Annotated in this window: 50 protein-coding genes and 1 riboswitch (1 of these 51 cut by a window edge); of the genes, 29 read left to right on the forward strand and 21 right to left on the reverse strand. The window is 69.5% G+C overall.

Annotated features, from left to right (window positions below; translation table 11 throughout):
- Window positions 1-722: the 5' portion of a DUF3515 domain-containing protein gene (locus tag ABZ824_RS02505; protein WP_356961243.1), read on the reverse strand. Its footprint begins 46 nt before the window's first position; only the first 722 of its 768 coding nucleotides appear in the window; its start codon is at window positions 720-722; its stop codon lies off the left edge, out of view.
- Between the two features lie 152 nt (window positions 723-874).
- Between ABZ824_RS02505 and thiL the strand changes: the two genes are divergently transcribed.
- Genes thiL through ABZ824_RS02525 form a run of 4 tightly spaced genes read left to right on the forward strand, consistent with a single transcriptional unit; the run spans window position 875 to window position 3,949 of the window.
- Window positions 875-2,041, forward strand: coding sequence for a thiamine-phosphate kinase (gene thiL / locus ABZ824_RS02510; RefSeq protein WP_356961244.1), 1,167 nt, complete (start codon window positions 875-877; stop codon window positions 2,039-2,041).
- 11 nt (window positions 2,042-2,052) lie between these two features.
- Entirely contained in the window at window positions 2,053-2,736 is a 684-nt protein-coding gene (locus tag ABZ824_RS02515) for a uracil-DNA glycosylase (RefSeq protein ID WP_355070973.1), read from the forward strand.
- 50 nt (window positions 2,737-2,786) lie between these two features.
- Complete coding sequence (locus tag ABZ824_RS02520; protein ID WP_355069814.1) at window positions 2,787-3,026, forward strand: hypothetical protein; 240 nt, start codon at window positions 2,787-2,789, stop codon at window positions 3,024-3,026.
- Window positions 3,027-3,085: 59 nt separating this feature from the next.
- Window positions 3,086-3,949: an alpha/beta hydrolase gene (locus tag ABZ824_RS02525; RefSeq protein ID WP_355069816.1), complete on the forward strand. Its 864-nt coding sequence runs from the start codon at window positions 3,086-3,088 to the stop codon at window positions 3,947-3,949.
- A 1-nt stretch (window position 3,950) separates the two neighbouring features.
- Here ABZ824_RS02525 and ABZ824_RS02530 read toward each other — a convergent pair whose 3' ends face one another.
- The 3 genes from ABZ824_RS02530 to rpmB all read right to left on the reverse strand — a co-directional run bounded on the left by ABZ824_RS02530 (window position 3,951) and on the right by rpmB (window position 5,638).
- A complete protein-coding gene (locus tag ABZ824_RS02530) occupies window positions 3,951-4,739 on the reverse strand; it encodes an enoyl-CoA hydratase-related protein (RefSeq protein ID WP_356961246.1) in 789 nt (262 codons plus the stop codon).
- Window positions 4,740-4,818: 79 nt separating this feature from the next.
- Window positions 4,819-5,358 (reverse strand): GNAT family N-acetyltransferase, encoded by a 540-nt coding sequence (locus ABZ824_RS02535; protein ID WP_356961247.1) that lies wholly within the window; start codon window positions 5,356-5,358, stop codon window positions 4,819-4,821.
- Between the two features lie 88 nt (window positions 5,359-5,446).
- Window positions 5,447-5,638, reverse strand: coding sequence for a 50S ribosomal protein L28 (gene rpmB / locus ABZ824_RS02540; protein ID WP_039799620.1), 192 nt, complete (start codon window positions 5,636-5,638; stop codon window positions 5,447-5,449).
- 329 nt (window positions 5,639-5,967) lie between these two features.
- Here rpmB and ABZ824_RS02545 point away from each other — a divergent pair, with 329 nt between their 5' ends.
- Together ABZ824_RS02545 and recG are read left to right on the forward strand one after the other, a co-directional pair.
- A complete protein-coding gene (locus ABZ824_RS02545; RefSeq protein WP_356962418.1) occupies window positions 5,968-7,710 on the forward strand; it encodes a DAK2 domain-containing protein in 1,743 nt (580 codons plus the stop codon).
- Window positions 7,711-7,712: 2 nt separating this feature from the next.
- Complete coding sequence (gene recG / locus ABZ824_RS02550; protein ID WP_356961248.1) at window positions 7,713-9,995, forward strand: ATP-dependent DNA helicase RecG; 2,283 nt, start codon at window positions 7,713-7,715, stop codon at window positions 9,993-9,995.
- Window positions 9,996-10,225: 230 nt separating this feature from the next.
- On the opposite strand, the gene ABZ824_RS02555 is transcribed toward recG, so the two are convergent.
- Window positions 10,226-11,647, reverse strand: a complete 1,422-nt coding sequence (locus tag ABZ824_RS02555) for a short-chain fatty acyl-CoA regulator family protein (protein ID WP_355069823.1) — start codon at window positions 11,645-11,647, stop codon at window positions 10,226-10,228.
- A 280-nt stretch (window positions 11,648-11,927) separates the two neighbouring features.
- Here ABZ824_RS02555 and ABZ824_RS02560 point away from each other — a divergent pair, with 280 nt between their 5' ends.
- The gene (locus ABZ824_RS02560) at window positions 11,928-12,299 is read left to right on the forward strand and encodes a limonene-1,2-epoxide hydrolase family protein (protein WP_356961249.1); all 372 of its coding nucleotides are present in this window, start codon (window positions 11,928-11,930) and stop codon (window positions 12,297-12,299) included.
- A 5-nt stretch (window positions 12,300-12,304) separates the two neighbouring features.
- On the opposite strand, the gene ABZ824_RS02565 is transcribed toward ABZ824_RS02560, so the two are convergent.
- Both ABZ824_RS02565 and metE read right to left on the reverse strand, forming a co-directional pair.
- Window positions 12,305-13,180 carry a hypothetical protein gene (locus tag ABZ824_RS02565; protein ID WP_356961250.1) on the reverse strand — a complete coding sequence of 292 codons (876 nt, stop codon included), beginning with the start codon at window positions 13,178-13,180 and terminating at the stop codon, window positions 12,305-12,307.
- A 365-nt stretch (window positions 13,181-13,545) separates the two neighbouring features.
- A complete protein-coding gene (gene metE / locus ABZ824_RS02570; RefSeq protein WP_356962420.1) occupies window positions 13,546-15,816 on the reverse strand; it encodes a 5-methyltetrahydropteroyltriglutamate--homocysteine S-methyltransferase in 2,271 nt (756 codons plus the stop codon).
- Between the two features lie 164 nt (window positions 15,817-15,980).
- Window positions 15,981-16,168: riboswitch (cobalamin riboswitch) on the reverse strand.
- A gap of 560 nt (window positions 16,169-16,728) precedes the next feature.
- Between metE and ABZ824_RS02575 the strand changes: the two genes are divergently transcribed.
- From ABZ824_RS02575 to coaD, 3 genes are read left to right on the forward strand one after another with little or no spacing between them, the layout of a single operon-like run.
- A complete protein-coding gene (locus tag ABZ824_RS02575) occupies window positions 16,729-20,133 on the forward strand; it encodes a pyruvate carboxylase (RefSeq protein ID WP_356961251.1) in 3,405 nt (1,134 codons plus the stop codon).
- Window positions 20,130-20,693: a 16S rRNA (guanine(966)-N(2))-methyltransferase RsmD gene (gene rsmD / locus ABZ824_RS02580; RefSeq protein ID WP_356961252.1), complete on the forward strand. Its 564-nt coding sequence runs from the start codon at window positions 20,130-20,132 to the stop codon at window positions 20,691-20,693. The genes ABZ824_RS02575 and rsmD overlap by 4 nt, the downstream gene beginning before the upstream one ends.
- A 53-nt stretch (window positions 20,694-20,746) precedes the next feature.
- Window positions 20,747-21,232: a pantetheine-phosphate adenylyltransferase gene (gene coaD, locus ABZ824_RS02585; RefSeq protein ID WP_356961254.1), complete on the forward strand. Its 486-nt coding sequence runs from the start codon at window positions 20,747-20,749 to the stop codon at window positions 21,230-21,232.
- A gap of 310 nt (window positions 21,233-21,542) precedes the next feature.
- Here coaD and ABZ824_RS02590 read toward each other — a convergent pair whose 3' ends face one another.
- The gene (locus ABZ824_RS02590; protein ID WP_355069834.1) at window positions 21,543-22,061 is read right to left on the reverse strand and encodes a GtrA family protein; all 519 of its coding nucleotides are present in this window, start codon (window positions 22,059-22,061) and stop codon (window positions 21,543-21,545) included.
- A 381-nt stretch (window positions 22,062-22,442) separates the two neighbouring features.
- On the opposite strand from ABZ824_RS02590, the gene ABZ824_RS02595 reads away from it, so the two are divergent.
- The 11 genes from ABZ824_RS02595 to ABZ824_RS02645 all read left to right on the forward strand — a co-directional run bounded on the left by ABZ824_RS02595 (window position 22,443) and on the right by ABZ824_RS02645 (window position 33,054).
- A complete protein-coding gene (locus ABZ824_RS02595) occupies window positions 22,443-23,189 on the forward strand; it encodes a DivIVA domain-containing protein (protein ID WP_356962422.1) in 747 nt (248 codons plus the stop codon).
- 97 nt (window positions 23,190-23,286) lie between these two features.
- Window positions 23,287-23,916, forward strand: coding sequence for a DUF177 domain-containing protein (locus ABZ824_RS02600; RefSeq protein ID WP_356962423.1), 630 nt, complete (start codon window positions 23,287-23,289; stop codon window positions 23,914-23,916).
- A 53-nt stretch (window positions 23,917-23,969) separates the two neighbouring features.
- Complete coding sequence (gene rpmF / locus ABZ824_RS02605; RefSeq protein ID WP_014987105.1) at window positions 23,970-24,152, forward strand: 50S ribosomal protein L32; 183 nt, start codon at window positions 23,970-23,972, stop codon at window positions 24,150-24,152.
- A gap of 22 nt (window positions 24,153-24,174) precedes the next feature.
- Window positions 24,175-24,888 (forward strand): ribonuclease III, encoded by a 714-nt coding sequence (gene rnc, locus ABZ824_RS02610; protein WP_356961256.1) that lies wholly within the window; start codon window positions 24,175-24,177, stop codon window positions 24,886-24,888.
- A gap of 1 nt (window position 24,889) precedes the next feature.
- Complete coding sequence (mutM, locus tag ABZ824_RS02615) at window positions 24,890-25,750, forward strand: bifunctional DNA-formamidopyrimidine glycosylase/DNA-(apurinic or apyrimidinic site) lyase (protein ID WP_356961257.1); 861 nt, start codon at window positions 24,890-24,892, stop codon at window positions 25,748-25,750.
- A gap of 64 nt (window positions 25,751-25,814) precedes the next feature.
- Window positions 25,815-26,396 carry a dihydrofolate reductase family protein gene (locus ABZ824_RS02620; RefSeq protein WP_355069839.1) on the forward strand — a complete coding sequence of 194 codons (582 nt, stop codon included), beginning with the start codon at window positions 25,815-25,817 and terminating at the stop codon, window positions 26,394-26,396.
- Window positions 26,397-26,424: 28 nt separating this feature from the next.
- On the forward strand, window positions 26,425-27,462 hold the full coding sequence (locus tag ABZ824_RS02625) for a PHP domain-containing protein (RefSeq protein ID WP_356962425.1): 1,038 nt from the start codon (window positions 26,425-26,427) through the stop codon (window positions 27,460-27,462).
- Window positions 27,463-27,565: 103 nt separating this feature from the next.
- Window positions 27,566-29,092: a substrate-binding domain-containing protein gene (locus tag ABZ824_RS02630; protein ID WP_356961259.1), complete on the forward strand. Its 1,527-nt coding sequence runs from the start codon at window positions 27,566-27,568 to the stop codon at window positions 29,090-29,092.
- Window positions 29,093-29,450: 358 nt separating this feature from the next.
- Complete coding sequence (locus ABZ824_RS02635; RefSeq protein WP_355070981.1) at window positions 29,451-30,644, forward strand: glycosyltransferase family 4 protein; 1,194 nt, start codon at window positions 29,451-29,453, stop codon at window positions 30,642-30,644.
- Between the two features lie 14 nt (window positions 30,645-30,658).
- A complete protein-coding gene (locus tag ABZ824_RS02640) occupies window positions 30,659-32,770 on the forward strand; it encodes a glycogen debranching N-terminal domain-containing protein (RefSeq protein WP_355070982.1) in 2,112 nt (703 codons plus the stop codon).
- A 95-nt stretch (window positions 32,771-32,865) separates the two neighbouring features.
- Entirely contained in the window at window positions 32,866-33,054 is a 189-nt protein-coding gene (locus tag ABZ824_RS02645; RefSeq protein ID WP_039799555.1) for a hypothetical protein, read from the forward strand.
- A gap of 79 nt (window positions 33,055-33,133) precedes the next feature.
- Here ABZ824_RS02645 and ABZ824_RS02650 read toward each other — a convergent pair whose 3' ends face one another.
- From ABZ824_RS02650 to ABZ824_RS02685, 8 genes are all read right to left on the reverse strand, one after another.
- Entirely contained in the window at window positions 33,134-33,589 is a 456-nt protein-coding gene (locus ABZ824_RS02650; protein WP_355069843.1) for a DUF350 domain-containing protein, read from the reverse strand.
- Window positions 33,590-33,653: 64 nt separating this feature from the next.
- A complete protein-coding gene (locus ABZ824_RS02655; protein ID WP_356961260.1) occupies window positions 33,654-34,820 on the reverse strand; it encodes a glutathionylspermidine synthase family protein in 1,167 nt (388 codons plus the stop codon).
- Window positions 34,821-35,324 carry a hypothetical protein gene (locus tag ABZ824_RS02660; RefSeq protein ID WP_355069846.1) on the reverse strand — a complete coding sequence of 168 codons (504 nt, stop codon included), beginning with the start codon at window positions 35,322-35,324 and terminating at the stop codon, window positions 34,821-34,823.
- A 334-nt stretch (window positions 35,325-35,658) separates the two neighbouring features.
- Window positions 35,659-35,937 carry an acylphosphatase gene (locus ABZ824_RS02665; protein ID WP_355069847.1) on the reverse strand — a complete coding sequence of 93 codons (279 nt, stop codon included), beginning with the start codon at window positions 35,935-35,937 and terminating at the stop codon, window positions 35,659-35,661.
- Window positions 35,937-36,404, reverse strand: coding sequence for an OsmC family protein (locus ABZ824_RS02670; protein ID WP_356961262.1), 468 nt, complete (start codon window positions 36,402-36,404; stop codon window positions 35,937-35,939). The genes ABZ824_RS02665 and ABZ824_RS02670 overlap by 1 nt, the downstream gene beginning before the upstream one ends.
- Before the next feature lie 98 nt (window positions 36,405-36,502).
- Complete coding sequence (locus ABZ824_RS02675; RefSeq protein WP_356961263.1) at window positions 36,503-37,207, reverse strand: response regulator; 705 nt, start codon at window positions 37,205-37,207, stop codon at window positions 36,503-36,505.
- A gap of 31 nt (window positions 37,208-37,238) precedes the next feature.
- Window positions 37,239-39,779, reverse strand: coding sequence for a sensor histidine kinase KdpD (locus tag ABZ824_RS02680; RefSeq protein WP_356961265.1), 2,541 nt, complete (start codon window positions 39,777-39,779; stop codon window positions 37,239-37,241).
- 69 nt (window positions 39,780-39,848) lie between these two features.
- Window positions 39,849-39,974 carry a hypothetical protein gene (locus ABZ824_RS02685; RefSeq protein ID WP_356961266.1) on the reverse strand — a complete coding sequence of 42 codons (126 nt, stop codon included), beginning with the start codon at window positions 39,972-39,974 and terminating at the stop codon, window positions 39,849-39,851.
- A 369-nt stretch (window positions 39,975-40,343) separates the two neighbouring features.
- On the opposite strand from ABZ824_RS02685, the gene kdpF reads away from it, so the two are divergent.
- Genes kdpF through ABZ824_RS02705 form a run of 4 tightly spaced genes read left to right on the forward strand, consistent with a single transcriptional unit; the run spans window position 40,344 to window position 45,121 of the window.
- Window positions 40,344-40,430 (forward strand): K(+)-transporting ATPase subunit F, encoded by an 87-nt coding sequence (kdpF, locus tag ABZ824_RS02690; protein ID WP_195128160.1) that lies wholly within the window; start codon window positions 40,344-40,346, stop codon window positions 40,428-40,430.
- Window positions 40,431-42,101, forward strand: a complete 1,671-nt coding sequence (kdpA, locus tag ABZ824_RS02695; protein WP_356961268.1) for a potassium-transporting ATPase subunit KdpA — start codon at window positions 40,431-40,433, stop codon at window positions 42,099-42,101.
- Between the two features lies 1 nt (window position 42,102).
- Window positions 42,103-44,256 carry a potassium-transporting ATPase subunit KdpB gene (kdpB, locus tag ABZ824_RS02700; protein WP_356961269.1) on the forward strand — a complete coding sequence of 718 codons (2,154 nt, stop codon included), beginning with the start codon at window positions 42,103-42,105 and terminating at the stop codon, window positions 44,254-44,256.
- Window position 44,257: 1 nt separating this feature from the next.
- Window positions 44,258-45,121 carry a potassium-transporting ATPase subunit C gene (locus tag ABZ824_RS02705; protein WP_356961271.1) on the forward strand — a complete coding sequence of 288 codons (864 nt, stop codon included), beginning with the start codon at window positions 44,258-44,260 and terminating at the stop codon, window positions 45,119-45,121.
- 46 nt (window positions 45,122-45,167) lie between these two features.
- On the opposite strand, the gene ABZ824_RS02710 is transcribed toward ABZ824_RS02705, so the two are convergent.
- Both ABZ824_RS02710 and ABZ824_RS02715 read right to left on the reverse strand, forming a co-directional pair.
- A complete protein-coding gene (locus ABZ824_RS02710) occupies window positions 45,168-45,794 on the reverse strand; it encodes an MBL fold metallo-hydrolase (protein ID WP_356961273.1) in 627 nt (208 codons plus the stop codon).
- The gene (locus tag ABZ824_RS02715; RefSeq protein WP_356961275.1) at window positions 45,791-46,876 is read right to left on the reverse strand and encodes an S-(hydroxymethyl)mycothiol dehydrogenase; all 1,086 of its coding nucleotides are present in this window, start codon (window positions 46,874-46,876) and stop codon (window positions 45,791-45,793) included. The genes ABZ824_RS02710 and ABZ824_RS02715 overlap by 4 nt, the downstream gene beginning before the upstream one ends.
- Window positions 46,877-47,101: 225 nt before the next feature.
- Here ABZ824_RS02715 and ABZ824_RS02720 point away from each other — a divergent pair, with 225 nt between their 5' ends.
- Window positions 47,102-47,527, forward strand: a complete 426-nt coding sequence (locus ABZ824_RS02720; RefSeq protein WP_356961277.1) for a DUF1707 domain-containing protein — start codon at window positions 47,102-47,104, stop codon at window positions 47,525-47,527.
- Between the two features lie 57 nt (window positions 47,528-47,584).
- On the opposite strand, the gene ABZ824_RS02725 is transcribed toward ABZ824_RS02720, so the two are convergent.
- On the reverse strand, window positions 47,585-49,246 hold the full coding sequence (locus ABZ824_RS02725) for a hypothetical protein (RefSeq protein ID WP_356961278.1): 1,662 nt from the start codon (window positions 49,244-49,246) through the stop codon (window positions 47,585-47,587).
- 418 nt (window positions 49,247-49,664) lie between these two features.
- Between ABZ824_RS02725 and smc the strand changes: the two genes are divergently transcribed.
- Complete coding sequence (smc, locus tag ABZ824_RS02730; RefSeq protein WP_356961280.1) at window positions 49,665-53,285, forward strand: chromosome segregation protein SMC; 3,621 nt, start codon at window positions 49,665-49,667, stop codon at window positions 53,283-53,285.
- A gap of 285 nt (window positions 53,286-53,570) precedes the next feature.
- Here the strand turns inward: smc and ABZ824_RS02735 are convergent, their stop codons facing one another.
- Window positions 53,571-54,488: an NmrA family NAD(P)-binding protein gene (locus ABZ824_RS02735; RefSeq protein ID WP_356961281.1), complete on the reverse strand. Its 918-nt coding sequence runs from the start codon at window positions 54,486-54,488 to the stop codon at window positions 53,571-53,573.
- 106 nt (window positions 54,489-54,594) lie between these two features.
- Between ABZ824_RS02735 and ABZ824_RS02740 the strand changes: the two genes are divergently transcribed.
- On the forward strand, window positions 54,595-55,368 hold the full coding sequence (locus ABZ824_RS02740) for a helix-turn-helix domain-containing protein (RefSeq protein WP_356961282.1): 774 nt from the start codon (window positions 54,595-54,597) through the stop codon (window positions 55,366-55,368).
- A 119-nt stretch (window positions 55,369-55,487) separates the two neighbouring features.
- Here ABZ824_RS02740 and ABZ824_RS02745 read toward each other — a convergent pair whose 3' ends face one another.
- Window positions 55,488-55,877 carry a DUF2237 domain-containing protein gene (locus ABZ824_RS02745; RefSeq protein WP_019048221.1) on the reverse strand — a complete coding sequence of 130 codons (390 nt, stop codon included), beginning with the start codon at window positions 55,875-55,877 and terminating at the stop codon, window positions 55,488-55,490.
- Window positions 55,878-56,070: 193 nt separating this feature from the next.
- Between ABZ824_RS02745 and ftsY the strand changes: the two genes are divergently transcribed.
- The gene (gene ftsY / locus ABZ824_RS02750) at window positions 56,071-57,570 is read left to right on the forward strand and encodes a signal recognition particle-docking protein FtsY (protein WP_356961283.1); all 1,500 of its coding nucleotides are present in this window, start codon (window positions 56,071-56,073) and stop codon (window positions 57,568-57,570) included.
- The last annotated feature ends 101 nt before the right edge of the window (window positions 57,571-57,671 follow it).

Raw genomic sequence — 57,671 nt, forward strand, 5'->3', positions numbered from 1 at the left:
GCGGTGATGGTGTCGGAGACTTCTTGCAGCGGTGTCGGACCGGAGCCGTCGGGGACGGTGAGGGCGACGTAGGTCCCACGGTCGACGGCGAACCACGTGCTCGCCTTGGCGGCCTGGTCGCGGACCTCGAACCACTGCACGCCGTTCACGATCTGCAGCGGCGAGGCGCGGTTGAATTCCAACGGGCGATCCAGCCCGCAGCGCAGCACGATGGCGTCGCCGCCGTCGGCGCGCTGCCATGCGCGTGTGGCGGGCGGAGCGGGCTCGACCAGCGTCGATTTCGTGAAATCACCCAGGTCCGCGGGTAGGGCGGGCAGCAGGGCGGCGCACGCCGGGCCCTCCGCAGCCGGAGCCGGGACAGGGCCGAGCACCAGCGGTTCGCGCTCGACGGGCGCGCGGTGCGCGAGTACGGCGGCGACGAGCACCGCGACGACCAGCACGACCGGAAGCGCCACGGCGGTCGCGATGAGCGCGGGCGGGTACTGGTGTGCCGGGGACGACGCGGGGCGGCTGTCCGGGTCGCCGGTGTCGGTATCCGCGTTCGCGCTGTCCTCGCTCTTCGACAAGGAAGGAGTGGTCCGCGCGTCCGAGTCGGCGGCTTGTGGGCGATCGGACGCATTGTCCGTCGCCGCCGGTTCCTTCGGGGCGCTCCCGGGATCCGTGGCATCGGTGCGTTCGTGCTCGGGCTCCGCCGAATCACGGTCCGACGAATCCGCCGCCATGCTCACCGATCCTTTCCGCTACGCGCGTCGTCGCTGCCGCGCCGCAGGGCCGTTGGTACTCGAGTGCCCCCGAAAGGGTACCGTCGGGCTCATTCCAGCAAGCAGCGCGCCGGAGAGGATCGGTCATCAGCGCCAGCAGTGCCCCGAGGACAGTGCGTGAACTGGGCGAGTTCGCGCTGATCGAGCGCATCAACGCGGGTCGCGTCCAGGCGCCGGGTGTGCTGCTCGGCCCCGGTGACGACGCGGCGCTGGTCGCGGCGCCGGACGGCCGTTTCGTGGTGACCACCGACATGCTCGTGCAGGACCGGCACTTCCGGCTGGACTGGTCCAGCCCCGAGGACGTCGGCCGCAAGGCGATCGCGCAGAACGCCGCCGACGTGGTCGCCATGGGGGCGACGCCGACCGCGTTCGTCGTCGCGCTCGGCTGCCCGGCCGACACCCCGCTCGAGGTGATCGACGGACTCGCGGACGGCATGTGGGCCGAGGCCGCCAGGGCGGGCGCGTCCATCGCGGGCGGCGATCTGGTCCGCAGCCGCGAACTGGTCGTCTCCGTCACCGCCTTCGGTGATCCGGGCCGCGGCGCGCCGGTCACCCGAGCGGGTGCCCGCGTGGGCGATGTCGTCGCGGTAGCGGGCCGCCTCGGCTGGTCGGCCGCGGGACTGGCCGCCTTCACCGCCGGAGCGACCGGACCGGAGTTCGTGGAAGCGCTTGCCGCGCATCGCGTTCCGCAGCCGCCGTACGCGCTCGTATTGGGCGCGCTGCGGCGCGGGCGACGCGGAGGATCGAATCCGTCTGAGGTGCAGCCCGTCTCGTCCCGAACCGAAACCACATCCGAGGTAACGGCCGGAGATCCCGCGACCGCACGCCGCGATTCGGGAGCGCCCGGCTCCCTCGGGACCTCGGCTACCGAGTCGTCCGCACCGGTCACGCTCGACGAGGACTTCGGAACCGAAGCGTCCGACGTCGGCCTGCACGCGCTGACCGACGTGTCCGACGGACTGCTCGCGGATCTGGGGCACATCGCGTCGGCCTCGGGCGTGGCCATCGATCTGGATTCGGCCGCCCTGCGCGACCCTGCGCTGGAACCGATCGCCGCCCGGCTGGATGCCGATGCGGCGCAATGGATCCTGACCGGCGGAGAGGACCATGCCTTCGCGGGCACCTGGGCGCCGGACGGTGCGCTTCCCCCTGGATGGGTTGCGATCGGGCGGGTTCTGGCCGGTCGCGGGCTCACCGTCGACGGTGTGGCGCAGACCGGCGACGGCGGGTGGGAATCGTTCCGTGGGGCGGACTCGTCATCCGGCGGCCGGTCACGCTAAGTTGTGCGGTCATGGGCGCGAAACCACTGTCGGAAATCATGGATCCGGGATGGGCGAAGGCACTCGAGCCGGTGGCGGATCGGATTACCGCCATGGGCGATTTCCTTCGTGCCGAGAACGCGGAAGGCCGTGGCTACCTACCGTCCGGTGACAACGTGCTGCGGGCCTTCCAGCGTCCGTTCGACGCGGTGCGCGTGCTCGTCGTCGGCCAGGATCCGTATCCGACGCCCGGTCACCCGATGGGGCTGAGTTTCTCCGTGGCGCCGGATGTTTCGCCGATCCCGCGCAGCCTGGCCAATATCTTCGCCGAATACAGCAAGGATCTCGGTCACCCGACGCCGTCCTGTGGCGATCTGAGCCCGTGGTCGGACCAGGGTGTGCTGATGTTGAACCGAGTGCTCACCGTGTCGCCCGGCAAGCCTGCCTCGCACCGCGGCAAGGGGTGGGAGGCGGTCACCGAGCAGGCGATCCGCGCCTTGGTCGCCAGGGACGAGCCGTTGGTCGCGATCCTGTGGGGCCGCGACGCGGCGACGCTCAAGCCGTTGCTGACCGAGTCCGAGGTGCCCTACATCGAGTCCGCGCATCCGTCGCCGCTGTCGGCGTCCCGCGGGTTCTTCGGTTCCCGCCCCTTCTCGCGAGTGAACGAACTGCTCGACGAACTGGGGGCCGAACCGGTTGACTGGCGCCTGCCCTGAGTTGGGCGTCTGTGTGTGATCGACCGAGTTAACGAGTGAGGAGCTGTTCCATGCACAACAACACCGTCCGGGGCGCGCTGCGCGGTACCACCGCGACCCTGGCCTTCTGCGCCGCTCTGAGCAGTGGCGCCGCCGTCGCGAGCGCGGCTCCGCTGCGGCTCGAGCCGGCCACGGAGACCACCACGGCCCCGGTCGCCGAGGAATACACCTCCAGCGGTTCCTCCACCATCTCCGCGTCGTTCAACGCCAAGATCGCGTGCCTGTTCTTCGCGGGCAACCTCGCCTGCTGAACACTCGAAACGCCGGGTTCGCGCCAGCGCGTCCCGGCGTTTGTGCGATCCTACGGATCGTGAGTAATGCGAACTATCTTCTCGAACCGTCCCGGCTCCGGCTGCGCGGTTCGGGCGGAATCGAGCTGGCCGCCGATCAGTTCGGCCCGGTCGACGGCCCGCTCGTCGTCTTCCTGCACGGTGGCGGGCAAACCCGCCATTCGTGGAAGAAGACCGGCGCCCGGCTCGGCGCGTCGGGAATGCGGGTGGTCACGGTGGACGCCCGCGGCCACGGCGACAGCGAGTGGGCGCCGGATCGTGACTATCGGCGCCAGACCATGGTGGACGACCTGCTGCTCGTGCTCGAACAGCTGGGCGAGCCCGCGGTGGTCGTCGGGGCCAGCATGGGGGGAATCACCGGTCTGCTCGCCACCGCGCGGCCCGGCGGGGATGCGATCAGCGCCTTGGTGCTCGTCGACATCGTGACCCGGCCTGAGCCGGAAGGCGTCGCCCGGGTGATCGACTTCCTCGGCAAGCATCGCGACGGCTTCGACAGCCTCGAACAGGCCGCCGACGCGGTCGCCGAATACCTGCCGCACCGCCCGCGGCCGAAGAGCCCCGAAGGACTGCTGCGCAATCTGCGTGAGCGCGACGGCCGCTGGTACTGGCACTGGGATCCGGACATGCTCAGTGATCGGGTCGAGGACCCGTCCGCGATGATCGAGCCGATGGAGGACGCGGCGCGGGCGCTGCGCATCCCGGTTCTGCTGGTGCGCGGCATGCGCTCGGACGTGGTCAGCGCCGAAGGAGCCGAAGCGTTCCAGCGGTTGGTGCCGCACGCCCAGCTGGTCGAGATCGGCGGCGCGGCGCACACCGCGGCCGGTGACGACAACGACTCGTTCACCGACGCGGTGGCGAAATTCGTGCTCTCCACCCGGGAGTGATTCAGGCGAGTCCGGCGTAGTCGGGTTTGCGTTTCGCGACGAACGCGTCGACGCCCTCGCGTCCGGCGGCGGAGCCCGCGGCAGCGGCGATCCCGTCGCGCTCGCTGTCGAGTTGATCGCTCAGCGTCGCGGTGCCCGACTGCCGCAACAGCGACTTGATGCTCGCGTGGGTAGAACGCGGTCCGGTGGCCAGAGTGCGTGCGAGGCGCTGCGCCTCCTCGGCGATCTCGCCGTCGGGGACCAGCCTGCTCAGCACGCCGAGGCGCACTGCCTCGTCGGCGTCGATGACGGCGTCGGTGAGCAGGATTTCGCGCGCCCGCCCCTGCCCCACGATGCGCGGCAGCGTCCAGGACATGCCCCCGTCGGGGCTCAGGCCGATGCCGGGATAGGCCGGGCGCAGTTTGGTGCCGGGCCCGCCGAGGGCTATGTCGGCCAGGCAGACCAGGCTCATGCCCGCGCCCGCGGCCCAGCCCTGCACCGCCGCGACCACCGGCACCGCGGTCGCGTCCAGCGCGCGGACGAAATCGTGCAGATCGGTGGCCAGACCGCGGATGTGCGCGGAGCGGTCCTGCGCCGCGGCGAAGCCGCGCACGTCGCCGCCGGCGCAGAAGTTCGCGCCGGTGCCGCGCAGCAGCACCGCGCCCACCTCGGACCCCAGCGAACTCAGTGCGGCGGTGCCCGCGTTGATGCCCGCGAAGTCCATGGACGTGCCGTTGGCGGAGGTGGCGATGGTGATCTGGAGGACGCCGTCGACGGTCGTCACGTAGCCGGTTTGCTCGCTGGTGGTCATGATCTGCACCTTAACGGGCGCGGCCGGACGCAGTCCCTCGGTAGTCCGCACGGCAACCGGAGCGAGGGCGAGGGTACCTCTAGCGGCCGTCGTCCGACACCGACTCGGCGTGCATCGTCGGCGTGCGCACCATGCGCACCTCGATCGCGGCGGTGAACGGTTCGACCTTGCGCGTGCCGTCGAGCACGAACCCATGCCGCCGGTAGAACGCCTTGGCGCGCGCATTCTGCTCGAACACCCACAGCGAGCACGGAGCGGCCGGATCGAGCGCGGCGCGGATCAGGTCGTCGGCGACCCCGCTGCCGTGCCAGGAGGAACGCACGTAGAGCGCGTGCAGTTCGATCGGGGTCACCGCGTCCGGGTCGCCGGGCGGGCCCGCGCTGGAGAATCCGATCACCACGTCATCGACGACCGCGACGTGCGTGCGGCCCGGATAGCGCAGCCGGTCGCGCTCCCACTGCTCGGCCCGTCGTCCGATATCGAAGGCGTCGAGCACGTGCGCGGGCACCAGCCCCCGGTACGCCTCGCGCCAGCAGGCGATGTGGCATTCGGCGAGGCTGTAGACGTACTCGGCGGTCAGCGGCTGGACCCGCCACGGATGCTCGGTCACAGCGGCCATGCGCGGCCCGCACTCATGACAACGCCCCGGACCACCCGATACGGGTGCCGGGGCGTGTACCGACGAGGCCGGTCAGCCCGAGGGCGGATCAGCCGCGGGCGACCTTGCCCGCCTTCAGGCAAGAGGTGCACACATTCATCCGGCGGGTGTTGCCCGGGGCGACCTGCGCGCGAACGGTCTGGATGTTCGGGTTCCAACGACGGTTGGTGCGCCGGTGCGAGTGCGAGACCGACTTCCCGAAGCCGGGGCCCTTGGCGCAGACGTCGCAGACGGCAGCCATAGTCGCGAACTCCTTCATGTCAATGGTGGGGACCGCCGCTTTCGCGGTGCGGCGCATCCTCGTGCAATGTCGAGTGCCCTGTCAGCGGAGAGCCGACCAGCGCAGACCGGTGACGGCCGCGCGAGGCAACCCTGCAAGGGTAGCTGTGCTGCCTTCGATCCACCAAACCGGTCCCCGTGAACGAGTGCCGGATCGGTCGCCGGGCATATCCATTCTAATGACGCGGTCTTACCGGTCGCCTGTCGGGACCGCCCGCTAACCTGGCGGGCGGTGGTGGTGCGCAGGTGGCGGAAGGGAGTGAGGTGACGGTGTCCGGAGCGCGAGACGTGATGGACGGCACGGCATTGCTGCGCTGGGGCCGTACCTGTCTCGCCGGCCTGGAGCATCGGCGCGAGGAGATCAACGCGCTCAATGTGTTCCCTGTCCCGGACGCGGATACCGGCACCAATCTGCTGGCCACGATGCGTGCCGCGGTGGAGGCGGGGGAAGCGGCCGCGTGGGCGGACGGGAGCGCCGCCGTCGCCGTCGCCGTCGCGATGGCGCACGGCGCGACGGTCGGCGCCCGCGGCAATTCCGGGATCATCCTGTCGCAGGTACTGCGCGGCGTCGCGGACACGGTGCACGGCGGTCCGTTCACGGCCGACAGCCTGCGCGCCGCGCTGGCCAGGGCCTCCGAACTGGTCCGTGAGGCACTGAGCGTGCCGATCGAAGGGACGATCCTCACCGTGCTGGACTGTGCGACCGCGGCGGCCGCGGCATGCCCCGACCAGGAATTGGCGGATGTGGCACTCGCGGCGGCCGACGGCGCGGCCAAAGCGCTCGGCGACACCCCGTTCCAATTGGGCGTGCTGCGTCGGGCCGGTGTCGTCGACGCGGGAGCCCGAGGGTTGGTCGTGCTGCTGGACAGCTTGGTCGCCGTGACCCGAGGCGAGGCGCCGACGCGGCCGGAGTACCCGCGGCCCGCGGCGGCCGACCGTTCGGCGCCCGCCGGCGAGGCCGAACCGCAGTACGAGGTGATGTATTTGCTGGCCGACTCCGACGAGCGGAAAGTGGCCGCGTTGCGCGCCCGTCTCGGCGAACTCGGCGACTCGGTCGTCGTCGTCGGCGACGGAAGCGGATCCTGGTCGGCGCACGTGCACTGCGCCGATGCGGGTGCGGCGGTGGAAGCGGGCATCGCGGCGGGCATGCTCAGCCGGATCCGCGTCGAGAACGTCGCTTTCGCTTCGCACGCGGACATATCCGAGGCGTCGAGCGGCCTCGGCGCGGCTGATCGCGCCACGCGCGCGAACCCCGGCGAACTGTCCGATGGCGATGCGTCCCGGGCCGGGCCTGCCCGAGGCGAAGGCGTCGCGGGATCGGTTCCGCCCGCCGATTCGACCCAGGTGGTGGCCGGTGCGCTCGGCCCGAGCGTAGCTCCGGCCGACCGCGGGATTCTGGCGGTGGTCGCGGGTGCGGGCGCGGCGACGCTGTTCGAGGACGCGGGCGCGGTGGTGCTGGCAGGCGAGCCCGTCACCGCGGCAACTCTGCTGGCCGCGATCCGGCGTATGCCGAACCGAGAGGTACTGGTGCTGCCCAACGGCGCGCTGCCTGCGCACGAATTGGTCGCCGTCGGTGTCGCCGCGCGTGACGCCCACCGGGACGTGCTGCTGTTGCCGAGCGCGTCGATGGTGCAAGGACTGGCGGCCTTGGCCGTGCACGACCGCGGGCGGATCGCGGTGGACGACGCCTTCGCCATGTCCGAGGCGGCCGCCACCACGCGCTGGGGATCGCTGCGCGCGGCGACCGAGCGCGCGCTCACCATGGTCGGCACTTGCGAACCGGGCGATGGGCTCGGTCTGGCCGGGCACGACGTCGTCGTGATCGAGCGCGATGTGCGCGCCGCCGGGCGGACGCTGCTGGACCGGCTGCTCGCCTTCGGCGGCGAGCTGGTCACCCTGCTGATGGGCGCGGCGGCGCCGGAGGGCCTCGGCGACGAACTGGCGGCGCATATCGCGCAGAACTTTCCCGGCGTCGAGGTGATCGTGTATTCCGGTGGGCAGCAGGGCGATTCGGTGCAGATCGGAGTGGAGTAGGCATGGCGGCACTGAGTGATCGGCTCGACCACATCCTCGGCGCGAAGGCGGCGGACTCGCTCGCGGACGCTTTCGACATGCGGACCGTCGAGGATCTGCTGCGGCACTACCCCCTGCGATACGCGACGCAGGGGCAGCCGCTCACCGAGGAAGCGCCGGAAGACGGTTCGCACATCACCGTCATCGGCCGGATCACGAAGGCCGAGCTGCGGCCGATGCGCAACCGCCGCGGTTCCCTGCTGAAGGTGGTGCTCGACACCGGCTCCGGGCGCGGCGTTGACGTCACCTTCTTCAACGGCGACAAGGTGAAGTACGTGGTCCGCGAAGGGCTGCGCGCGATGATGTCGGGCACGGTGAACTACTGGCGTCCCGGCCAGTGGAACCTCAGCCATCCCGGCTACTTGATCCTGCCGGAAACCGAGGGCGATGACGATTCGGTCGGCGCGCTGACCAGGGTGCGCGGCGGCGGAGACCTGCGCGGCCTCGCGGAGAGCGCGAAAGGCGCGGGGGGAGTGGACACCTCGTTCATGGAACGCGAGTTCATCCCGGTCTACCCGGCGACCGCCAAGGTGCAGAGCTGGGACGTGCTCGCCTGCGTGCGTCAGGTGCTCGACCAGCTCGATCCCCTCGACGATCCCGTACCGGAAGACGTGCGCGCCGAACGCGCGCTGCCGAACCTGTCCGACGCGCTGCGCCTGATCCACCTGCCCGAACGCAAGGACGACATCGATCGAGCCAAGGACCGGCTGCGTTTCGATGAGGCGCTGGCCTTGCAATTGGTCTTGGCCGAGCGCAGGCACGAGGTGTCCGGGCGCAGGGCGCGCGGTTGTGCTCCGCGGCCGGACGGTATCGCCGCGGCGTTCGAACAGCGACTTCCGTTCGAACTCACCGCGGGGCAGCAGCAGGTCGTCGCGGAGATCTCCGCCGACCTGGCCCGTGAACAGCCGATGCACCGGTTGCTGCAAGGCGAGGTGGGCTCCGGCAAGACGATCGTCGCCCTGCACGCCATGCTGCAGGTGGTGGACGCGGGACTGCAGTGCGCGCTGCTCGCCCCGACGGAGGTGCTCGCCGCGCAGCACTATCGGTCGCTGCGTGGCATGCTCGGTGACCTGGGCGCCGCGGGCGAGCTGGGCGCGGCCGACCACGCCACCCGAGTGGTGTTGGTGACCGGGTCGATGTCGGCGTCGGCCAAGAAGGCGGCGTTGCTGGAAGCGGTGACCGGTGAGGCGGGCATCGTGATCGGCACGCACGCGCTGATCCAGGACAACGTCGAGTTCTTCGACCTCGGCATGGTGGTGGTCGACGAGCAGCATCGCTTCGGTGTCGAGCAGCGGGATGCCCTGCGCGCCAAGGCGAAAGCGGGCGCCAGTCCGCATCTGCTGGTGATGACCGCGACCCCGATCCCGCGCACCATCGCCATGACCACGCTCGGCGATCTGGAGACCTCCACGCTGACCGAACTGCCGAGAGGCCGCTCGCCGATCGTCTCCAGGGTGGTGCCGCGCAGGCAGCACCCGAACTGGGTGGATCGCGCCTGGGAGCGGATCGTGGAGGAGGTCGCCGCCGGGCGCCAGGCGTACGTGGTGTGTTCGCGCATCGGCGACGACGAGGAGGCCGCGGGCAAATCCCGCAACGGGCGGGCGAAGAACGGCGACGGGGAGAAGGACGGCCCGACCACCCAGGCCGTGCTGGACGTGTTCGAGACGCTGCGCGCGGGCCCGCTGTCCGGCGTGCGGGTCGGCTTGCTGCACGGCAGACTGCCCGCCGACGAAAAAGACCAGGTGATGCGGGCGTTCAATGACGGATCGGTGGACGTTCTGGTGTGCACCACCGTGGTCGAGGTCGGCGTGGACGTGCCCAACGCGACGGTGATGGTGATCGTCGACGCCGACCGGTTCGGCGTCAGCCAATTGCATCAGCTGCGCGGCCGGATCGGGCGGGGCGAGCACCCCGGTTTGTGCCTGCTGATCACGGATGCCGCGCCGGGCGGGTCGGCCATGGCGCGTCTGGATGCGGTCGCCGCCACCACCGACGGCTTCGAACTCGCGGTGCTCGACCTGCGGACCCGGCGCGAGGGCGACGTGCTGGGCGCCGCCCAATCCGGCACCGCCCGCTCGCTGCGCCTGCTGTCACTGCTGGACGATCTCGAGGTGATCACCGCGGCGCAGGAGTTCGCCCGCGCGGTGGTGGCGTCCGACCCGGGGCTGCGCGAACATCCCGGGCTGGCGGGGATGATGCACGCGGCGGTGGACTCCGAGCGGCTGGAGTATCTGGCCAAGTCTTGATCGCACCGGCGGCGTGGACGGGAGACGTCGGACTCCGGGCGCGCACGTGCGGCGGCCACGTCGCCGTTCGCGCACAGTGGCGGCCGAAAGATCGGTGCTGAACGGCGACCCGGCCGCGCTGATCTCCTCGGCGGGCGCGCCGTTCACGGTGGTCGTGCTCGAGATCGACGCAGCGACTCCGGGCGATCCGCGCCGGGCCGACCCGCACGAGCTCGCCGGAAGGGAAGTCGTCAGCGCCCGAGCCGCGGGTAGGGCAGGTCGGTGCTGGTGTGTTCGGCGACCGCCAACGGGCTGCCTATGTGCGGGAAGGCGCGCTGCGGACACGCGGGACGCTCGCACACTTTGCAGCCCGCGCCGATCGGGACCGAGGCCGCCGGGTCGTCCAGCTGCAACCCGGACGAGTACACCAAGCGGTCGGCGTATTCGATATCGCAGCCGAGGCCGACGGCGAAGTTCTTCGCCGCGGTGCCGAACCCGTGTGGGGCGATCGCCGCGGTGCGCGCGATCCATAGATACCGGCGGCCGTCGGGCATCTCGGCCACTTGGGTCAGGATCCGGCCGGGATGGGAGAAGGCCTCGTGCACCACCCAGAGCGGGCAACTGCCACCGACCCGGGAGAAGTGGAAAGCGGTGGCGGACTGACGTTTGGAGATGTTGCCCGCCCGGTCGGTGCGGACGAAGAAGAACGGAACGCCACGCTGGCCCTGCCGTTGCAGGGTGCTGAGCCGATGGCAGACGGTCTCGAACCCGACCTCGAAACGCAGGCCGAGCAGGTCGATGTCGTAGCGGAGTTCCTCGGCCGAGCGCAGGAACCGGCTGTAGGGCAGCACCAGCGCGCCCGCGAAGTAATTGGCCAGCCCGATCCGGGCCAGCGTGCGGGATTCGCCGCTGAGCGACGGGCTCTCGGCCAGCACGGCATCCAGCTCGGCCCCGTACAGCAGGAGGCCGAGCGTGGTGGCGATCTGAAAGGCGCGCTGGCCCGGCCGCAATCGGCGAGCGAGCGTGAGCGTGCGGGTCTCGGTGTCGTAGTGGCGTTTGGGGACGGTGGGGTCGGCGCCGTCGCCGCGCACCAGAACGGTGACGCCGGCGCGTTCCTCGGCGATGCGGGCGAGCTGGCGATCGAGCGAGCCGATGGTCAGCCCGGAATTCTCGAACAGTTGCTCGGCGGCGATGTCGAGTTGCGGAATGTGATTGTGGTGGTCGTAGAAGAAGTCGCGTACGTCCTCGTAGGGCATGGGCACCCCGGGCGCGCCCGCGGGCGCGGACACCCGCGCGGACAGCAGGTCGAGCTGATCGGTGGCGGCGCGTAGGCGGCGATGCATGGCGACGACGATCCTGGCGACTTCCGGTTGGCGGGTCGCCAGCTCCTCCACCTCGGTCAGCGGCGCTGTGTGTCCGCCCGCGGCGTCGACCAGCACTTCGTGTAGATCCGATACGAGCCGCGCGTCGGAATCGGCGGCGAAGAACTGGACGTCCAGGTCGAAGGTGGAATTCAATTTCAGCAGTACGGGAATGGTGAGTGGGCGCTGGTCGCGCTCGAGCTGATTGAGGTAGCTCGGCGACAGATCCAGCGATTTCGCCAGAGCCGCCTGAGTCATTCTCCGCTCTTCACGCAACCGCCGAAGCCGGGCGCCCGCATACATCTTGCGCACGTGCACGATGGTAGCTGTGATTATTCGCAATCATCGCAATAACGCGCGCTATTACCCACAAAGATGTGCTTTTGCGAGGTGTCCAGCAATGTATTCGATCTGCGTAGCGTGCGAAGAGAGGTTTGCCACCGTGTCGTTGTGAACGCGTGAAATTCGCCGTTGCCCGCGGCCTGGAACGAAACCGACCCGGAAGTCGCTGACGCCCTTCCCTGCCGAGCAATTGCTTGGTTGAATCGAGGGGTTCCAATCCCCGCCCCGGCGCCAGGAAGTGAGCAGACGAATGCCCGATCCCGACGAGCTCGTGCGTGCGATGTGCCGAAGCTGGTCCGACCCTGATCCGGATCGGATCAGCGCGTACTTCGCCGAGGACGCCGTCTACCACAACATCCCGATGGAGCCCATCGTCGGCCGCGCCGCCATTCGCGACTTCATCGCGGGTTTCCTGACCACCTTCGACGCCATCGATTTCGACATCCACCACCAGATCGCCTCCGGCAACGTGGTGATGAACGAGCGCACCGACATCCTCCGCTCCGCCGGACGCGAGACTCCGCTCCCGGTCATGGGTTTCTTCGAAGTCGCCGACGGCGCCATCACCACGTGGCGTGACTACTTCGACATGGTCGCCATCAACCGAGCTTTCGGACTGTAAGGGCCTCAGCCGAACAGATCGTTCTCGGATTCGGCTGTGGCGGCCTTGCGCGTCCAGGATTCGAGCCGGTCGAGATCGGTGCACCCGGTGATCTCGGCTCGCGTCTTCTGCCCGACGACGATCCCGCGCGCTTCCAGCACAAGGAGAAGGGCCCGCACCGCTTCTTCGGTCCGCCCTTCGTCGCGGCCTTGCGCCACGTACTTGCGGGCGAAGTCGCTCTGGTACTCGTACTTGAAGGTCGACGTCATGAGTTCCTCCAGTCGATGCCGGGCCGTCTTCGACAGAGCCGCGACAACAAGGTCATAGTACATTTTCGCCCGCTCGTCATCGGTGCTCTGCAATCCGGCGAGAAGTGCCTCGAACACACGATCGGCCTCCGGTCCGTCCGCGTGTGCGAGTGTGGAGAGGACGGCTCGTTCCGGTAGCGCTCGAGCTTCGTCGAGATCGGTGACTGCCGGTACCACGTCCGGTCCGAGAACCAGCGGACTCAGGACAAACCCAGGGTGACCGAGTTCGATCGGCTTGCGACACCATGCGGCCACCTGGGCGTCCGGTGTGACGACCATCAGGAAGACAGGGCACTGCAAACGGGCGCGGAGAGTGCTGACATAGACGGGCCAAGCCCACTGCCGCGAGCGGTCACGACCGAGCTGTATCTCCAGCACGATGCCGACAACAGCGATTCCCGCCGAATCGGCGCAAACCAGGGCGACATCGCCCCGGAACTCGTTCGGCCCGACGTCCGTGTAATCGGATGATCCCGTGCGCGCTTCCGCGTACGCGGGTAGGGAGATGCCGAAGGCGTCGGTGAGCAGACCGGCCGCCAGGCTCGGTCGCGACCGGAACATCTCTACGAGCACTTCGTGCTGCTGTGTCGGCATGGAATGAAAGCTATATGGGCACAAGGAGATTCGGGTTTGTGAAGTGAACTTTCTTATTGCATGGAACCGAACCGGCCATCGGTGCGTCGAAAGTAGGCAAGAGGGGAAAGACGGTGTCGTAGTCGACTAGTGAGGAGGGGTAGCCGATGGAGCGTTGTTCCGGGTGTCATACGGCGTGGCGGCGAGGGATGCGGGCGCGGGCGCGGGAGTTGCCGGTCACGCGGCGGGAAGAACCGTGTGACCGGTACACCCTACGGCGGCGGCAGCCGCCTCGGCCGGAACCCGAATCCGACTGAGGCCGTGTTTGATCCGGTGCCCCCTTCGGCAGGTAAAGGGGGCACCGGATCGGCGATCTGCGGGTGGGGTTACCGCACGGCCGTCGCTGCCGCGACCATGTTGCGGAGCGAGGCTTCCACCTCGGTGCGTCCCCTGGTCTTCAATCCGCAGTCGGGATTCACCCAAAGACGCTCGGCCGGAACGGCTTTCAATGCCGCGCGCAGCGATGTGGTGATCTCGTCAACGCTGGGCACCCGTGGAGAGTGGATGTCGTACACGCCGGGGCCGACGCCGAGGTCGAATCCCGCCGCGTTGAGGTCGTCGAGCACCTCCATGCGTGAGCGCGCCGCCTCGATGGACGTGACATCGGCGTCCAGTCCGGCGATCGCGTCGATCACCTCGCCGAACTCCGAATAGCACAGATGCGTGTGGATCTGCGTCGCGTCGGACACCCCGGAGGTCGCGAGCCGGAACGACCGCACCGACCATTCCAGATACCCGGGCTGATCGGCCGCGCGCAGCGGAAGCAGTTCCCGCAAGGCGGGCTCGTCGACCTGGATGATCCGGATGCCCGCCGACTCCAGATCCACGGTCTCCTCCCGGATCGCCAGCGCCACCTGGCGGGCGGACTCGCCCAACGGCTGGTCGTCGCGGACGAACGACCACGCCAGAATGGTCACCGGGCCGGTCAGCATGCCCTTCACCGGCTTGTCGGTGAGCGACTGCGCGTAGCCGATCCACTCCACGGTCATCGGCTCCCGCCGCGCGACGTCCCCGAACAGGATCGGCGGCCGCACGCAGCGCGTCCCATAGGACTGCACCCAACCTTGCTCGGTCGCCGCGAACCCGTCGAGTTGCTCGGCGAAGTACTGCACCATGTCGTTGCGTTCCGGCTCGCCGTGCACCAGCACGTCCAACCCCAGCTCCTCCTGGAGCGCGATGACGTCCGCGATCTCGGCCCGCATCCGGCGTACGTACTCCGCCCCATCGATCTCGCCCTTGCGCAGCGCGGCGCGCGCCAGCCGGATGGCCGAGGTCTGCGGGTAGGAACCGATCGTCGTGGTCGGCAGCGCGGGCAGCCGCAGACGATCCCGCTGCAGTTCCCGGCGTTGTTCGGCGGGCGCGCGGCGGTCGGCGTCGGGCCCGAGCGCGGCGAGCGCGGCTCGCACGCGCGGATCGTTCAGCCGCGGATCCGACCACCGCGACGCCAGCGCCGCCCGCGCCTCGGCCAACTCGGCGGCGATCGCCTCCGTGCCCTGGCTCAGACCGGTGGCGAGCAGGCGCACCTCGGCCACCTTTTCCGCACCGAACGCCAGCCAGGACCGCAGCCGCTCGTCCAACCCGGTTTCCGCGGCCAGCGTGTACGGCACATGCAGCAGCGAGCAGGAACTCGAAACCGCCACGTGCGCAGCGGATCCCAGCAACGCGCCGAGGGTGGCCATGGCGCGGTCCAGATCGGTGCGCCACACATTGCGGCCGTCGACGATCCCCGCGACGAGCAGTTTGCCGGTCAGCGCGGGCACGGCGGCCACCGCGTCGACGTCGGCGCCGGCCGTGAAATCGAGGGAGACCCCCTCAATTCCGGTGCTCGCCAGCGCCGTCAGCGCCGCATCCGGTCGCCCGAAGTAGGTCGCGACGAGGATCGCCGGGCGCTCGGCGGCGTCGGCGAGTTCCTCGTAGGTGACCTGCACCAGGTCGATTTCCTCCGCCGTGAGGTCAGTGACCAGCACCGGCTCGTCGATCTGCACCCATCCGGCACCGGCGACGGCGAGCCTGCGCAGCAGTTCCCGATACAGCGGCAGCAGCTCGATCAGCCGGGCGAGCGCCGAGCCGCCGGTCGCCTTCGCCAGTTTGAGGAAGGTGATCGGCCCGATCACCACCGGCCGCGCGGGCACCCCCAGCTCCAGCGCTTCCCGCAGTTCCGCGAGCAGCTTCTCCGGGTGCAGCGAGAATGCGGTCTCCGGCTCGATTTCCGGCACCAGGTAGTGGTAGTTGGTGTCGAACCACTTGGTCATCTCCAAGGGCTCGACCGTGTCGGTGCCGCGCGCGGCGGCGAAATACCGTTCCAGCGGGTCCGCGATCCCGGCGACCCGGGGCGGCAGCGCGCCCAGCAACTCGGCGGTGTCGAGCATCTGGTCGTAGTAGGAGAACGTGCCGATCGGAACGGAGTCCAGGCCCGCGGCCCGTAATTCGGCGAATTGGGCGTGCCGGAGGTCGCGCGCCACGGCGTGCAACTGGTCGGCGTCGATCTTGCCCGCCCAATAGGCTTCGGTGGCCCGCTTCAGTTCGCGCCGCGGCCCCACTCGTGGAAGCCCGAGAACCGTCGCGGTAAACGGCTTTTGCTGTGCAACAGTCACGATGTTTCTCCATTGCTGAGGACGAAAGCCATCGCCATACGGGCAGGCGGAGAACCCGGTGACATGCCGGTGATGTTCCCGGCGGAGCCCGACACGTCAGCTGGTGATCCGCACGCCCAATCCACGAGGCGGTGGCCGCCGGGTACGGCGTACCCGGCACGGCTGGCAGGTCTTCGGACTCGCGGGCACCGGCCGTGCGGGCCGGCATACGCCGGAGTGCTCCCGATGGCCGACCTACTGGCCGTCGCTTCCCAAGTCGCCGAACCTTCCGGATCGCTGAACTCAGTGCCTGGTGACGGCGGTCGTTCCTGCATACCGCTGCGGGACAGTCCCGGATTCCCACCGGGTTCCCTCTCACCCGCCGTGACGTCGCCGTACGGGCGGGCTCGACTCCGTGGCGCGACGTCGGGGCTCCATCTCGTCGTGCTGCGGTGAACCAGCTGCCCACTCAGCATAGGACGCGGCCGAGCGAGCACACCGCGAGGGATCGCACACCAGTATTTGCCCGCACCGCTCATCTCGTACCGATTCCGCACCTGCTTCCGTTCCGGCTATCGGCCGGGCCGCCGATGCGGTCCCTGATCTGCTCTCGACCGGCTACCAGACCGCCGGGTCACCCGGGATTCACCTTTCCGAACTCGTCGTATGCGTGGTTCGACTGGTCCGAGGGCGCGAACTCGTGCCAGGGGAGCGCGGCTCGATGCCGGGATCGACCACCGGGACGGCTGCTCGGCGGCCTCCGCCGCCGGACCCGAACCGAACCCGGCCTCGGGACAGCACACCGGTTGCTGCCGCACCGCTCATGTGTCGGCGCTGTGAACGCAACTTCGCAACCGTGCTAGTCGGTCTTGTGAAAAGGTTTGCGAAGGGGGATTCCGTGTCGGTGCGGTTCACGCGGCCGGGTACCTTGGGTCAATGTTCTCGAAAGTCTTGGTTGCCAACCGTGGCGAGATCGCCATCCGCGCCTTCCGTGCGGCCTACGAACTCGGCATCGGGACGGTCGCCGTGTTTCCCTACGAGGACCGTAATTCGGTCCATCGGTTGAAGGCGGCGGAGTCGTACCAGATCGGCGAGCCCGGCCATCCGGTGCGGGCCTACCTGTCGATCGAGGCGATCATCGAGGCGGCCAAGTCGGCGGGCGCGGACGCGATCTACCCGGGGTACGGGTTCTTGTCGGAGAACCCGGATCTGGCGGCGGCATGCGCCCGCGAGGGCATCACCTTCATCGGACCGTCGGCCGAGGTGCTCGAACTGGCGGGTAACAAGGCGCGGGCGATCGCGGCGGCCAAGGCTGCCGGGCTGCCGGTGTTGCGTTCGAGCGCACCGTCGTCGGACGTGGAGGAGCTGCTGGCCGCGGCACGGGAGCTGGAATACCCCATCTTCGTGAAGGCGGTGGCCGGCGGCGGAGGGCGCGGGATGCGCCGGGTCGCCGCGCCCGAACAGCTGCGCGAGTCGATCGAGGCGGCCTCCAGGGAGGCGGAGTCGGCGTTCGGCGACCCGACGGTGTTCCTGGAACAGGCGGTGGTGAACCCCCGCCACATCGAGGTGCAGATCCTGGCTGATCAGCACGGGAACGTGATGCACCTGTTCGAGCGGGACTGCTCGGTGCAGCGCCGCCACCAGAAGGTGATCGAGCTGGCGCCGGCACCCAATCTGGACCCCGCACTGCGGGAACGGATCTGCGCCGACGCGGTCGCCTTCGCCCGGCAGATCGGCTACTCGTGCGCGGGCACCGTGGAGTTCCTGCTCGACGAGCGCGGCAACCACGTCTTCATCGAGATGAACCCGCGCATCCAGGTGGAGCACACGGTGACCGAGGAGATCACCGACGTGGACCTGGTGCAGTCGCAGCTGCGCATCGCGGCGGGGGAGACGCTCGAGCAATTGGGTCTCAGCCAGGACGCCGTGACCATCCGGGGCGCGGCTTTGCAATGCCGGATCACCACCGAGGACCCGGCCAACGGATTCCGTCCCGACACCGGCCGGATCACCGCCTACCGCACACCCGGCGGCGCGGGCATCCGCCTCGACGGCGGCGCGAACCTAGGCGCCGAGATCGGCGCCTACTTCGACTCCATGCTGGTCAAGCTCACCTGCCGGGGCCGTGACTTCGGTACGGCGGTGGCGCGGGCGAGCCGGGCGCTGGCGGAGTTCCGGATTCGCGGCGTCGCCACGAACATTCCCTTCCTGCTGGCGGTGCTGGACGATCCGGACTTCAAGGCGGGCCGGGTCACCACCTCGTTCATCGACGAGCGTCCGCAGCTGCTGACCCTGCGCCGGTCCGCGGACCGCGGCACCAAGATCCTCGACTACCTGGCCGACGTCACGGTGAACAAGCCGCACGGCGATCGGCCGACCTCGGTGTACCCGCACGACAAGTTGCCCACGATCGATCTGAGCGTGCCGCCGCCGGACGGCTCGCGGCAGCGGCTGCTGCGGCTGGGTCCGGAGGGTTTCGCGCGGGCGTTGCGTGAGCAGAAGGCGGTCGGCGTCACCGACACCACCTTCCGCGACGCGCACCAATCGCTGCTGGCCACCCGGGTGCGCACCAACGGTCTGCTGGGCGTGGCGGGGCATGTGGCGCGATTGACTCCGGAGTTGCTGTCGATCGAGGCGTGGGGCGGAGCGACCTACGACGTGGGGCTGCGGTTCCTGTACGAGGACCCGTGGGAGCGGCTGGCGGCATTGCGCGAGGCGATCCCCAACATCTGCCTGCAGATGCTGCTGCGCGGCCGCAACACCGTCGGCTACACCCCGTATCCGGAGGCGGTGACCCGCGCGTTCGTCTCGGAGGCGACCGCCACGGGTATCGACATCTTCCGTATCTTCGACGCGCTCAACAATGTCGACCAGATGCGTCCGGCCATCGATGCGGTCCGCGAGACCGGTACCGCGATCGCGGAGGTCGCGATCAGCTACACCGGGGATCTGTCGAATCCGGACGAGTCGCTCTACACCCTGGACTACTACCTGAAGCTGGCCGAGCAGATCGTCGACGCGGGCGCGCACGTGCTCGCGATCAAGGACATGGCGGGTCTGCTGCGCGCCCCGGCCGCGACCACGCTGGTCACCGCGTTGCGCAGCAATTTCGATCTGCCGGTGCACGTGCACACCCACGACACCCCGGGCGGGCAGCTGGCCACTTATCTGGCCGCGTGGCAGGCCGGCGCCGACGCCGTGGACGGGGCGAGCGCCGCGATGGCGGGCACCACCAGCCAGCCCGCGCTCTCGGCGATCGTCGCCGCGGCGGCGCACAGCGAGTACGACACCGGGTTGAACCTGCAGAACGTGTGCGACCTGGAACCGTACTGGGAGGCGCTGCGGAAGGTGTACGCCCCGTTCGAGTCCGGGCTGCCCGCACCCACCGGTCGCGTCTACACCCACGAGATCCCCGGCGGGCAGTTGTCGAACCTGCGTCAGCAGGCCATCGCGCTCGGGTTGGGTGACAGGTTCGAGGAGGTGGAGGCGAAGTACGCCGCCGCCGACCGGCTGCTCGGCCGCTTGGTGAAGGTCACCCCGTCCTCGAAGGTCGTCGGTGACCTGGCGCTGGCGTTGGTCGGCACCGGTGTCGAGGTCGAGGATTTCGCCTCCGACCCGGGCCGCTACGACATCCCGGATTCGGTGATCGGTTTCCTGCGCGGGGAACTCGGCACACCCGCCGGCGGCTGGCCCGAACCGTTCCGCACCAAGGCTCTGGCCGGGCGCGGCGCGGCCAAGCCCGAGACACCGTTGACGCCCGCGGACGAGAAGGGCCTGTCCGGCAGCTCCGAGGAGCGCCGGGCGACGTTGAACCGGTTGCTGTTCCCCGGCCCCACCGCCGAATTCCTCGCCCATCGGGAGAAGTACGGCGATACCTCCGGGTTGTCGGCCAACCAGTTCTTCTACGGGCTGCGCCGCGGCGAGGAACACCGGGTGCAGTTGGAGAAGGGCGTAACCCTGCTCATCGGCCTGGAAGCGATCTCCGAGCCCGACGAGCGCGGTATGCGCACGGTGATGTGCATCCTCAACGGGCAGCTGCGGCCGGTCTCGGTGCGTGACCGGTCGATCGCCAGCGAGATCCCCGCGGCGGAGAAAGCCGACAAGGCCAACCCCGGCCACGTCGCGGCGCCGTTCGCCGGTGTCGTCACTCTCGCGGTCTCCGAAGGCGATTCGGTCGCGGCGGGCGACACCATCGGCACCATCGAGGCCATGAAGATGGAAGCCGCGATCACCGCGCCACGCGCGGGCATCGTCGGCCGCGTCGCCATCGGCTCCGTGCAGCAGGTCGAGGGCGGTGACCTGCTCATCGAACTGGCGGTGCGGGAGTCGTCCGCCGGATGACGAGGATCGTCGCGGGCGCGGCGGGCGGCCGGCGCCTCCGGGTGCCGCCGTCCGGCACCCGCCCGACCTCCGATCGCGTCCGGGAGGCGCTGTTCAGCGCGTTGGACGCCCGGTTGGACTTCGCGGGCGCGCGCGTCCTCGACTTGTACGCGGGTTCCGGCGCGCTCGGGCTGGAGGCGCTGTCGCGCGGCGCCGAGCACGCGTTGCTCGTCGAATCCGACCGGAAGGCGGCGGCCGTTGTTCGCGGCAATATCGCCGACCTCGGGCTGCCCGGCGCCGAATTGCGGGTCGCGACGGTGGCCAGTGTGCTGCAACTGGGCGGGGCGGGCTGCTTCGACGTGGTCTTCTCGGACCCGCCGTACGCGGTGGACAACGCCGCGGTGCTGGCCGACCTGAGCGCGCTGGCCGAGCGCGGTTGGCTGCGCCCAGGGGCGGTGGTCGTGCTGGAGCGTTCGGCGCGTTCCCCCGAAACCGCCTGGCCCGCAGGCTTCGTCCCCGCGAAGTCGCGCCGGTACGGCGAAACCCGCATCGAGCTGGCGGAGTTCGATCCGGACGAATAGGCGCGCGTGCGGCCACCCGTGCCCGGCCGCGTGCGTCCTGCTAGCGTCGCCTCATGGCAGGAGCACTGTGCCCCGGGTCGTTCGACCCCGTGACCTACGGACACCTCGACGTTTTCACCCGGGCGGCGGCCCAGTTCGACGAGGTCGTCATCACCGTCATGATCAACCCGAAGAAGCAGGGCATGTTCACCGTCGACGAGCGCATCGAGATGCTGCGCGAGTCGACCGCGCACCTGGGCAACGTCCGGGTGGAGTCGTGGCAGGGGTTGCTGGTGGACTTCGCCCGCGAGCAGGGCATCACCGCCATCGTGAAGGGTCTGCGCGACGCGGGCGACTTCGGCTATGAACTGCAGATGGCGCAGATGAACAAGAAGCTCTCCGGCGTGGACACCTTCTTCATAGCCACCAACCCGTCGTTCAGCTTCCTGTCCAGCTCACTGGTCAAGGAGGTCGCCGCCTACGGCGGCGACGTCGCCGACATGCTGCCCCCCTCGGTGCACAAGCGCCTCCTCGACCGCCTGGCCGAACGCAAGAACTGACCAACCAGGCCGCGAATCCTTCAGGTGATCTCGCCTTCATCGCAAACCCGCTAGAACGCTGATGCGGTGGCGAACAACGGACCCTCTACGGGAAAGCCACGGAGCCTTCACACCTGCTGACCCGACCGGGTGGTTCACCACCCTGTCGGGTTCGCCAAAGCAACCACTGATCACGCGAGAACATGGGTAACTCCCGGGGAACGCCCAAACCCCACCGGCACCCAACGCAAGACCTTGAACGCAACCCACGTCCCACTTACTGGTACGGCCTGAATACTCGGAGAGGCGGGCAGCGAGGCGGGCGGGCAGCCTAGAACACCAGGCCACGTAGGGCCAGGAAGCGCATGCCGCCGACCACAGCGGTGATCGCCAGGATCGCGACGGCCTGGGCGGTGTCCCCGAGGCCGGGAGCCCACAGACCCAGAGCGGCCAGCCCCGCGGTGGTGACGCCGAGTCCGACCAACGCGAGCCCGCCGCCTTCCCATTGCGCGGTGAACCAGCCGACCCGTTCCGCGGCGTGGAAGGTGAGCTGACGGTGCAGCTCGTTGGCGATCACGGTGCTGACGATCGAGCCCACGACGTTGGCGATCAGCGGTCCGACGCCGTGCATGGCGAAGAACAACAGGACGTACGCGATATTGCTGGAGCCGCCGACCAGCGCGAAACGGATCAGCTGAGCGAAGGCTCGATCGCCGCGCAGGTACCGGGCGAGCCGGCCGAGCCCGGTCGCCACCGAGGTCCTCGGCAGTGCCGGATAGGGGCCGGCCCACGGCACGAAGAAGCTGGTGGCGCTCACTCCTCCGGGTCGCGGCAGTTCCAGTAAGGTCATCGTCTTTCCGATCGAACACAAGCCCTCGGCAGGGACAACGGCGAGAGTGCTCGCATGCTTCCCCCGTCGACTCTTGGCAGGTTCCGTTCGTAGCGCATATTCGGCAATCGCTGACGTGTCGGCGCCTGTCAACATTCGACGGCGGGTTGTCCTTACCTCCGGCTTCCTTGTCCGCGATCCAGGGAACGCGGTAGGTGCTGAAGATCTTGGTCGACCTTCCAAGAAAATGTAACACGAAGCGGAGAGGAGGTCTCCACTTGATTTTGTGGCGTGCGAGACACTGGCACGACACACCGGAAAGGGACTCGGCACGAGCCGTGACGAGGGGCACACTGGGCGTCGGCGGAGATTTCGCCGTGAGTCCGCAGGAGGGTAGTGAGCATGTATCGCGTTTTCGAAGCGCTCGATGAACTGGTCGCCATCGTCGAAGAGGCGCGCGGCATCCCCCCGACCCGCAGTTGCATCGTGCCGCGCGGCGACGTGCTGGAATTACTCGACGACGTCCGCGACGCGCTGCCCGGCGAACTCGACGACGCCCAGGACGTGCTCGACCATCGCGACAAGATCGTCTCCGATGCCAGGACCGCGGCCGAGACCGCCGTGACCGGGGCGAACGAGCAGGCCGAGCGCACCATCGGCGCGGCGCGCGAGGAAGCCGACCGCATCCTCGCCGACGCCAAGGCGCATGCCGATCGGATGGTCGCCGAGGCGAGCGCGCACGCCGATCACCTGGTGGCCTCCGCTCAGGAGGCGGCCGATCGGGTGGTGGCCGACGGCAACGCCGAATACGAGGCGGTGACCGGCCGGGCGCGGGCCGAGTCGGAGCGGATGATCGATGCGGGCAAGGCCGCCTACGACCGCTCCGTCGCCGACGGGCTCGCCGAGCAGGAGCGGCTGGTCACGCAGACCGAGGTGGTGCGGGCCGCGCACGCCGAATCGGCCAGGGTGATCGACGCCGCGCACGCCGAGGCGGATCGCCTGCGCGAGGAGTGCGACCACTACGTCGACTCCCGGCTCGCCGATTTCGAGGAGACGCTGACCAGCACGCTGCGCACGGTCGGGCGGGGGCGCCATCAACTGCGCAGTGGGGCGGGTGCGCCCGACTACGCCACGGAATTCCGCAGGTAGCGGCCCCGAGCGCGATGGGCCGCGTTTGGGCGTGGACCGCGTGATCGCGTATTGTTGAGTGGTTGCCCGTATCCCCTCGATCGTGAGTGAGTCCGTGATGTCCGCCGGTTCCGGTTCCGCGTCGCGTCCCCGATCGGCCAAGCGCCGGTCGCCGGACGCCGCTTTCGTGCTGGACACCCGCAGCCTCGGCCGCAGGCCGGGGACCATGCGCGAGCTGCGCCGTACCGTCACCACCGAGGAGCGGATCGGTCTGGATCTGATCGGCGTTCCGGTGGGTGCGCAGGTGGAATTGGATCTGCAGTTGCAGGCGGTGTCCGAGGGAGTGCTGGTCACCGGGACGGTCGAGGCGCCGATCGAAGGTGAGTGCTCGCGCTGCCTGGAGCCGTTCACCGACGCGGTCACCCTGCGGCTGACCGAGCTGTTCGCCTATCCGGACAGCACCACCGAGCAGACCACCGAGGACGACGAGATCTATCGCATGGACGACGACCTCATCGATCTGGAACCGGTGGTGATCGACGCCGTCGGGCTGGAGTTGCCGCTGCAACCGCTGTGCACCCCGGATTGCGCGGGACTGTGCCCGGAATGCGGCGTACGGATGGCGATTGCGGGATCCGACCACCGGCATGAGATACTTGACCCTCGCTGGGCCGGACTGGCCGGATTCGCCTCCGAATCGCCCGGCAGCGGCAGCCCCGACGAGGGTGCGGCCGACCGAGACCACTGAGCAAGACCGATCAGCCGAACCGGCAGAGCAATTAAGACAGAGGAGAAGTAGTCGTGGCCGTTCCCAAGCGCCGGATGTCCCGTTCCAACACCAGGTCGCGGCGCAGCCAGTGGAAGGCCACCGCGCCGACCCTGATCACCTGCCCGAACCGCGCCTGCGGCGAGAAGACCCTGCCGCACATCGCCTGCCCGTCCTGCGGCACCTACAAGGGCCGCCAGGTCACGGCGGCGGTCTGATCGTCCGATCTGTCGTAGCGACGTGACCGACGAACCCGACTCGTCCGGTGAACACGCGAGCCTGCTCGCCGCGTTGGGCGTCGACGTGCAGCCGGATCTGCTGCGTCTCGCACTGACTCATCGGTCGTACGCGTACGAGAACGGCGGTCTGCCGACGAACGAGCGTCTCGAGTTCCTCGGCGACTCCGTGCTCGGGCTGAGCATCACCGAACGGCTGTATCACGAGCATCCCTCCAAGTCCGAGGGTGAGCTGGCCAAACTGCGCGCGAGCGTGGTGAACATGCGCGCGCTGGCGGAGGTCGCCCGCGGGCTCGGCGAGGGCGGGCTCGGTGCCCACCTGCTGCTCGGCAAGGGCGAGGAGCTCACCGGCGGCCGGGACAAGGAGAGCATCCTCGCCGACGGTATGGAGTCGTTGCTCGGCGCCGTGCATCTGGAGCACGGCATCGAGGTGGCTCGCGCCGTGGTGCTGCGGCTGTTCGCCGAGCTGCTCGAGCGCGGACCGCGGATGGGCGCGGGCCTGGACTGGAAGACGAGCCTGCAGGAACTCACCGCCGAGCGTGGTCTCGGCGTCCCCAGCTACGAGATCACCTCGACCGGGCCGGACCACGACAAGGAATTCACCGCCACCACGGTGGTCGGCGGCCGGGCCTACGGGCAGGGCGTCGGACGGTCGAAGAAGGAAGCCGAGCAGAAGGCCGCGGGGGCCGCCTACGAGGCGCTGACCGCCGAAACCTGACGTGCCCGAACTTCCCGAGGTCGAGGTCGTGCGGCGCGGGCTCGCCGAGCACGTGGTCGGCCGGCTGATCGAATCGGTGGCGATCACCCATCCCCGCTCGGTGCGCCGCCATCTCGAAGGCGCCGCCGATCTCGCCGCACGGCTGACCGGCCTGAAGGTCGAGTCGGCCGAGCGGCGCGGCAAATTCCTCTGGCTCACCTTCGACGATCCGGAGGCGGCGCTCGTCGTGCATCTCGGCATGAGCGGTCAGATGCTGGTCCAGCCCGCGGAAGCGCCGCTGGAGAAGCACGCCCACATCCGCGCCACCTTCGGCGACGGCACCCAGCTGCGCTTCGTCGATCAGCGCACCTTCGGTGGCTGGGCGCTCGCGCCGCTGGTCGAGGTGGACGGCACCCTGGTGCCCGAGCCAGTCGCGCACATCGCTCGCGATCCGCTGGATCCGCGTTTCGACGTCGAATCCGTGGTCGCCGTCATCCGGGGCAAGCAGACTGAGATCAAGCGCGTGCTGCTCGACCAAGGCGTGGTCTCCGGCATCGGCAACATCTACGCCGACGAGGCGCTGTGGCGGGCCGAGATCCACGGAGGACGGACCGCCTCCGGGCTGTCCAGACCCGCGGTGCGCGGGTTGCTCGCCGAAGTCGGCATTGTGATGAGCGAAGCGCTCGCCGCGGGCGGTACGTCGTTCGACGCGCTCTATGTGAATGTCAACGGCCAGTCGGGCTACTTCGAACGCGCCCTGGCCGTATACGGTCGGGAGCACGAGCCGTGTCGCCGGTGTGGTGCGCCGATCATCCGCGAGCGGTTCATGAACCGCTCGTCCTACTCCTGCCCGCGCTGCCAGCCGAAGCCTCGTCGTCGTTAGCGCGGGCGAGCTACCGTTTCCTCAGGGCGGTTCGGAATGTCAGCCGACCGTGAGGAAGGGAAGCATGCGCAAGCTCACCTATTACGTCGCGTCGACGATCGACGGTTTCATCGCCACCGAGGACGGCTCGGTCGACTTCTTCCCGGTCGGCGGCGACCACGGTCCCTCGATCAACGCGCAGTATCCCGAGACGCTGCCGACCAAGGTGCGCGAGGCGATCGGGTTGGAGGAGCGCAATCGCTACTTCGACACGGTGCTGATGGGACGCAAGACGCACGACTTCGGCGTCCGCACCGGCACCTCCACTCCCTACGCGCATCTGCGGCAATTCGTGGTCTCGACCACCCTGCCCGAGAGTCCCGACGCGGCCGTGGAGCTGATCTCGGAGAACCCGATCGAGAAGGTTCGCGCACTCAAGCGGGAGAGCGGGCTGGGTATCTGGTTGTGCGGCGGCGGGGAACTGGCGCAGGCGCTGCTGCCGGAGATCGACCAGATCTTCCTCAAGCTCTACCCGATCGTGCTCGGCAGCGGCCGTGCGCTGTTCGGCGCCGGGTCGCGGCTGCCGGAACCGGCCAAGTTCCGGGTGATCACCAGCACGGTGTTCGAGGACGGGGTGGCCTTCGTCAAATACAGCCGGGTGCACTGACCCGGTGCCCGGTCAGGAATCGAGCGGGATGCCGGACGCCGCCGCGGCGCCCGGTCCGGAGGCGGCGCTGCGGGAGATCGGCTTCTGGCTGGAGCGCTCCCGGGCGGAGACCCACCGGGTGAAGGCCTACCGGCGCGCCGCCGACGTCGTCGCGGAGTTGTCCGCCGACGAGCGCGAGGCGCGCCGGGCGGCAGGCACTTGGACCGAGCTGGCCGGCATCGGGCCGAAGACCGCTGCCGTCATCAAGCAGGCGTACGCGGGCGTGGTGCCGCGGTACCTGAGCGAGTTGCGGGCGGCCGCGCAGCCGATCGGGGCGCCGGGCAAGCCGTTGCGCGAGCTGCTGCGCGGCGATCTGCACACCCACTCGAACTGGTCCGACGGCGGCAGCCCGATCGAGGAGATGATGCGAGTCGCGGCCGCGCTCGGGCACGAATACTGCGCCCTGACCGACCATTCCCCGCGCCTGACCGTGGCCAACGGCCTGTCCGCCGACCGGTTGCGCAGGCAGCTGGACGTAGTGGCCGAGCTCAACGACCGGATGGCGCCGTTCCGCATCCTCACCGGCATCGAGGTGGACATCCTCGACGACGGCACCCTCGATCAGCAGGCGGATCTGCTCGCCCGGTTGGACGTGGTCGTGGCCAGCGTGCATTCGCGTCTGCGCGACGACAGCGCGACCATGACCAAGCGCATGGCGTACGCGGTCGCCGATCCCAACGTCGACGTGCTCGGTCACTGCACCGGTCGCCTGGTCACGGGGGGACGCGGCACCAGGCCGGAGTCGACGTTCGACGCCGAGGTGGTGTTCGAGGCGTGCCGCACCTACGGCACCGCCGTGGAGATCAACAGCAGGCCCGAACGACTGGATCCGCCTTCGCGATTGCTGCGCCTGGCCGCCGAGATGGGTTGTCACTTCTCGATCGACACCGACGCGCACGCACCCGGCCAGCTCGACTGGCAGGGGTACGGTTGCGAGCGCGCGCTCGCGAACGGCGTCGCGGCGGAACGTGTGATCAATACCTGGCCGCTGGCGGATCTGCTGGCGTGGACTCGCGCGCAAGGGTGACCGCCGGGTTAACTTGTATCGAACAATACGACTTCGCCTGTGCCCGAAGGCTATTGCGGCACAGAATAAGGGTCACACGAATCGCTAGGGGTGGGATCAACTGGTGGGCGACTTTCCGCTCGAAATCGTACTCGCGCTCATCGGTATCGCGGTGCCCATCGGCGCGTTCCTGTGGGAGTTCGTCTTCGCCGGCCGCAGGCGCCTGGGCTATCGGGTGCAGATGGATACGCCGGTCACCGGTGAGATCGAATCGGTGTTTCCCGGTGTGCTCCCGCAACTGCGTCCCTCGCTCGACGGCGCCAGTCCGGACCTGAAGGACATCTCGGTCGTTCTGGTGCGCGTCGAGAACAGCGGCATCACGACCATCGACAGCCACGACTACAAAGCGCCGGAAGCCGCGCGGATCGGCCTGCATCTGCGTTTTCCGCAGCGCCGCGTGATCGGCATGGCGGTGAACGAACTCAGCGATCCCGCGTTGGCCGACAACCTCGACGCCGATTCCGGCATCGCGGTGCGCGAGGACACCGGCGGGCACATCGGTGTGATCGACCTGCCGAAGGTGCCGCTCGCCCCCGGCGATCACTACAAGATTCTGGCGATCCTGCAGCGTTCGGAGGGCGTTGGCGAATACCCGCCGCCGGCGTTGCGCGGCGGCATCAAAGGCGGGCGGATCACCGAGACCCGCAGCCGCACCGGCGTTTCCCTGATGATGGTCGCGCTCACGGTCTTCTTGGTGCTGGTGATCGTCGTCCAGTTGGTGGTGTCCGCGCTGGAGCCGTCGCCGATGCCGCTGGAGTGCGCCTCCGGCAAACTGACCGTGATCGGGTCTTCGGCGTTCGCCCAGGTGATCGAAGACGCCGCCGAGCAGTATCGGAAGAGTTGCGCCGGCGCCGATTTCACCTACGGCTTCGAAGGATCCGAGCGCGGACTGGACCGGCTCGCCGAAGAAGGCGCGGGCAATCCCGGGTTGCTCGCCGTCACCGACGGTGCGAAGGGCGGCGGCTATCCGACACTGGTGCACCGGCCGCTGGCGTTGTCGCTGTTCACCATGATCGCGCATCCCGGCGTCGGTGTCCGCGATCTCACCGCCGCCCAGATCCAGGATCTGTTCCGGGGCAGGATCGGCAACTGGCGCGAGGTGGGCGGTCCGGACTTGCCGGTGGTGCTGGTCAACCGCATACCCGGTTCGGGCACGCGCACCATCTTCGAACGCAGGCTGCTCGGCGGCACGCAGCCGGAGCGCCCGCACGTGAGCTGCACGGCGTTGAAGGGCACGGTCGTCACCGCGCCCGCGCAGTGCGAGGTGCAGGTCACCGCCGACATGCGCAAAGCGGTGGCCGAAATACCAGGGGCCATCGGCTATTCGGAATTCTCCGAGGCCGTCGGAGCCGGTCTGCCGACCATCGCGATCGAGGGCGTCGGCGCGAGCCGGGACGCCGCCGTGCGGCGCGCCTATCCCTTGTGGGGCGTCGAGTACGCCTACAGCAACGGCGAGTTGCCCGGTGGGTCGCTCGCCGCGAGCTTCCTGCACTTCCTGACCGATCAGACCGGCAAAGAGGTGCTGCGCGCGCACGGCAACGCGCCGTGTGCCGACCTGCCCGATCCCGGTCGCTGCCTGCCGGATCAGTGACCCCGGACGTCGTTCCCATGGCCCGGCGGACAACGCGGGGCCACCGGACTACCCATCGGTAGCCGAACGAACGCTGCGGGAGGGGATTTTTCCCGAACTGTTTGGTTTGAACGGCACCCCCTGAGGTACCTCCCACTCGGCCCCCCTGATCATGCCGACCGCGTGACCAGGCCAACCAAGCCCCATGGACGGCGGTGCAGCTAGGTCTTCACCTCCGCCGCGGGGGCCACTTAGTTCAGTTCGGCGCCCGGTACTCCGAGTGCTGGGTGAATGCGAGTGCTACTTGGTTGTCCCTGGAAGGAGGGTCATGAGCGCGCTTTCCGTGCCGATTTCCGCGCAGGCGTCGTCCGATCTGGAGATGCCGTCGTCCGACTACTTGTCGACAGATCGTTCCAGCGGCCCGTTTCGCATCGCGATGGTCGTGCCACCGTACTTCGACGTCCCGCCCAAGGCATACGGCGGCGTCGAGGCCGTGGTGGCCGATCTGGTCGACGCGCTGGTGGCTCGCGGCCACGACGTCACGCTGTTGGGCGCGGGGGAGCCGGGGACGAAGGCCAAGTTCGTGCCGGTGTGGGACCGGGCGCTGCCCGAACGCCTCGGAGAGCCGTTTCCCGAGGTCGTGCACGCGTTGCGGGTGCGCCGCGCGATCGAGAACCTCGCGGCCACTTCCGGTGTGGACCTGGTGCACGACCACACGTTCGCGGGGCCGCTGAACGCGACCGTCTTCCAGAACATGGGCCTTCCGACGGTGCTGACCGTCCACGGGCCGGTGGAGGACGATATCTACCGCTACTACCAGGATCTGGGCGACGAGGTCGCCTTGGTGGCGATCAGCGACCGCCAGCGCGAGCTCGCGCAGGGTCTCAACTGGTCCGGACGGGTGCACAACGCACTGCACGTCGACGATTGGCCGTTCCGCGTCGAGAAGGACGACTACGCGCTGTTCCTCGGGCGGTTCAACGAGTGCAAGGCCCCGCACTTGGCGCTGGAAGCCGCGCATGCCGCGGGTATCCCGCTGGTGCTGGCCGGCAAGTGCAGCGAGCGTCCCGAGCAGGCCTATTTCGAGGAGAAGGTGCGACCGCTGCTGACGGAAAACGATCACGTGTTCGGTCTCGCCGACGCGACGGCCAAGCGTAAGCTGCTTGCGAACGCGCGTTGCCTGTTGTTCCCGATCCGCTGGGAGGAACCGTTCGGCATGGTGATGATCGAATCCATGGTCTGTGGCACGCCGGTGGTCGCGCTGCGCGGCGGGGCGGTGTCCGAGGTGATCGTCGACGGCGTAACCGGCCGGATCTGTGAGGATCCCGCCGAATTGCCCGCGGCCATCGAAGAGGTCAGGGCGCTGGATCCGTACGCCTGCCGGGCGCACGTGCAGGCCAAGTTCGGCTCCGACACGCTCGGTTTCGGGTACGAGCAGGTGTATCGCCGGGTCCTGCGCTCCAAGAAGCGGTCCGGCGCGGTGCCGCTCGACACCGCGGCGGCCGTGACCACGCCGCTCGACGACCCGGCGCCCGCCTCGCCGATCCGGATCGCGGCGAGCGGCTTGGCGTGACCGATTCCGTACCGGTGAGCCCCGCCCCCCTGAACTCCGGTGAGTCCACCGGGTTCGGGGGGTGCGGCTCGGTGACCCTGGTGGAAGGCGGCACCTTCTGCCTGTCCAATCGGCTCGGCGACGTCGAACCGGGTAAGCCGCACGGCTTGTTCTTCCGGGACGCCCGCGTGCTGTCGCGCTGGGAGTTGCTGGTGAACGGCAAACCCGCCGAGTCGCTTTCGGTGCTCAGTCCGGAGGCGTTCGCCGCCAGGTTCGTGTTGCGCAGGCCCCCGCAGGCGGGCCTGGCCGACAGCACGTTGCTGGTGGTGCGCGAACGGATCGTGGCCGACGGCATGCACGAGCTGATCACGTTGGAGAACATGGGCCGCGAGCCCACCGCGGTGCTGCTGGAACTGCATGTGGACGCCGACTTCGTCGACCTGTTCGCGGTGAAGGAAGGACGCGCAGGACACGGGCGGGCGGACGTGACGGTCGCCGACGGGGAACTGGTGCTGCACGATCACGCCGACCGCAGCCGGGGCATCTCGATCTCGGCGACCGTGGAGCCCGAGGTGATGCCCGGTTCGCTGCTGTGGCGGGTGATCGTGCCGGTCGGCGAATGCTGGCAGGCCGAGATCATCGCCCAGCCGACCGTGGGCAACCAGCGTTTCCAGGCGATCTCGCCGGGCGAGCACTACAACGTCAGCGCGCCGGGCCGCAAGATCGAGGCGTGGCGCGACACCGCCACCGACATCGCCGCCTCCGATCCGGCGCTCACCCGGGTGCTGCGCCGCACCGAGAGCGACTTGGGCGCCTTGCAGATGCACGACGAATCCGGCGACGCGCGGCCTTTCGTCGCCGCGGGCGCACCGTGGTTCATGACCCTGTTCGGCCGCGACAGCCTGCTCACCGCGTGGATGGCGCTGCCGCTGGAGATCGATCTCGCGCTGGGCACGCTGCAACAGTTGGCGGAACTGCAAGGGCAGGACGTGAACCCGCTCACCGAGGAGGAACCCGGCCGCATCATGCACGAGATGCGCCGCGGCCCCGCGGGCGGACAGGTGTTCGGCGGCCACATCTACTACGGAACTGCCGACGCCACACCGCTGTTCGTGATGCTGCTGGCCGAATGTCATCGCTGGGGCGCCGACCCGGAGGCGATCCGGCACCTGCTGCCCGCCGCCGACGCCGCGCTGCACTGGATCACCGACTACGGCGACCGGGACGGCGACGGCTTCGTCGAGTACCGCCGCGCCACCGATCGCGGCCTGGTCAACCAGGGCTGGAAGGACAGCTTCGACGGAATCAACGACGCCACCGGCCATATCGCCGAAGCGCCCATCGCCCTGTGCGAGGTGCAAGGATACGTGCACGCCGCGCTGCTGGCCAGGGCCGAACTGGCAGAGGCTTTCGACGACTTGCGGCTGGCCGGCCAGCTACGCGAACGCGCCGCGGAGTTGCGCGTCAAGTTCGCCGAACAGTTCTGGCTGCCCGATCGCGGCTGGTATGCCGTGGCGCTGGATGGCGGCAAGCGCCAGGTCGACGCGCTGACCAGCAATGTAGCGCACTGCCTCTGGTCGGGCATCGCCACCGACGAGCACGCGGCGGAGCTGGTGTCGCGGATGGCGGCCCCGGAGATGGATTCCGGCTTCGGGTTGCGCACGCTGGCGTCGAACATGGGCGCCTACAACCCGATGAGCTATCACTGCGGCTCGGTCTGGCCGCACGATACGGCGATCGCGGTGGCGGGGCTGCTGCGCTACCGGCACGTTCCCGGCGCGGTGGAGCTGGCCACTCGGCTGGCCACCGGCTTGTTGGACGCGGCCGCGGTGTTCGACGGACGCCTGCCGGAGCTGTTCTGCGGCTTCCCTCGGTCTCGATTCGCCACGCCCGTGCCGTATCCGACGTCCTGCTCGCCGCAGGCGTGGGCCAGCGCGGCGCCGCTGTTGCTGGTGCGCGCGTTCCTCGGGCTCGATCCCGACGCGCCGACCAGGACGCTCACCGTTCGACCGCAGCTGCCCGCGCGGTGGGGCAAGGTGTCGCTGCGCGCGCTGCGGCTCGGTGCGACCACCGTCGACCTCGAGGCAGAAGGCGCGCAGATCACCGCGGCGCGCTTGCCCGACGACTGGCGGTTGGTGACCCGATGACCCGCACCGATTGCCGCGGGTCGGGAGCGGGTATGCCCCCGATATAAGGACATTGCAAGCCTTCTCGCACTGATACGCAGCACGGGAGGTGCACGATGCAGACATCGCTGGACATACAGGATCTGTGGCGGACCCGGTACCGGGACTGTTCCGCGGAGCCGTCGACGGATCTCGACATGGATCGCGCCTTGTTCATTCGCAGCGTGCACGCCGGTCACGGCCCGGAGTGCCGCCAATATCTCGCGGCGGCGGCGTACTGTCTCGCCCACGGCGACGAGCACTGAACCATCGGCCGCACTCCGGAACGCGGTGTCGGCAGGGCACCGAGCGTCCTGCCGACACCACGCACCGCCGTGACGCCGCCTACAGGATCGCGAAGGCGACCACGAGCCCGAGCGCGAAATGCGCGGCCGCCACCACGAGCACCTCGGTGGTGTAGGTGTCGGCGTGCAGCGCGGCGCCGATGTCGATGCCGAGCGCCCGTTCGATGACGCGCACCGAGATGACCTGCGCGACAATGCCGACCAGGCCGAACACCAGGGCGGCGATCAGGCCCTCGGAGAGCTTGCCGCCGCCGCCCACGGCGAAGATGGCGAGCACGACGATGAACGCCATGCTGATCATGCCCGCCGCGGTGACGATGACGGCGTTCGGCTTGCCCGCCACCACCAGCTTGCGCAGCTTGCCCGGCGTGGTCAGGTCGATGGCGTAGAAGCCGACGAGCATGAGCACCAAGCCGACGAGGGCATAGAGGACGATCGCGCCCACGCCCTCGCCGAGCGAGTTCCAGTACCCCGATTCCAGGGCGACTGCGGTCATCTTGATCCTTCCGAGATGGATCGGCATGCGGCCGAGATGGGTTCGTGCTTGACGGTGACGATGCTCAGTCGGTGGCGATGCGATGCGGGACGAATGCGGAGCCGTCGTCGGTGATCAGTCCCGCGGTCTCGCGGATACCCAGCCCCGCCGCGGCGTCGCCGACGATCCACGCGCCGAGCACCGGACGCATGTCATCGAATTCCGGGAGCGGATCGAGCAGTTGGTACACGTAGCCTTCCTCGCCGTAGACGCCGCCGGTCGCGGTCTCCAGTCCGGCGCCGACGATCGTCATGTTGGCGCCCTCGCGTCCCAGCTTCGGTTTGCGGATGTACTCGGTGAGCTCGTTGGGTTGGTCGAGGTAGGCGGGCAGCAGATTCGGGTGACCCGGGTACATCTCCCACAGCACCGCCAGGATCGCCTTGTTGCTCAGCAGCGTCTTCCACAGCGGTTCGATCCACATGGTCTCCGGCAGGCTGTCCACGACGCGCTTGCCGAAATCGTCGTCGAGCACCCATTCCCACGGGTAGAGCTTGAAGACCGCCTCCATCGGAGCCTCCGCCAGGTCGACGAAACGCTCCAGCTCGGAATCGAATCCGATCTCCTCGATCGGCAGCGCGATGGTGTCGAAACCGGCCTCGGCCGCGGTCTCCTGCAGGTAGGCGGTGGTGACGTTGTCCTCGCCGGTGGCGTCCGCACCGGACCAGCTGAAGTGCAGCTGCGACGTGGGCAGCACGTCGCGCAACTCGCCCCACCGCTCGACCAGCTTCTCGTGCAACGAGTTCCACTGGTCGCCGCCGGGGTAGCGGTCGGTCAGCCAGTGCCACTGCACGATGGCCGCCTCCAGCAGCGAGGTCGGCGTGTCGGCGTTGTACTCCAGTAGTTTCGCCGGACGCCGTGCGTCGTAGCGCAGGTCGAAACGCCCGTACACGTGCGGATCGGAACGCCGCCAGGATTCGGCGATCGGGCCCCAACTCCATTCGGGCAGGCCGAAATCGGCGTACCGCTCGGTGAGCACGATGTGCTCCACCGCGTTCAGGCACATCGAGTGCAGGAGTTCGACGTCGGCCTCCAAGGCGAGGATCTCCGACATCTCGAACTCGTAGTGCACCGACTCGTCCCAGTACGGCCGCGGCTGACCGCTCGCGTCCCGCCCCGGGGCACCGTAGACCAGGCCTTGGCTCTCGATGATCTGCTGCCAGCCCGGCCGGGGCGTATCCCGTACACGCCGCATCTACGATCCTCCGCCGCTCTTGCTACCCAGGCCGCCGCGCTGGATGGTGGTGCCGCTCTTGGTCTTGATCTCGGCGCTCTTCGGCTTGATCGTGGTGCCGCCGACGGGCGGTTTGCCGATCGTGCCGGTGCCCCCGTAGTAGTAGCGGTACTGCGGCCCGCCGCCGAGGATGATCAAACCGGGATTGATGCCGGTGTCGTTGACGAAGCCAGGACGGCCGTCGCCGCAGTAGGAGTCGTCGACCACGATTTCTTGGCCGTTCTCGATTTTCATGCACTGGGCCGTGACCCGGTCAGGGGCAGCCAAGGCGCGATAGGCCAGATAGCCACCGCCGACCAGGGCGGCGACGCCGACGATGGCGACACCGCCGATCATGACGCGTTTGCGAGTGCGCTTCTTGGCCTCCTCGGCCGCGGCGGCCGCGCGCTGGACTTCCTCGGCGCGCTTACGCGCCTTGTCGCGCGCTCGTGCCTCGGCCACCGTGGGCGGGCGGGGGCGGGTCACGCCCGCTTCTTGGCGTTGGATACTGCCGGGGCGAGGAGGGGGCGCGGCGGTCGGCCGATCGCCGGGACCGGCCCCGCTCGATGGCACCGAAGTGGGCGTCGACCAGTCGTTTTCGGGCTGATCGGCGTCACCCGATGCGGACGTGGGGGTCGATCGGTCGGCGCCACCGGTGGCGGGTGCCGACCTGTCCTGTTCATCGGGGGACGTCGGCGTCGGCGGTTGCCGGTCCTCGGCCGGGCGCTGTGGGCCGGACGGCCGCTCGGGCTCGTCCCGGCGCTCGTCACCCGGATCTCGCGTGCTCATCGCTGCGCCCCCCTCGTCGCCCGAACCACCACTACCGCTCCTCGAAACCGGTCAAATCACCCCGCGCGGGCTCCCAGCTTTCCACAACCAACCTGACCTGACCAGGTGTGTCCTCGGAACGCAAGAGGGCCAGCAACCGCTCGCAAGCCGGTCGCGGACCTTCGGCGACCACGTGCACGCGGCCGTCCCTGGCATTCGTCGCATGCCCGGCCAGTCCCAGTTCGAGCGCGCGGGACCGGGTCCACCAGCGGAAACCGACACCCTGGACCAGTCCGTGCACCCAGGCGCTCAACCGAACGGCCTCGTCCATCAGGCCTCGATGTCGAACGACAGCGTCACCTTCGATCCCGCTTTCAACGTCCGCCCCACGGTGCAGACCTTGTCGATCGCGCGCTGCACGGTGACCAGCAACCGTTCACGAGCCTCCTCGTCGAGGTCGCTGAGGTCGAGTTCGAACACCTCGTCCAGCTGCGGGTAGACCTCGTTCTCCCGGTCGGCGTCGCCGGAGACGCGAATGGTGGCGTCGAAGTTGTCGCCGAGTTTGCGCGACAGGGGGAAGTCCGCGCTCAGGCCGGAGCAGGCGGCGAGCGCGATCTTCAGCAGCTCGCCGGGGGTGAACACACCGGGGACGCCCTGCGAACCGATCAGGACCTCGGCGCCGCGGGAGCTGCGGCCGGTGTAGGCCCTGGTCCCGGTGCGCTCGACCCACAACGTGGTCGGCTCCGGCGCGCTCGGCGCCGCGGGGGCGGTGACGGGTGTAGCGGTCTGTTCAGCCATGGGTTCGATCCTGCCATTGTCGTCGCAATCAGTTCGCGGGCCTGGCAACGCCGCGCGAGGACGGGCCATTCCGCGCGGTCGGCGGACCGTGGCCGGGATTACTCCTGGAACCGGTATCCCATGCCCGCCTCGGTGAGCAGGTGCTTGGGGCGTGACGGATCGTCCTCCAGTTTGCGGCGCAGTTGCGCCAGATAGACCCGAAGGTAATGGGTCTCGGTGGCGTACGACGGGCCCCACACCTCCCGCAGCAGCTCGCGCCGCCCGACCAGCTTGCCGCGATTGCGCACCAGCATTTCGAGCATGCCCCACTCGGTGGGGGTCAGGTGCACCGTCTCGCCGCGCTTGGTGACCTTCTTGGCGGCCAGGTCGACGGTGAACGAGTCGGTGGTCACCACCGGCGCCGAGGCATCGGGATCGGCGACGCCGCGCCGGACCGCGGCGCGCAGCCGGGCCAGCAGTTCGTCCATGCCGAACGGTTTGGTGACGTAGTCGTCGGCCCCCGCGTCGAGCGCCTCGACCTTGTCGGCGGAATCCGTCCGCGCCGACAGCACGATCACCGGCGCCGAGGTCCAGCCGCGCAATCCGGCGAGCACCTCGATGCCGTCCATGTCGGGCAGGCCGAGATCGAGGATCACGACGTCCGGATGCCGGTCGGCGGCCGCGCGCAGGCCCGCGCTGCCGGTCGCCGCGGTGATCACCTCGTAGCCGCGGACCGAGAGATTTATTCGCAACGCGCGCACGATCTGCGGTTCGTCGTCGACCACGAGCACCTTCGTCGCCACCGCATCGGGCGTCTTCGTCACAACCGCCGCCTCCTGTGTCGTCGCGGACACCTCACTCACCCGCGCTCGTCGTCTCGTGTGCCACGCCCGTGCCGTTCGCGTCCGGTGCCTCGCCGCCGGGCAAGTCGACCAGCATGGTCAATCCTCCACCGGGTGTGGGCTCGGCGTGCACGGTGCCGCCCATCGCTTCGACGAACCCGCGCACCACCGACAGGCCGAGCCCGACGCCGGTCGTGTTGTCCCGGTCGCCGCGCCGCTGGAAAGGCTCGAACAATTGCTCCTCGGTGCCGTGCGGTACGCCGGGACCGGTGTCGACGACCGCGATCGCGACCCGGTCGCCCGCGCGTTCGGCGGTGACCCGGACCGTGCCCGCGCGTGGGGCGTGCCGCAGCGCGTTGTCGATCAGATTGGCCAGCACCCGTTCCAGCAGGCCGCTGTCGGCGAGCACCGAGACGTCGCCGACCTCGACCCGCACCCGGTCCATCGCCGCGCGCCGCAGCCCGCGCGCACCCATCCCGACGCTCACCAGCGCGCGGTGCACCGCCTCGTCCAGGTAGACCCGCCGCACCTGCGGCGTGACCACGCCGACCGCGAGCCGGGAGGAGTCGAGCAGATTGCCGACCAGCGCGGTGAGCTGATCCACCGACTCCTCGATGGTCTCCAGCAGTTCGGCGGTGTCCTCCGGGGAGAACTCGATGTCGTCGCTGCGCAGGCTGGAAACCGCCGCTTTGGCGCCTGCCAGCGGGGTGCGCAGGTCATGGCCGACCGCCGAGAGCAACGCCCGCCGCAGGCGATCGGCCTCCAGCAGGGCCGCGGCGGCGCTGGCCTCCTCGGCCAGGCGAGCCTGCCGGACCAGAGCGACGGCCTGGTTGGTGACCGCGTTCAGCACCGGACGGTCGGCGGCCGCCAGCGGGCGGCCGGCCAGCAGCAACCAGTGCACGGCATCGCCCGCCTCGACCACGGTGTCCGCGTCGGAGGGCCGCCGCGGTGGGCCCACTCCCACCTCGGCGAGGACCTGGTCACCCGACACCAGGGCGACCGCGCGCTGCCCGAACACCTCCCTGATCTGTTCCAGCAGCCGGGGCAGATCCGCGCCGTGCAGGATCGCGCCGGAGAACATGGTCAGCAGTTCGGCTTGCCGGGAGGCCTTGCGCGCCTGCGCGGTTCGCTTCGCGGCCAGATCGACCAGCGCGGCCACCGCGACGGCGACGATGAGCAGCACCACCACGGTGATGAAGCTGTTCGGCTCGGCGATGGTCAGGCTGTAGCGGGGTGGCGCGAAGAACCAGTTCAGCAGCAGGCCCGACAGCAGCGCCGAGAAGGAGGCGGGTACGACGCCGCCGAGCAGCGCGACAGCGACCACGCCCACCACGAACACGGCGCTGATGCCGCCGAGATCCAGCACCTCGTCGAGGTAGGCGGCGCTCAGCGCGCACACCAGGGCCGGTACGGCGACGGCGGCGAGCCACGCCGCCACCGGGCGGCGCGGATGCAGGGCCGCGTACCGGAATCCGCGGTGGGCCTCCTCGTGCGTCACCATGTGCACGTCGATCTTGCCGGAGCGTTGCACCACCGTGGAGCCGATGCCCTCATCGAAGATGCGCGCCCACCGCGAGCGACGGGAGGTGCCGAGCACCAGCTGGGTGGCGTTCGCCTCTCGGGCGAACTCGAGCAGGGCGGTGGGCACGTCCTCGCCGGTGACGGTGTGCAGGGAGGCGTCCAGGCTGGCCGCCAGCTCGCGCAGCCGGGCCAGCCGCTCGGTGGAGACCCCGGCCAGGCCGTCGCCGCGCACCACGTGCACGACCACCAGGTCGGCGCTGGATTTGGTGGCGATCCGACCGGCCCGGCGCACGATCGTCTCCGATTCCGGACCGCCGGTCACCGCCACCACGACGCGCTCGCGCGCCTCCCACAGTTCGGTGATCTTGTGGTCGGCCCGGTACTTGGCGAGCGCGGCGTCGACCTGATCGGCCAGCCACAGCAGCGCCAGTTCGCGCAGCGCGGTGAGGTTTCCCGCGCGGAAGTAGTTGCGCAGCGCGGCGTCGATCCGCTCGGCGGCGTACACGTTGCCGTGGGAGAGCCTGCGCCGCAATGCTTCCGGCGTGATGTCGACCAACTCCACCTGGTCCGCCCCGCGCACCACGGCGTCGGGCACCGTTTCGCGCTGCTGGATGCCGGTGATCTGCTCCACGACGTCGTTGAGGCTCTCCAGATGCTGCACGTTGACCGTGGAGATCACGTCGATCCCCGCGTCGAGCAGCTGTGCCACGTCCTGCCAGCGCTTCTCGTGCGTGCTGCCGGGCACGTTGGTGTGCGCCAGCTCGTCGACCAGCACCACCGCGGGGGCGCGGCGCAACACCGCCTCGACGTCGACTTCCTGGTACGTGCTACCGCGATATTCGATCAGCTTCGGGGGGATGCGTTCGATGCCATCGAGCAATTCCGCGGTTTTCTCCCTGCCGTGTGTTTCGACTACCGCGGCCACCACGTCGCGACCGCGCTCCAGTCGCCGGTGCGCCTCGCCGAGCATGGCGTAGGTCTTGCCGACTCCCGGCGCGGCGCCGAGGTAGATACGCAGCTGACCGCGTTTCACGCCTTCATCATCGCGCGTCGCGCCGCCCCGGCCGAACACCCCTGGGTCGTCCCGGCGCGCTGCCCCACGTCACCGCCGCACATCATCGGTCTCGATCCGCACCGGTTGCAGCCGCGGCGTCTGCGCACGAGCGCCGAATGCGCGAATGACCAGCGCGCAGCAGACGAATGCGACGACAAAGATCACTGCCGACATTGCGATCCTCTCTTCCTTCCCGGCGCCGGTCGCGCTGGAATCGTCCCGCCTGGCCGGCTCTCCACTTCTACCGCCGCCAGGCGGGCCGACCTCGATTTTTACGGTGTGTTGACGGTCCGCCCGTGTTCCTTGACGCCATACTTGCGGGCATCGCGGGCCCGTCAACGAACCGCAAATGCCAGGTGCCGGTGCGTCAAGAAGTCGTCAGGAAACGACCGGACGCGCCATCGGGGCGCTTCACTCGCTCTGTCGCGCCGAAGCCCGGCGCGCGGATGGAGGTTGTCGAGCTATGTCGGTCGTGGTGTTCACCGCGCTCACCGTGGCGGCGTTCGCGCTGCTGGGGTTGATCCAGCGCGGGGTGGAGAAGTTGTGACCGCGAACCTGATCGGTCTCGTTCTCGCCGCAGGCGTCGCGGTCTACCTGGTCGCGGCGCTGCTGTTTCCCGAGAGGTTCTGAGTGAGCACGACAACCGCGGGGATCGCCTTCGTGGCCTCCCTGATCTCGGCGCTCGCGCTGGTACACGTGCCGCTGGGCGACTACATGTACCGGGTCTACGAGGGACGTGCGCATTCTCGCGTCGAACGTCTCGTCTATCGCGCGATAGGCGCGCATCCCGAAGTCGAGCAGCCGTGGCCCGTGTACGCGCGGAGTGTGCTGGCCTTCTCGGCGGTCGGCATTCTCTTCCTTTTCTTCTTCCAGCTCGTGCAAGGCAGGTTGCCCCTGCACCTGAACGATCCGGGCACCGAGATGACGCCCGCGCTGGCGTGGAACACCGCGGTCAGCTTCGTGACGAACACCAACTGGCAGAACTACTCCGGTGAATCCACTCAAGGGAACCTGGTGCAGATGGCCGGGCTCGCCGTACAGAACTTCGTTTCGGCGGCGGTCGGCATGGCGGTGGCCGTGGCGCTGGTGCGCGGGTTCGCTCGCAGGCACACCGGTGACCTCGGCAACTTCTGGGTGGACCTGGTGCGCGGCACGCTGCGCATCCTGCTGCCGATCGCCTTCGTCTTCGCCCTCGTGCTGGTGGCGGGCGGGGCGATCCAGAACTTCCATCTGCACGACCAGGTGGCGCACACGCTGGGCGGCACCGAGCAGACCATCACGGGCGGCCCGGTCGCCAGCCAAGAGGCGATCAAGGAACTCGGCACCAACGGCGGCGGCTTCTACAACGCCAACTCCGCGCACCCGTTCGAGAACCCGGCCACTTGGACCAACTGGGTGGAGATCTTCCTGCTGCTCGTGATCAGCTTTTCGCTGCCGCGCACCTTCGGCCGGATGGTGGGCAGCCGCAAGCAGGGCTACGCGATCGTCGCGGTGATGGGGACTATCGCACTGCTCAGCGTCACGCTGACCAACCTGTTCCAGCTCCAGCACCACGGCACGGTACCGACCGCGATCGGCTCCTCGATGGAGGGCGTGGAACAGCGGTTCGGTGTGGCGAATTCGGCCACCTTCGCCGGTGCTACCACCCTGACCTCCACCGGCGCGGTCGATTCCTTCCACGATTCCTACACCAGCCTCGGCGGTCTGATGACGATGTTCAACATGCAGTTGGGCGAGGTCGCGCCGGGCGGCGCCGGGTCGGGCCTGTACGGCATGCTGATCCTGGCGGTGATCACGGTGTTCGTCGCGGGCCTCATGGTCGGTCGCACCCCGGAGTATTTGGGCAAGAAGATCACACCGCGCGAGATCAAATTGGCCGCGTCGTACTTCCTGATCAGCCCGCTGATCGTGCTGGTCGGCACGGCCGCCGCGATGGCGATTCCGGGTCGGCGCGCGAGCATGCTCAACTCCGGGCCGCACGGACTGTCGGAGGTGCTCTACGCGTTCACCTCGGCCGCCAACAACAACGGCTCCGCTTTCGCGGGCCTGACCGGCAACACCGAGTGGTACAACACCGCGCTGGGCCTGGCCATGCTCTTCGGGCGCTTCCTGCCGATCATCTTCGTGCTCGCGCTGGCCGGTTCGCTCGCGCGGCAGGGCACCACTCCCGCATCGATCGGCACGCTGCCGACCCATCGTCCGCAGTTCGTCGGCATGGTCGTCGGCGTAACGGTGATCCTGGTCGCGCTCACCTTCCTGCCCGCGCTGGCGCTCGGGCCGCTCGCCGAAGGAATCCACTGACATGTCGAGTCCCGCGATCGATGAGAACGTCTCGGCACAGGCCGAGCCCGGGCGGCCACGGGGCAAGAGTGTCCCGAACGGCGTGCTCGACCCCAAGATGCTGCTGACCTCGTTGCCGGACGCGGTACGCAAGCTCGATCCGCGCACGCTGTGGCGCAACCCGGTGATGCTGATCGTCGAACTGGGCGCGGTGTGGTCGACCGTGCTCGCGCTGGCGGACCCGACCTTCTTCGCCTGGGCGATCGTCGTGTGGTTGTGGCTCACGGTGATCTTCGCGAACCTGGCCGAGGCCGTCGCGGAGGGGCGCGGCAAGGCGCAGGCCGACACGCTGCGCAAGGCGAAGACCGACACCGTCGCGCGGCGACTGGTCGAGTGGTCGCCGGGCGCGCGGGTGGTCGAGGAGCGCGTCGCGGCCCCGGACTTGCGCCGCGGTGATCACGTCGTGGTCGAGGCGGGGCAGGTGATCCCCGGTGACGGCGACGTCGTCGAAGGCATCGCCTCGGTCGACGAGTCGGCGATCACCGGTGAATCCGCTCCGGTGATCCGGGAATCCGGCGGTGACCGGTCGGCGGTGACCGGCGGCACCACCGTGCTGTCGGACCGGATCGTCGTCCGGATCACGCAGGAACCGGGGCAGAGTTTCATCGACAAGATGATCGCCCTGGTGGAGGGGGCCAGCAGGCAGAAGACCCCGAACGAGATCGCGCTGAACATCCTGTTGGCGGCGTTGACGATCATCTTCGTCTTCGCGGTGGTCACGCTGCAGCCGATGGCGATCTTCAGCAAGTCGAACAATCCGGGCGTGCCGGACACCGTGGCGCTGGACGCGCACGGCGTCACCGGCATCGTGCTGGTCTCGTTGCTGGTGTGCCTGATCCCTACCACCATCGGCGCGCTGCTGTCGGCGATCGGGATCGCGGGCATGGATCGCCTGGTGCAGCGCAATGTGCTCGCCATGTCCGGGCGGGCCGTCGAGGCGGCCGGAGACGTGAACACCTTGCTGCTGGACAAGACCGGCACCATCACGCTCGGCAACCGCCAGGCGGCGGACTTCGTCCCGGCGCCCGGCGTGAGCAAGGCGGAACTGGCCGACGCCGCACAGCTTTCCAGCCTGGCCGACGAGACTCCGGAGGGCCGCTCGGTCGTGGTCTACGCCAAACAGGCCTACGGCCTGCGGGAGCGCACACCGGGCGAGCTGAGCCACGCGCGGTGGGTGGAGTTCACCGCGCAGACCCGGATGTCCGGCGTCGACGTCGAGGGCCGTCTGCTGCGCAAGGGCGCGGCGAGCGCGGTCACCGAATGGGTGCGAGCGCAGGGTGGTTCGGTGCCGGCGGAACTCGGCGCCGCCGTCGACGGCATCTCCGCCGCGGGCGGCACGCCGCTGGTCGTCGGCCAGGTCGACGGCGGTGCCGCCCGGGTGCTCGGCGTGATCCACCTCAAGGATGTGGTGAAGCAGGGCATGCGCGAGCGGTTCGACGAGATGCGCAGCATGGGCATCCGCACGGTGATGATCACCGGCGACAACCCGTTGACCGCGAAGGCGATCGCGGACGAGGCGGGGGTCGACGACTTCCTCGCCGAGGCGACGCCGGAGGACAAGCTGGCGCTGATCAAACGGGAGCAGGAGGGCGGACGGCTGGTCGCGATGACCGGCGACGGCACCAACGACGCGCCCGCGCTGGCGCAGGCCGATGTGGGCGTCGCGATGAACACCGGCACGTCGGCCGCCAAAGAGGCGGGCAACATGGTGGATCTGGATTCCGATCCGACCAAATTGATCGAGATCGTCGAGATCGGCAAGCAACTGCTCATCACGCGTGGCGCGCTGACGACGTTCTCCATCGCCAACGACATCGCCAAGTACTTCGCGATCATCCCCGCCCTGTTCGTGACGCTGTTTCCCGGCCTGGACCTGCTCAACGTCATGCGGCTGTCCAGTCCGCAGTCGGCGATCCTGTCCGCGGTGATCTTCAACGCGGTCGTCATCGTGGCGCTGATCCCGCTGGCGCTGCGCGGTGTGCGCTACCGGCCGTCGAACGCGTCGAAACTGTTGAGCCGCAACCTGACCGTCTACGGGCTCGGCGGCATCATCGCGCCGTTCCTCGGCATCAAACTCATCGACCTCGTGGTCCAGTTCCTCCCCGGGATGTCCTGACATGCGCCTTTCAACCTGGATCCGGCAGCATCTCGCCGCCCTGCGCGCGTTGCTCGCGCTCACGGCGATCACCGGAATCGTCTACCCGCTGGCCGTTTTCGCGGTGGCCCAGCTGCCCGGCCTGCACGAGAAGGCGGACGGGTCGCTGGTCGCCGTCGACGGAACGACCGTGGGCTCCGGCCTGATCGGGCAATCGTTCACCGGATCCGACGGCGCGGCCCTGGTGCGGTACTTCCAGAGCCGCCCTTCCGCCGCCGGTGACGGCTACGATCCTCGGTCCACCGCGGCGAGCAATCTCGGACCGGAGGACATCGTCGACACTCCGGCACGCGCCAGCCTGCTCACCACGATCTGCGCCCGCAGCAAGGAGATCGGCGACCGTGAGGGGGTCGACGGCAGTCGTCCGTTCTGCACGAAAGGCGGTGTGGGCGCGGTGCTCTCGGTGATAGGACCGCGTGACGCCGACGGGGACGTTTCGCATCCCGTTCAGGTCGTCAGCGTCAACGAGGCGTGCCCGGCGCAGCCATTCGTCGCCGCCTATCGCGGCGTCCGAGTCGAATGCGCCGAACCGGGACGGGACTATTCCGCCGGGCGAGTCGTCCCGATCCACGGCGACGCGCCCGCCGATCCGGCGGTGCCCCCCGATGCAGTCACCGCGAGCGGGAGTGGGCTGGACCCGAACATCTCGCCGGAGTACGCGGCCATCCAGGTGCCCCGGGTCGCGAAGGCGCGCGGGATTTCCGAACAGCAGGTGCGCGCGCTGGTCGCCGAGCACACCAGCGGCCGGACGCTGGGATTCCTCGGCGAGCCGCGAGTCGAGGTGCTCCGGTTGAACCTGGAGCTGGATCGCCGGTTCCCCGGTTGATGCGCGCGGTGCCGCCGCGGGCGGTGCCGGGTGCCGCCCGCGGCGGTCAGTGGCCGCGGGCGATCCAGTCGGCGAGGAAGGGTTTCTCCGCGCCGATGGTGGTGGAATCGCCGTGCCCGGTATGGACCGTGGTCTCCTCCGGGAGCGTCAGCAGGCGTTCGCGGATCGACTCGATGATCGTGCCGAAATCGGAGAACGATCGGCCGGTCGCACCGGGTCCACCGGCGAACAATGTGTCGCCCGTGAATACGACCTTCGCATCGGGCAGATGCAATGCGACGGAACCGGGGGAGTGGCCGGGGGTGTGCAGGACGTGAAGCTCGCTGTCCGACACCGTGATTCGATCGCCGTCCGAGAGCGGCCGGTAGGCCGTGTCCGGGTGGGTCATGCGCCACAGCGGCTCGTCGCCGGGATGCAGCAGGATCGGCGCCGCCGAGCGCTCGGCCAGTTCGGGGGCGACCGTCACGTGATCGTTGTGTCCGTGGGTGCACACGATCGCGCGAACGGTGCGCCCGGCGACCGCCGCGACGATCGGATCGGCGTCGTGGGCGGCATCGATGACGACCACTTCGTCGTCGTCGCCGACGAGCCAGATGTTGTTGTCCACCGCCCAGGTTCCGCCGTCGAGACAGAAGTCGCCGGAGGTGACGACGCGGTCGATGCGGACGGTCACCAGACCACCACCGAACGCAGCACGTCGCCCGCGTGCATCTTCGCGAAGGCCTGCTCCACCTGGTCGATCCCGATGCGCTCGGAGACGAAGCGGTCCAGCGGCAGCCGTCCCTGGCGGTAGAGGTCGATCAGGGTGGGGAAGTCGCGTTCGGGAAGACAGTCGCCGTACCAAGCGGATTTCAGCGCGCCGCCGCGCGAGAAGAAGTCCAGTAATGGCATCTCGAGGGTCATCTCCGGGGTCGGCACCCCGACGAGGACCACTGTGCCCGCCAGGTCGCGACCGTAGAAGGCCTGCTGCCAGGTCTCCGGCCGTCCGACCGCGTCGATGACCACGTCCGCGCCCCAGCCGTCGGTGTACTCCTGGATCTTCTCGACCACGTCCTCGGTGCTCGCGTCGATGGTGTGGGTGGCGCCGAAATCCGTGGCCCACCGCAGTTTCCGGGCGTCGCGGTCCACCGCGATGATGGTGCGCGCGCCCGCCAGCCGGGCTCCGGCGATGGCCGCGTCCCCGACGCCGCCGCAGCCGATCACCGCGACGGTGTCGCCGATCGAGACGTTGCCGGTGTGTATCGCCGAGCCGATGCCCGCCATCACCCCGCAGCCGAGCAGGCCCGCCACCGCCGGGTCGGCGGCCGGATCGACCTTCGTGCACTGGCCTTCGTGCACCAAGGTCTTGTCGACGAACGCGCCGATGCCGAGGGCGGGAGTCAACTCCGTCCCGTCGGCGAGCGTCATCTTCTTGCTCGCGTTACGGCTGTCGAAGCAGTACCAGGGCTTGCCGCGCTTGCACGCCCGGCACTCGCCGCAGACCGCGCGCCAATTGAGGATCACATAGTCACCCTCGGCCACGTGGGTTACCTCGGCGCCGACGGCTTCCACCACGCCCGCCGCCTCGTGGCCGAGTAGGAAGGGGAAGTCGTCGGTGATGCCACCTTCGCGATAGTGCAGGTCGGTGTGGCAGACCCCGCACGCCTGCACCCGCACCACCACGTCGTGCGGGCCCGGATCGGGGATCACCACCTCGACGAGCTCGACCGGTGCGCCTTTGCTGCGGGCCACGATCCCGCGGACGGTTTCCGACACCTGTGCCTCCTGAGCGAGTTCTCGGGACGCGGATCCGGCCGTTCCGTGGACCCGCGAGCCGAACACCTGTCCATACAGTTGTTCTCGGTGCGAACACTACCGCCGGATCGCGGGAAGGCTCGAGTTTCGGCCCGGAATCACGGCGGGGGTTGACATTCCACTTTGGAGGGTTATGCTTAAGTCATATTCCACTATGGAGGGTGGAACCCGTCGATAGGACCAGGCATGGACATCTCCACCGGCACCCGCGCCTCGAATGCCGAACGCGACGCCGTGGTGCGCCTGCTCGGCAGGCATATGGCGGACGGGCGGATCGATCTGCCCGAATACGACCAGCGCGTCGCCCAGGTGTACGCCACCACCGACCGGGAGGACCTGCGCGGGGTGTTGTCCGATCTGCCCGAATTGAGCAAGGACGCGGGCGCACCGGCCACCGCACGCCCGCGCATCCCGATCTGGCAGCGTATCGAGGGCAGCACCTGGCTCGCAGTGAGCGCGCTGGTGCTGGTCATCTGGGGCGCGATCTCGCTGAGCGTCGGCGCCTTGACCTACTTCTGGCCGGTATGGGTGATCGGCCCGTGGGGCGCCGTCCTGGCGTTCCGCATGGTGGCCGGCTTCGAGAACGGCCGATTCACCCGCCGCGCGAGCTGAGCGTCATCCCTCGGCGCTGTCACCCGGATCATCGAGTGACAGCGCCGTTTTCGTGTCCTACCATCTGCGCCGCGAGGACTCGTGCGGGGGGAGCGAGGTATCGCGGCGTGACCGCTGGTCGTCGCGATGGCGGCGGCTGGGTGGTTGGTCGTAGGTCCGTTCCGGTGCTCGGTCGGATGGGGTGGGGCGGTCGCGGTAGGGAGTATCGGGTCGCTCTCGTCGGCCGGTCTCTGACTCGAAGTTCGTGGGCTCCTGGCCACGCCCCGATCGCCGGTTCGCTCGCGGCCATCCGGCATCCGCTTCGTCGTAGTCGTCGCGATGTCCAGCGACGGGTGTTGTGCCGTGCCCGTCCTGCTGCCGACGTCTCGGCAGTTCGGGGCGGCCGGGTGTAGGGCGCGGGTGTGAATCCGTCCCGCCGCCGCGCGGAAGCCGATCGCTGCGCCGAGTGGGTTCGGGTTCGTCGCGGCGACGGCGCGACGGCGCGGGCGAACCGTAGTCGTCGGCCGGACGCTTCGCTTGTCCGGTGGGCCGGGGTTTGTCGCCGCGAGTTCGTCGATCGGTATCGGTGCGCGGGGACGAGGGCGGTGGGTCGGCGGCTCCGCGCCGGGGGGAGCGAGTTTCGCCGTGCGCGGCTAGGGACTCGCGGGATCGTGTCGCAGCGGGTTTTCCGCGGTGGTCATGCTCGTCGGAGGATTTCGCGGACGCGCGGGCCTCCCGTGCGCCGGACGCGTCGTTCGGCGGCTTCCGGTGGGATCCGCTCGCGTGGGGCGGCTGCGGCGGACGCCCCGGCTGGAACACGGGAAGTTCCCGGGTGTCCTGGGTGGCGCTGACGCCTTTCTCCTGATATTTCGCGGAAATGTCGTGAGCGCGCAGCCACGCACCCGGGTCGTGGCGGGCGGCGGCGTCCAACCACGGAAGGGTGTCCTCGAGCAGATCGAGCAGGTCACCGCGCCCGTCGCCGAGTGCGCCGCGGATGGCGGGGAAGACGTCCGCGGGGAACGTCCACTTCCATTCCGACCGCGCCTCACCGTGTCGGCGGCCGTGCAGGACGAGGTCGCCGGAGCGGGAGATCTTCGCCCGCACCGTTCGCGTGCCGGATTCGATGACGAGTTCGCCGGTCTCGCTGCGGGTGATCTGCTCCGTCTCGTCATGGTCGTCGAGTTCGCCGGGCTCGATGTCGTCGTCGGGGTCGACGCGGCGCATCCATTTCGTCACCGCGCCCAGCGGGAGCAGCGGCTGCCGGTCGTCCGAGTCGCCGGAGCGGGTGATCCGCAATGTCCGCGCAATCCCGGCGACGAGATCCGCGCGCCTTGGGGTTTCCGCGGGTTCGGGCAGGTCTTCGTCCTCGAAGTGAGCCATGGGCGTCGACCGCGCGCCGGTGCCGGTGCGTCCGGCCCGCTCGTCCCTGCCGTGCCCGGGGTCGGCGGATCGCCCGGCTCGACCGGGAAAATTCCCAGAACTGGGAGTTTCGTCCTCCTCGTCGTCGTCCCACGGCGGGTCCGCGTCCTGCTCCTGCGCCCGCAGTTTGATCTCGAACCACGCCGCGCCCAGGGCGGCCGCACCGAAGGCGGCCGCGATCGCGACCTCCACCCGCACATCGCTCAGCAGCGCGCTCTTGCTGCGTTCACAGGCGTGCAGGAGCAGCAGGCTGCCGAGTACCAGCCCCGCGATCCGGGCAAGGCGGAACCGGGTACTTGTCCCTGGTGAGGGGGCAGACATCGTGGTGCGCTCCCGAAATTCCGCTGGCGAATCAGAGGGATCGTATGTGGCCGGAGGGTGTGGCGTCAGTGCCAGTTCGAGACCGCGCGGAATCGGCGGACCCACGGGTGGGGAGGCTACCGGTGGCAGGCCGAGCGCGGGCGGGCGTTCCCCGGTCGCGGCGAGAGGGCCGAATGGGTCGTGCCGCTGACACCGACCGGCAGCGTGGCCGCCCATTCCGGCAAACCTCGAGCACATCGAAATGCGCGCGAACCGGCGGCGAGTCGATAACCTACGGATATCGCCGAACCACCACTCGGCCGCGCACGCCGTCGGGCCCCGGAGGCTCCCGGTACGCGACGGATACCATGACAGGTCGCCGGATGCGCTGCCGCGACGCGAAACGCCGACCGGGCAGAACACGGAAAGGTCGTCGAACTTGCACCTGAAGAGCCTGACGTTGAAGGGCTTCAAATCCTTCGCGTCCGCGACGACACTGCGCTTGGAACCGGGCATCACGTGTGTGGTCGGTCCCAACGGATCGGGCAAATCGAACGTCGTCGACGCGCTCACCTGGGTGATGGGTGAGCAGGGCGCGAAGGCGCTGCGCGGCGGCAAGATGCAGGACGTCATCTTCGCGGGCACGGCGGGCCGCGCCCCCCTCGGCCGCGCCGAGGTCACGCTGACCATCGACAATTCCGACGGCGCGCTGCCGATCGACTACGCCGAGGTGTCCATCACCCGGCGCATGTTCCGCGACGGCGCGGGCGAATACGAGATCAACGGCAACTCCTGCCGCCTGATGGACGTGCAGGAACTGCTCAGTGACTCCGGTATCGGCCGCGAGATGCACGTCATCGTGGGGCAGGGTCAGCTGTCGGCCATCCTGGAGTCGCGCCCGGAGGACCGCCGCGCGTTCGTCGAGGAGGCCGCCGGTGTGCTCAAGCACCGCAAACGCAAGGAAAAAGCGGTACGCAAGCTCGAGGCGATGCAGGCCAACCTGGCCCGGCTGACCGACCTCACCACCGAACTGCGCCGCCAGCTCAAACCGCTGGGCAGGCAAGCCGAGGTGGCGCGCAGGGCGCAGACCGTGCAGGCCGACCTGCGCGACGCCCGGTTGCGGCTGGCCGCCGACGATCTGGTCACCCGGCGCGGAGAGCTGGCGAGCCAGCAGAGCAAGGAAGCGTACGCGCGCGAGCAGCAGATCACCGTGCACTCCGAGCTGGACGCCGCCAACGCGGCGCTGGCGCAGCAGGAATTCCAGCTGTCCCGGCTGACGCCGAGCGCCGAGGCCGCCGCACAGCTGTGGTTCCAGCTCTCCGCGCTCGCCGAACGGGTCAACGCGACCATTCGCATCGCCGGCGACCGGGCGCGGCACCTGGACACCGCAGCTCCGGTCAGCACCGGCCGCGACCCCGAGCAGCTCGAGGCCGAGGCCGACCGGGTCGAAGCCGAGGAGGCCGAACTGCGCGAAGCGGTGGAGATCGCCGCGGAGACCTTGGAGGCGGCCCGAGACCAGCTGGCCGAACGCGAATACGCCGCCAAGGCCGCCGAGCAGGCGCACCTGGCCGCCGTGCGGGCGATCGCCGACCGGCGCGAGGGCGTGGCCCGGTTGTCCGGCAAGGTGGACACCCTGCGGGCCAGGGCGCAGTCGGTGGACGCGGAGATCGCGCGACTGTCGGTCGCCATCGCCGACGCCCGTCACCGCGGCGAGGCCGCCCAAGCCGAATTCGACACGGTGCAAGCCGAACTCGCCGAACTCGACGCGGGCGAGGCCGGTCTGGACGCCCAGCACGAGCACGCGGTACAGGCGCTGGAACTGGTCGATCAGCGGGTCACCGAACTGCGTGAACAGGACCGCGACGCGAGCAAGCGAGTCGCATCGCTCGGCGCGCGGATCGAGGCGCTCGGCATGAACCTGGCGCGCCGGGACGGCGTCGCCTGGCTGGTGGAGCACCGCGAACAAGGTCTGCTCGGCCCGCTCTCGGCGCTGCTGCGTGTGCACGGTGGCTTCGAGGCCGCGGTCGCCGCCGCGCTCGGCCCGCTGGCCGACGCCGTCGCCGCCGACACCGGCGAGTCCGCGCACGCCGCGATCCAGGCGCTCAAGGACGCCGACGGTGGCCGCGCCGCCGTCGTCTTCGGCGCCGAGCGCACCGATCGGCCGCAGCCGGGCGCGTTGCCCGACGGCGCCCGCTGGCTGGTCGACGTGGTGGAGTGCCCCGATACGGTGCGCGGCGCGATCGCGGCGCTCACCGCGGGGATCGCCGTGGCCGACGATCTGCCCGCCGCCCGCGCGCTGGTCGCGGTGCGGCCCGAGCTGCGCGTGGTCACCCGCGACGGCGATCTCGCCGGAAACGGCTGGCTGCTCGGCGGTTCCGATCGCGCGCCCAGCCAGCTGGAGATCCAGGCCGACATCGACGCCGCCCGGACCGAACTGGTCGCGGCGCAGCGGCGCGCCGAGGAACTCGAGGCCGCGCTGTCCGGCGCGCTCGAAGAGCAAGCCGATCGCAAGGACGCCGTCGACCACGCGCTGCTCGCCCTGCACGAATCCGACCAGGCGCTGGTGGCGATCTACGAGCGGCTGGGCAGGCTCGGCCAGACCGCCCGCACCGCACACGCGGACCGCGAACGGCTGGTCGGCCAGCGCGACGACGCGGAGACGAGCCGGGAAGAGGCACTCGCCTCGCTCGCCGAACTGGAAGACCGCCTGCGCCATGCGGAACTCGAGCAGGCCGAGGTCGATGCCGACGGTGCGGGCGCGGCGGGCACCGAGTCCGCGGGCCGGGCGCGGGAGGAGGCGGCGGCCGCGCTGGCCGAGGCGCGGGCGATGGAGGTCGAGGCCAGGCTCGCCGTGCGCACGGCCGAGGAACGAGCGGAATCGGTACGCGGCAAGGCGGACTCGCTGCGCCGGGCCGCGCGCGCCGAGCGGGAGACCCGGGCCAGGGCCGAGCGCGCCCAGGCCGCGCGCAAGAAGGCGGCGGAGGTGGCCGCCGCCGTCGCCGAATCCGGCGCGAAGATCGCGGGCGAACTCGAGCGCGTGGTCGCCGAGGCGGGCGCGCGCCGGGACGAACTGGTGCGCAAGCGCTCCGAGTGTGCCGCGCAGGTGGAGCAGGTCAAGGAGCGGGTGCGTGCGCTCACCGCGCAGCTTTCCCAGCTCACCGACGCGGTGCATCGGGACGAGGTGGCGAAGGCTCAGGCGGCGCTGCGCATCGAGCAACTGGAGGCGACCATCGCCGAGCAGTTCGGCATCGCGCTGGACGACCTGATCGCCGAGTACGGTCCGGACGTGCCGCTGCCGCCCTCGGCGCTGGAGCTGCAGGAATACGAACAGGCCAAGGAGCGCGGCGAGCAAGTCAGCGAACCCGCGCCGATGCCTTACGACCGGCAGACCCAGGAACGTCGCGCCAAGCGTGCGGAGAAGGATCTCGCCACCCTGGGCAAGGTGAATCCCCTGGCGCTGGAGGAATTCGCGGCGCTGGAGGAGCGGTACAACTTCCTGGCCACGCAACTCGAGGACGTCAAGAGCGCGCGCAAGGATCTGCTCGACGTGGTCGCCGAGGTCGATGCCCGCATCCTCCAGGTGTTCACCGAGGCATACGCCGACGTGGAACGCGAGTTCGTCGAGGTGTTCGCGAAACTGTTCCCCGGTGGCGAGGGCAGGCTGCTGCTCACCGACCCCTCGGACATGCTCACCACCGGCATCGAGGTGGAGGCACGTCCGCCGGGCAAGAAGGTCAAGCGGCTGTCGCTGCTGTCCGGTGGGGAGAAGTCGCTGACCGCGGTCGCGTTACTGGTGGCCATCTTCCGCGCCCGGCCCTCGCCGTTCTACGTGATGGACGAGGTCGAGGCCGCGCTCGACGACACCAACCTGCGCCGCCTGATCGGCCTGTTCGAGCAGTTGCGGGAGAAGAGCCAGCTGATCGTCATCACCCACCAGAAGCCGACGATGGAGATCGCCGACGCGCTCTACGGTGTCAGCATGCGCGGCGACGGCATCACCCAGGTGATCTCCCAGCGGCTGCGCGGGGAGAACTTGGCCCCGGTCGGCGCGGTGGGCTGAGCCGCGCCGCGCGGTCACCCGCGGCGTGCGCGGAGGGTGACGGTGCCGGAGTCCAGGTCGACCAGCGGATCGTCACCGGAGACCCGATCGTCGACCTTCGCGATCGCCACCCATTCCTTGCGCTCGTGGATGTGCTTGCGCGACGGGCCGAATACTCGTCGACCTCCGCGCCGACCGGGTCGCGCCGGGCGCGGCCGGGGATCCTCCGCGCGGGCGTATCAACGCGCCGAGGGTACGCCTCGCCGCACGATCATCCCGTTGAACAGGGTGAATAGTCGCCTCGAATCACCCTGCGACGCGCGCGCTTTCGTGGTCGAGCAGCGCTTTGATCTGCGCCGCTCCGGTCTCGGCGAGCCAAGTGTCGAACGTGCGCAGCCCGGGGTGGATCTCGCGGATCTCGTCGACGTCGGCGAGCCAGCCGCCGGTGTGGCGCATGAGGCGCCACGTATTGCCGATCTCCTCGCCGAGCGCGTCCGCCTCGGCTTCGGTGACTTCGTGGTAGCGCACCTGATGCCCGGTGGCGGCGCTGATCGCCGCGGCGGCCGCGGGCGGGACGAGCACATCGCCCGCGAGTTCGAGGACGCGGCCGTGGAAGCGATCCGGGTCGGCGAACGCGAGACCGGCGATATCGCCGATGTCCGCGACGGCGATGACCTTCATCGGACCTTCGGCCCGGAACAGGTGCCGGTGCACGCCGTCGAAGATGCCGTCTACGGGGGACGTGCGCAGCAGGTAGTTCTCCATGAAGCGCACCGGGCGCAGCAGGGTGTACCGCACGCCGCTGGCGATGACGGCGTCTTCGATGCGCTTCTTGCCCCTGGCCCCCCACGAGACGTCGTCGCCCATCGACGCGATGCCGGTGAACACGATCTGCCACACACCGGCCGCACGCGCGGCGTCCACGACGGCTTCTCCGCGCGCGGCTTCCGATTCGACATCCCAGCCTTCGGGGCCGTACGCGGCGGGCGGGACCAGGAACAGTCCGCTGACGCCGGCCAGCGCCGCGGGCAAGGTCTCGGGGGCGTCGAAGTCGCCGACGGCGAGTTCCGCGCCCGCCGCGGCCAACTCCCGCGCGGCGGGCGACTGCGCGTCGCGGACCAGCGCGCGCACCGCCCTGCCGTCGGCCAGCAGTCGCCGGGCGGTCACGCCGCCTTGCTTGCCGGTGGCGCCGGTGACCAGGATGAGGTTGTGCTGAGGGGACATGCTCCGCCTTCTCTGCTCGGTAGAATCGGGTTGGTTGACCCGGATTCGAACGATACGGGTGCCTCGACCCGATTGACCAGGCTGCTCAACGGAAGGCCGTAACGAAATGACCGCATCGCTCGCCCCGGGCGCGACGTCGCGAGCCGATGCCCGCCGCAATCGCGCCCTCGTGCTGGCTGCCGCGCAACGCGCCTTCGCGGAGCAGGGCGCCTCCGTGTCGCTCGTCGAGGTCGCCCGCAGGGCGGGTGTCGGCGCGGGCACCGTCTACCGGCACTTCCCCACGAAAGCCGCACTGTTGGAAGCGGTTATGCAGCAGCGCGTCGACCGGTTGGCGAAGATGGCCGCAGACCATCTCGCCGCGCCGGATCCGGGCGCCGCCTTCTTCGACTTCTGCACCGCGGTGATCACCACAACGCCGGACAACCAGGCGTTATGCGACATCGTTCAGTCCGACGACGGCTGGCCGCGTGCGCTTCTGCGCAGCGCGGGGGCGCGTTTCCACGACGCGTTGGCCGCTCTGCTCGACGCGGCCAAGCGCGACGGGGCGGTCCGGGCCGACATCGAACTCGACGACGTGCTGGCGATCTTCACCGGATGCGTTGCGATCCAACGGCTACGGAAGGCGCGGGGCGGCATGGACCGTAGCGCCGCCATCGTGCTGGACGCGCTGCGCGCGGAGCCGGTAGGGCTGATGGTGACGAAACGGGATGCGGTGGCCGAAGTCCGTAACGAAACTGTCGATCGTAACGAAAGTGGAGCCGACAGCTGCCCGGTATGTCACGCGGCGTTGTCCCGCGCTGGGACGGGCCGACGGGCGAGATATTGCTCGGCGGCATGTCGTCAGAAAGCTCATCGTCGGCGCGTCGCGGCGGCGCGCTGAGCCGAATGGCGCATTTGTGCCAATCGGTTCTCCGCTGCGCCACGAACCGATCGGACACCGGCCCGCGATTCGGGTGAGCCGGTGGTCCACGCTGCGCCCGCCGTAGGGTTACCGGTGGCTCAGAGCAGGTCGCTGACGTCGTCGGGCACGTCGACGGCGTACTTGCGCAGGATGTCCATCGAGATCACTTCCAGGGCGTTCTCGTGCGTGGCGGCCAGCACCACGGGCGCGGCGACGCCGTCCTCGTGCGCGTGCAGCCATCGCACGGCGACCACGCACCATCGGTCACCCGGCTGCAAACCGGGAAAATTGTTCTCCGGCCGCGGCGTGCTCAAATCGTTTCCGATGGAAGCTTGATGCTCCAGGAATTCTGCCGTGACGACGGTGCACACAGTGTGGCTGCCCAGATCCTCCGGCCCGGTACTGCAGCAGCCGTCCCGGTAGAAGCCGGTGAGAGGATCGGTGCCGCACTCTTCCAGCGGCCCCCCAAGCACGTTTCGATCGGTCACGTCGCCGATCCTATTGTCCCTTCGCGAGAAGTTCCGCAGGACAAGAAATCTGGAGGGCTGTGTCGGTGCCCGCTCGCACCCGCCCTCGGCCCGGCACCTGCGACGTTCGCCGAGTTCGCGCCCCCGGCCCCGGCGCGCGACGCGCGCGCCGGGTGCGGCTCGGGGCCGATCCCGTGACGGTCGGTCTGCAAGGATGGTCCGCGTGAGTCCTGAAGTCTGGATCCTGATCGCCGCGGTCGCCGCACTGCTGCTCGTCGTGCTCGTCGCCGGTTTCGTCCGGTACAAGCGCGGCCGCGTGTCGTTGACTCCGCCCACGCAGGAGAAAGAGGTGACCGACCGGTCCGGTGGTTATGCCGCGTCCGGCGGATTCACCTTCAGCCGGGGCGGCGCGGCGACCGAACCGCAACCGGTCGAGCGCACCGACACCGAAGGACAGCCGCACGTCGGCGACGACGCCGCGATTCCACGCGACGCGCCCAAACGCGGCATCACCAACGTTCCGTTGCCGGACGCGGACGTCACCGAGGCCTCCGTCGCGCCGGACGTCGTCGAGCCGGCCGCCGAGCCCGAGGCGGGCACTCCGGCGGCCGAGACGCCAGCGCAGGCGCCCGACCAGCTGGAAACCCAGGAGAGCCCGGCCACGGCCACGGCCGAGGACGCGACCGCCGAGCCGCCCACCGACACCGCGGGGCCGGACACCGAAGCCGCCACCGAGATCGTCGCGCCCGACACGCCCGCGGGGGTGGAAGCACCCGTCGCGCTGGAGGAGATCGAGCCCACCGCTGGCCGCCTGGTCCGGCTGCGCGGACGACTGTCACGCTCGCAGAACGCGGTCGGCAAGAGCCTGCTCGGCCTGCTCGGCGGCGGTGACCTGGACGACGACTCGTGGGAAGAGGTGGAGGACACCCTCGTGCTGGCCGACCTCGGCACCGCGAGCACCACCGCTGTCGTGTCCCGGCTGCGCTCGGAGATGGCGGCACGCAGCGTGCGGACCACCGACCAGGCGCGTGCCGTGCTGCGCGACGTGCTGATCGAGCAGCTGCGACCGGAGCTGGACCGCTCGGTGCGCGCGCTGCCGCATCCCGATCACCCGTCGATCCTGCTCGTGGTCGGCGTGAACGGCACCGGCAAGACCACCACCACCGGCAAGCTCGCCCGCGTGCTCGTGGCCGACGGCCGCCGGGTGCTGCTCGGCGCGGCCGACACCTTCCGCGCCGCGGCCGCCGACCAGTTGCAGACCTGGGGCGAACGGGTCGGCGCCGACACCGTCCGCGGCCGCGAGGGCGCCGACCCGGCCGCGGTCGCGTTCGACGCGGTGGCCGCGGGCGTCGAGCACGGCGTCGACGTGGTGCTGATCGACACGGCAGGTCGGCTGCACACCAAGACGGGGCTGATGGACGAGCTGGGCAAGGTCAAGCGCGTCGTGGAGAAGAAGGCCGCCGTCGACGAGGTCCTGCTCGTGCTGGACGCGACCGTCGGGCAGAACGGACTGACCCAGGCCAGGGTGTTCGCCGAAGTGGTCGATATCACAGGCGTCGTGCTGACCAAGCTCGACGGGACGGCGAAGGGCGGCATCGTCTTCCAGGTCCAGCACGAATTGGGCGTGCCGGTGAAGCTGGTCGGGCTCGGTGAGGGGGCTGACGACCTGGCTCCGTTCGAGCCCGCCGCGTTCGTGGACGCGCTGCTGGGCTGAGCCGTTCCACTCGCCGAGACCGGTCGAAAGAGGTTGCCGCCCGCGGCGTTCCATCCACGAGGTGCGCCGAGAGCGCTCGTTCGATCGCCGCCACCCTCGGT

Source organism: Nocardia sp. NPDC047038, from assembly GCF_040644075.1.
Taxonomy (GTDB): domain Bacteria; phylum Actinomycetota; class Actinomycetes; order Mycobacteriales; family Mycobacteriaceae; genus Nocardia; species Nocardia sichangensis.

Bases quoted from the DNA above. Each gene is read 5' to 3' on its own strand.
- ABZ824_RS02515 (WP_355070973.1), top strand. From the start codon at position 2,053: ATGGGCGCGAAACCACTGTCGGAAATCATGGATCCGGGATGGGCGAAG.
- ABZ824_RS02520 (WP_355069814.1), top strand. From the start codon at position 2,787: ATGCACAACAACACCGTCCGGGGCGCGCTGCGCGGTACCACCGCGACC.
- ABZ824_RS02530 (WP_356961246.1), bottom strand. From the start codon at position 4,739: ATGACCACCAGCGAGCAAACCGGCTACGTGACGACCGTCGACGGCGTC.
- ABZ824_RS02535 (WP_356961247.1), bottom strand. From the start codon at position 5,358: ATGGCCGCTGTGACCGAGCATCCGTGGCGGGTCCAGCCGCTGACCGCC.
- rpmB (WP_039799620.1), bottom strand. From the start codon at position 5,638: ATGGCTGCCGTCTGCGACGTCTGCGCCAAGGGCCCCGGCTTCGGGAAG.
- ABZ824_RS02545 (WP_356962418.1), top strand. From the start codon at position 5,968: ATGGACGGCACGGCATTGCTGCGCTGGGGCCGTACCTGTCTCGCCGGC.
- recG (WP_356961248.1), top strand. From the start codon at position 7,713: ATGGCGGCACTGAGTGATCGGCTCGACCACATCCTCGGCGCGAAGGCG.
- ABZ824_RS02560 (WP_356961249.1), top strand. From the start codon at position 11,928: ATGCCCGATCCCGACGAGCTCGTGCGTGCGATGTGCCGAAGCTGGTCC.
- ABZ824_RS02565 (WP_356961250.1), bottom strand. From the start codon at position 13,180: ATGCCGACACAGCAGCACGAAGTGCTCGTAGAGATGTTCCGGTCGCGA.
- ABZ824_RS02575 (WP_356961251.1), top strand. From the start codon at position 16,729: ATGTTCTCGAAAGTCTTGGTTGCCAACCGTGGCGAGATCGCCATCCGC.
- rsmD (WP_356961252.1), top strand. From the start codon at position 20,130: ATGACGAGGATCGTCGCGGGCGCGGCGGGCGGCCGGCGCCTCCGGGTG.
- coaD (WP_356961254.1), top strand. From the start codon at position 20,747: ATGGCAGGAGCACTGTGCCCCGGGTCGTTCGACCCCGTGACCTACGGA.
- ABZ824_RS02590 (WP_355069834.1), bottom strand. From the start codon at position 22,061: ATGACCTTACTGGAACTGCCGCGACCCGGAGGAGTGAGCGCCACCAGC.
- ABZ824_RS02595 (WP_356962422.1), top strand. From the start codon at position 22,443: ATGTATCGCGTTTTCGAAGCGCTCGATGAACTGGTCGCCATCGTCGAA.
- ABZ824_RS02600 (WP_356962423.1), top strand. From the start codon at position 23,287: ATGTCCGCCGGTTCCGGTTCCGCGTCGCGTCCCCGATCGGCCAAGCGC.
- ABZ824_RS02620 (WP_355069839.1), top strand. From the start codon at position 25,815: ATGCGCAAGCTCACCTATTACGTCGCGTCGACGATCGACGGTTTCATC.
- ABZ824_RS02625 (WP_356962425.1), top strand. From the start codon at position 26,425: ATGCCGGACGCCGCCGCGGCGCCCGGTCCGGAGGCGGCGCTGCGGGAG.
- ABZ824_RS02635 (WP_355070981.1), top strand. From the start codon at position 29,451: ATGCCGTCGTCCGACTACTTGTCGACAGATCGTTCCAGCGGCCCGTTT.
- ABZ824_RS02645 (WP_039799555.1), top strand. From the start codon at position 32,866: ATGCAGACATCGCTGGACATACAGGATCTGTGGCGGACCCGGTACCGG.
- ABZ824_RS02650 (WP_355069843.1), bottom strand. From the start codon at position 33,589: ATGACCGCAGTCGCCCTGGAATCGGGGTACTGGAACTCGCTCGGCGAG.
- ABZ824_RS02655 (WP_356961260.1), bottom strand. From the start codon at position 34,820: ATGCGGCGTGTACGGGATACGCCCCGGCCGGGCTGGCAGCAGATCATC.
- ABZ824_RS02665 (WP_355069847.1), bottom strand. From the start codon at position 35,937: ATGGACGAGGCCGTTCGGTTGAGCGCCTGGGTGCACGGACTGGTCCAG.
- ABZ824_RS02670 (WP_356961262.1), bottom strand. From the start codon at position 36,404: ATGGCTGAACAGACCGCTACACCCGTCACCGCCCCCGCGGCGCCGAGC.
- ABZ824_RS02685 (WP_356961266.1), bottom strand. From the start codon at position 39,974: ATGTCGGCAGTGATCTTTGTCGTCGCATTCGTCTGCTGCGCGCTGGTC.
- kdpB (WP_356961269.1), top strand. From the start codon at position 42,103: ATGTCGAGTCCCGCGATCGATGAGAACGTCTCGGCACAGGCCGAGCCC.
- ABZ824_RS02705 (WP_356961271.1), top strand. From the start codon at position 44,258: ATGCGCCTTTCAACCTGGATCCGGCAGCATCTCGCCGCCCTGCGCGCG.
- ABZ824_RS02720 (WP_356961277.1), top strand. From the start codon at position 47,102: ATGGACATCTCCACCGGCACCCGCGCCTCGAATGCCGAACGCGACGCC.
- ABZ824_RS02725 (WP_356961278.1), bottom strand. From the start codon at position 49,246: ATGTCTGCCCCCTCACCAGGGACAAGTACCCGGTTCCGCCTTGCCCGG.
- ABZ824_RS02735 (WP_356961281.1), bottom strand. From the start codon at position 54,488: ATGTCCCCTCAGCACAACCTCATCCTGGTCACCGGCGCCACCGGCAAG.
- ABZ824_RS02740 (WP_356961282.1), top strand. From the start codon at position 54,595: ATGACCGCATCGCTCGCCCCGGGCGCGACGTCGCGAGCCGATGCCCGC.
- ftsY (WP_356961283.1), top strand. From the start codon at position 56,071: ATGGTCCGCGTGAGTCCTGAAGTCTGGATCCTGATCGCCGCGGTCGCC.